At 65.8% G+C, this 56,747-nt stretch carries 54 protein-coding genes and 1 pseudogene (2 of these 55 running past the window's edge); 26 read left to right on the forward strand and 29 right to left on the reverse strand.

Going from position 1 to position 56,747, the window contains the following annotated elements; genetic code table 11:
• The 8 genes from OKW52_RS11535 to OKW52_RS11570 all read right to left on the reverse strand — a co-directional run.
• Positions 1-455, reverse strand: the 5' portion of a protein-coding gene (locus tag OKW52_RS11535) for a cytochrome P450 (RefSeq protein WP_264505831.1). The gene continues 727 nt to the left of window position 1, outside the view; only the first 455 of its 1,182 coding nucleotides appear in the window; the start codon lies at positions 453-455; its stop codon lies beyond the left edge, outside the window.
• Positions 452-1,651 carry a cytochrome P450 gene (locus OKW52_RS11540; protein WP_264505832.1) on the reverse strand — a complete coding sequence of 400 codons (1,200 nt, stop codon included), beginning with the start codon at positions 1,649-1,651 and terminating at the stop codon, positions 452-454. Before OKW52_RS11540 ends, OKW52_RS11535 begins: the two co-directional genes overlap by 4 nt.
• A complete protein-coding gene (locus tag OKW52_RS11545) occupies positions 1,621-2,901 on the reverse strand; it encodes a TRAP transporter large permease (protein WP_264505833.1) in 1,281 nt (426 codons plus the stop codon). The genes OKW52_RS11540 and OKW52_RS11545 overlap by 31 nt, the downstream gene beginning before the upstream one ends.
• On the reverse strand, positions 2,901-3,416 hold the full coding sequence (locus OKW52_RS11550; RefSeq protein WP_127104121.1) for a TRAP transporter small permease: 516 nt from the start codon (positions 3,414-3,416) through the stop codon (positions 2,901-2,903). The genes OKW52_RS11545 and OKW52_RS11550 overlap by 1 nt, the downstream gene beginning before the upstream one ends.
• Positions 3,417-3,470: 54 nt before the next feature.
• Positions 3,471-4,478: a TRAP transporter substrate-binding protein DctP gene (gene dctP / locus OKW52_RS11555; protein ID WP_264505834.1), complete on the reverse strand. Its 1,008-nt coding sequence runs from the start codon at positions 4,476-4,478 to the stop codon at positions 3,471-3,473.
• Between the two features lie 36 nt (positions 4,479-4,514).
• A complete protein-coding gene (locus OKW52_RS11560; RefSeq protein WP_264505835.1) occupies positions 4,515-5,639 on the reverse strand; it encodes a CaiB/BaiF CoA transferase family protein in 1,125 nt (374 codons plus the stop codon).
• Positions 5,640-5,686: 47 nt separating this feature from the next.
• Positions 5,687-6,946: a 2-hydroxyacyl-CoA dehydratase family protein gene (locus OKW52_RS11565; RefSeq protein ID WP_264505836.1), complete on the reverse strand. Its 1,260-nt coding sequence runs from the start codon at positions 6,944-6,946 to the stop codon at positions 5,687-5,689.
• Positions 6,947-7,169: 223 nt separating this feature from the next.
• On the reverse strand, positions 7,170-7,814 hold the full coding sequence (locus OKW52_RS11570) for a hypothetical protein (RefSeq protein WP_264505837.1): 645 nt from the start codon (positions 7,812-7,814) through the stop codon (positions 7,170-7,172).
• Between the two features lie 111 nt (positions 7,815-7,925).
• Here OKW52_RS11570 and OKW52_RS23235 point away from each other — a divergent pair, with 111 nt between their 5' ends.
• Entirely contained in the window at positions 7,926-8,462 is a 537-nt protein-coding gene (locus OKW52_RS23235) for a MarR family winged helix-turn-helix transcriptional regulator (protein WP_319800466.1), read from the forward strand.
• A gap of 264 nt (positions 8,463-8,726) precedes the next feature.
• On the opposite strand, the pseudogene OKW52_RS11580 reads toward OKW52_RS23235, so the two are convergent.
• The 3 genes and pseudogenes from OKW52_RS11580 to OKW52_RS11590 form a co-directional block, all read right to left on the reverse strand.
• Positions 8,727-9,692, reverse strand: a pseudogene (locus OKW52_RS11580) (ABC transporter permease); the annotation flags it as partial.
• Positions 9,689-10,612, reverse strand: coding sequence for an ABC transporter ATP-binding protein (locus tag OKW52_RS11585; protein ID WP_264505839.1), 924 nt, complete (start codon positions 10,610-10,612; stop codon positions 9,689-9,691). The pseudogene OKW52_RS11580 and the gene OKW52_RS11585, both read right to left, overlap by 4 nt.
• Positions 10,609-11,559: an HlyD family secretion protein gene (locus tag OKW52_RS11590; protein ID WP_264505840.1), complete on the reverse strand. Its 951-nt coding sequence runs from the start codon at positions 11,557-11,559 to the stop codon at positions 10,609-10,611. Before OKW52_RS11590 ends, OKW52_RS11585 begins: the two co-directional genes overlap by 4 nt.
• A gap of 216 nt (positions 11,560-11,775) precedes the next feature.
• Between OKW52_RS11590 and OKW52_RS11595 the strand changes: the two genes are divergently transcribed.
• Positions 11,776-12,678, forward strand: a complete 903-nt coding sequence (locus OKW52_RS11595) for a LysR family transcriptional regulator (protein ID WP_264505841.1) — start codon at positions 11,776-11,778, stop codon at positions 12,676-12,678.
• 162 nt (positions 12,679-12,840) lie between these two features.
• Here the strand turns inward: OKW52_RS11595 and OKW52_RS11600 are convergent, their stop codons facing one another.
• Positions 12,841-13,317, reverse strand: a complete 477-nt coding sequence (locus OKW52_RS11600) for a GFA family protein (protein WP_264505842.1) — start codon at positions 13,315-13,317, stop codon at positions 12,841-12,843.
• Between the two features lie 164 nt (positions 13,318-13,481).
• On the opposite strand from OKW52_RS11600, the gene OKW52_RS11605 reads away from it, so the two are divergent.
• From OKW52_RS11605 to OKW52_RS11625, 5 genes are read left to right on the forward strand one after another with little or no spacing between them, the layout of a single operon-like run.
• Positions 13,482-14,573: a type 2 periplasmic-binding domain-containing protein gene (locus OKW52_RS11605; RefSeq protein WP_264505843.1), complete on the forward strand. Its 1,092-nt coding sequence runs from the start codon at positions 13,482-13,484 to the stop codon at positions 14,571-14,573.
• Positions 14,574-14,631: 58 nt separating this feature from the next.
• Entirely contained in the window at positions 14,632-16,596 is a 1,965-nt protein-coding gene (locus tag OKW52_RS11610; RefSeq protein ID WP_264505844.1) for a tripartite tricarboxylate transporter permease, read from the forward strand.
• Between the two features lie 12 nt (positions 16,597-16,608).
• Complete coding sequence (locus tag OKW52_RS11615) at positions 16,609-17,685, forward strand: amidohydrolase family protein (RefSeq protein ID WP_264505845.1); 1,077 nt, start codon at positions 16,609-16,611, stop codon at positions 17,683-17,685.
• On the forward strand, positions 17,678-18,787 hold the full coding sequence (locus tag OKW52_RS11620) for an amidohydrolase family protein (protein WP_264505846.1): 1,110 nt from the start codon (positions 17,678-17,680) through the stop codon (positions 18,785-18,787). Before OKW52_RS11615 ends, OKW52_RS11620 begins: the two co-directional genes overlap by 8 nt.
• A gap of 22 nt (positions 18,788-18,809) precedes the next feature.
• Positions 18,810-19,223 carry a Rieske (2Fe-2S) protein gene (locus OKW52_RS11625; RefSeq protein WP_264505847.1) on the forward strand — a complete coding sequence of 138 codons (414 nt, stop codon included), beginning with the start codon at positions 18,810-18,812 and terminating at the stop codon, positions 19,221-19,223.
• Positions 19,224-19,229: 6 nt separating this feature from the next.
• Here OKW52_RS11625 and OKW52_RS11630 read toward each other — a convergent pair whose 3' ends face one another.
• From OKW52_RS11630 to uraD, 6 genes are read right to left on the reverse strand one after another with little or no spacing between them, the layout of a single operon-like run.
• Positions 19,230-20,132 carry a BMP family protein gene (locus OKW52_RS11630; RefSeq protein ID WP_264505848.1) on the reverse strand — a complete coding sequence of 301 codons (903 nt, stop codon included), beginning with the start codon at positions 20,130-20,132 and terminating at the stop codon, positions 19,230-19,232.
• Between the two features lie 9 nt (positions 20,133-20,141).
• A complete protein-coding gene (locus OKW52_RS11635) occupies positions 20,142-21,077 on the reverse strand; it encodes an ABC transporter substrate-binding protein (protein ID WP_264505849.1) in 936 nt (311 codons plus the stop codon).
• A gap of 49 nt (positions 21,078-21,126) precedes the next feature.
• Entirely contained in the window at positions 21,127-22,095 is a 969-nt protein-coding gene (locus OKW52_RS11640) for a Bug family tripartite tricarboxylate transporter substrate binding protein (protein ID WP_264505850.1), read from the reverse strand.
• 35 nt (positions 22,096-22,130) lie between these two features.
• Positions 22,131-23,642, reverse strand: a complete 1,512-nt coding sequence (locus OKW52_RS11645) for a tripartite tricarboxylate transporter permease (protein WP_264505851.1) — start codon at positions 23,640-23,642, stop codon at positions 22,131-22,133.
• A gap of 3 nt (positions 23,643-23,645) precedes the next feature.
• A complete protein-coding gene (locus tag OKW52_RS11650) occupies positions 23,646-24,134 on the reverse strand; it encodes a tripartite tricarboxylate transporter TctB family protein (protein WP_264505852.1) in 489 nt (162 codons plus the stop codon).
• Between the two features lie 35 nt (positions 24,135-24,169).
• Positions 24,170-24,727: a 2-oxo-4-hydroxy-4-carboxy-5-ureidoimidazoline decarboxylase gene (gene uraD / locus OKW52_RS11655; protein WP_264505853.1), complete on the reverse strand. Its 558-nt coding sequence runs from the start codon at positions 24,725-24,727 to the stop codon at positions 24,170-24,172.
• Positions 24,728-24,823: 96 nt separating this feature from the next.
• Between uraD and OKW52_RS11660 the strand changes: the two genes are divergently transcribed.
• Positions 24,824-25,756, forward strand: a complete 933-nt coding sequence (locus tag OKW52_RS11660; RefSeq protein ID WP_264505854.1) for a LysR family transcriptional regulator — start codon at positions 24,824-24,826, stop codon at positions 25,754-25,756.
• Here OKW52_RS11660 and OKW52_RS11665 read toward each other — a convergent pair whose 3' ends face one another.
• The 5 genes from OKW52_RS11665 to OKW52_RS11685 all read right to left on the reverse strand — a co-directional run bounded on the left by OKW52_RS11665 (position 25,757) and on the right by OKW52_RS11685 (position 31,718).
• Positions 25,757-27,847, reverse strand: coding sequence for a molybdopterin oxidoreductase family protein (locus OKW52_RS11665; RefSeq protein ID WP_264505855.1), 2,091 nt, complete (start codon positions 27,845-27,847; stop codon positions 25,757-25,759).
• A gap of 106 nt (positions 27,848-27,953) precedes the next feature.
• Entirely contained in the window at positions 27,954-29,213 is a 1,260-nt protein-coding gene (locus OKW52_RS11670) for a D-amino acid dehydrogenase (protein WP_264505856.1), read from the reverse strand.
• A gap of 129 nt (positions 29,214-29,342) precedes the next feature.
• Entirely contained in the window at positions 29,343-30,335 is a 993-nt protein-coding gene (locus tag OKW52_RS11675; RefSeq protein ID WP_264507698.1) for an NADP-dependent oxidoreductase, read from the reverse strand.
• Positions 30,220-30,975, reverse strand: coding sequence for a hypothetical protein (locus OKW52_RS11680; protein WP_264505857.1), 756 nt, complete (start codon positions 30,973-30,975; stop codon positions 30,220-30,222). The genes OKW52_RS11675 and OKW52_RS11680 overlap by 116 nt, the downstream gene beginning before the upstream one ends.
• A gap of 470 nt (positions 30,976-31,445) precedes the next feature.
• Positions 31,446-31,718 (reverse strand): putative quinol monooxygenase, encoded by a 273-nt coding sequence (locus tag OKW52_RS11685; RefSeq protein WP_264505858.1) that lies wholly within the window; start codon positions 31,716-31,718, stop codon positions 31,446-31,448.
• A 97-nt stretch (positions 31,719-31,815) separates the two neighbouring features.
• Here OKW52_RS11685 and OKW52_RS11690 point away from each other — a divergent pair, with 97 nt between their 5' ends.
• Positions 31,816-33,960: an esterase-like activity of phytase family protein gene (locus OKW52_RS11690; RefSeq protein WP_264505859.1), complete on the forward strand. Its 2,145-nt coding sequence runs from the start codon at positions 31,816-31,818 to the stop codon at positions 33,958-33,960.
• A 53-nt stretch (positions 33,961-34,013) separates the two neighbouring features.
• Here the strand turns inward: OKW52_RS11690 and guaA are convergent, their stop codons facing one another.
• Entirely contained in the window at positions 34,014-35,585 is a 1,572-nt protein-coding gene (guaA, locus tag OKW52_RS11695; protein ID WP_264505860.1) for a glutamine-hydrolyzing GMP synthase, read from the reverse strand.
• Positions 35,586-35,799: 214 nt separating this feature from the next.
• Here guaA and OKW52_RS11700 point away from each other — a divergent pair, with 214 nt between their 5' ends.
• Positions 35,800-36,036, forward strand: a complete 237-nt coding sequence (locus tag OKW52_RS11700) for a hypothetical protein (RefSeq protein WP_264505861.1) — start codon at positions 35,800-35,802, stop codon at positions 36,034-36,036.
• A gap of 114 nt (positions 36,037-36,150) precedes the next feature.
• Entirely contained in the window at positions 36,151-37,695 is a 1,545-nt protein-coding gene (locus OKW52_RS11705) for a trimethylamine methyltransferase family protein (protein WP_264505862.1), read from the forward strand.
• Positions 37,696-37,897: 202 nt separating this feature from the next.
• Here OKW52_RS11705 and OKW52_RS11710 read toward each other — a convergent pair whose 3' ends face one another.
• Entirely contained in the window at positions 37,898-38,362 is a 465-nt protein-coding gene (locus OKW52_RS11710) for an Lrp/AsnC family transcriptional regulator (protein WP_127104090.1), read from the reverse strand.
• A 123-nt stretch (positions 38,363-38,485) separates the two neighbouring features.
• Between OKW52_RS11710 and OKW52_RS11715 the strand changes: the two genes are divergently transcribed.
• The 4 genes from OKW52_RS11715 (at position 38,486) to OKW52_RS11730 (ending at position 42,099) form a co-directional block, all read left to right on the forward strand.
• Positions 38,486-40,096, forward strand: a complete 1,611-nt coding sequence (locus OKW52_RS11715) for a GMC family oxidoreductase (RefSeq protein WP_264505863.1) — start codon at positions 38,486-38,488, stop codon at positions 40,094-40,096.
• Between the two features lie 81 nt (positions 40,097-40,177).
• Positions 40,178-40,645: a DUF934 domain-containing protein gene (locus OKW52_RS11720; RefSeq protein WP_264505864.1), complete on the forward strand. Its 468-nt coding sequence runs from the start codon at positions 40,178-40,180 to the stop codon at positions 40,643-40,645.
• Positions 40,646-40,718: 73 nt separating this feature from the next.
• Positions 40,719-41,531 carry a ferredoxin--NADP reductase gene (locus OKW52_RS11725; RefSeq protein WP_264505865.1) on the forward strand — a complete coding sequence of 271 codons (813 nt, stop codon included), beginning with the start codon at positions 40,719-40,721 and terminating at the stop codon, positions 41,529-41,531.
• A gap of 13 nt (positions 41,532-41,544) precedes the next feature.
• Positions 41,545-42,099, forward strand: coding sequence for a sugar O-acetyltransferase (locus tag OKW52_RS11730; RefSeq protein WP_264505866.1), 555 nt, complete (start codon positions 41,545-41,547; stop codon positions 42,097-42,099).
• Positions 42,100-42,102: 3 nt separating this feature from the next.
• On the opposite strand, the gene OKW52_RS11735 is transcribed toward OKW52_RS11730, so the two are convergent.
• From OKW52_RS11735 to OKW52_RS11745, 3 genes are all read right to left on the reverse strand, one after another.
• Entirely contained in the window at positions 42,103-42,771 is a 669-nt protein-coding gene (locus tag OKW52_RS11735; protein ID WP_264505867.1) for a pentapeptide repeat-containing protein, read from the reverse strand.
• A gap of 14 nt (positions 42,772-42,785) precedes the next feature.
• Positions 42,786-45,314, reverse strand: coding sequence for a penicillin-binding protein 1A (locus OKW52_RS11740; protein ID WP_264505868.1), 2,529 nt, complete (start codon positions 45,312-45,314; stop codon positions 42,786-42,788).
• Positions 45,315-45,428: 114 nt separating this feature from the next.
• Positions 45,429-46,685: an N-acetylmuramoyl-L-alanine amidase family protein gene (locus tag OKW52_RS11745; RefSeq protein ID WP_264505869.1), complete on the reverse strand. Its 1,257-nt coding sequence runs from the start codon at positions 46,683-46,685 to the stop codon at positions 45,429-45,431.
• Positions 46,686-46,871: 186 nt separating this feature from the next.
• On the opposite strand from OKW52_RS11745, the gene OKW52_RS11750 reads away from it, so the two are divergent.
• Together OKW52_RS11750 and OKW52_RS11755 are read left to right on the forward strand one after the other, a co-directional pair.
• Entirely contained in the window at positions 46,872-47,636 is a 765-nt protein-coding gene (locus tag OKW52_RS11750) for a DsbA family protein (protein WP_264505870.1), read from the forward strand.
• A gap of 226 nt (positions 47,637-47,862) precedes the next feature.
• Complete coding sequence (locus OKW52_RS11755) at positions 47,863-48,903, forward strand: hypothetical protein (protein ID WP_264505871.1); 1,041 nt, start codon at positions 47,863-47,865, stop codon at positions 48,901-48,903.
• Positions 48,904-48,970: 67 nt separating this feature from the next.
• On the opposite strand, the gene infC is transcribed toward OKW52_RS11755, so the two are convergent.
• On the reverse strand, positions 48,971-49,534 hold the full coding sequence (infC, locus tag OKW52_RS11760; RefSeq protein ID WP_319800499.1) for a translation initiation factor IF-3: 564 nt from the start codon (positions 49,532-49,534) through the stop codon (positions 48,971-48,973).
• 150 nt (positions 49,535-49,684) lie between these two features.
• Between infC and OKW52_RS11765 the strand changes: the two genes are divergently transcribed.
• The 9 genes from OKW52_RS11765 to OKW52_RS11805 all read left to right on the forward strand — a co-directional run.
• The gene (locus OKW52_RS11765) at positions 49,685-50,557 is read left to right on the forward strand and encodes a hypothetical protein (protein ID WP_264505872.1); all 873 of its coding nucleotides are present in this window, start codon (positions 49,685-49,687) and stop codon (positions 50,555-50,557) included.
• 142 nt (positions 50,558-50,699) lie between these two features.
• A complete protein-coding gene (locus OKW52_RS11770; RefSeq protein WP_264505873.1) occupies positions 50,700-51,338 on the forward strand; it encodes a glutathione S-transferase family protein in 639 nt (212 codons plus the stop codon).
• The gene (locus tag OKW52_RS11775) at positions 51,331-52,188 is read left to right on the forward strand and encodes a hydroxymethylglutaryl-CoA lyase (protein ID WP_264505874.1); all 858 of its coding nucleotides are present in this window, start codon (positions 51,331-51,333) and stop codon (positions 52,186-52,188) included. Before OKW52_RS11770 ends, OKW52_RS11775 begins: the two co-directional genes overlap by 8 nt.
• Positions 52,185-52,970 carry a crotonase/enoyl-CoA hydratase family protein gene (locus OKW52_RS11780; protein WP_264505875.1) on the forward strand — a complete coding sequence of 262 codons (786 nt, stop codon included), beginning with the start codon at positions 52,185-52,187 and terminating at the stop codon, positions 52,968-52,970. Before OKW52_RS11775 ends, OKW52_RS11780 begins: the two co-directional genes overlap by 4 nt.
• Before the next feature lie 593 nt (positions 52,971-53,563).
• Positions 53,564-53,929, forward strand: coding sequence for an NADH-quinone oxidoreductase subunit A (locus OKW52_RS11785; RefSeq protein WP_127104074.1), 366 nt, complete (start codon positions 53,564-53,566; stop codon positions 53,927-53,929).
• Positions 53,929-54,453, forward strand: coding sequence for a NuoB/complex I 20 kDa subunit family protein (locus tag OKW52_RS11790; protein ID WP_127104073.1), 525 nt, complete (start codon positions 53,929-53,931; stop codon positions 54,451-54,453). Before OKW52_RS11785 ends, OKW52_RS11790 begins: the two co-directional genes overlap by 1 nt.
• Before the next feature lie 13 nt (positions 54,454-54,466).
• Positions 54,467-55,078 (forward strand): NADH-quinone oxidoreductase subunit C, encoded by a 612-nt coding sequence (locus OKW52_RS11795; RefSeq protein WP_264505876.1) that lies wholly within the window; start codon positions 54,467-54,469, stop codon positions 55,076-55,078.
• Positions 55,078-55,983: a sulfotransferase family protein gene (locus OKW52_RS11800; protein WP_264505877.1), complete on the forward strand. Its 906-nt coding sequence runs from the start codon at positions 55,078-55,080 to the stop codon at positions 55,981-55,983. The genes OKW52_RS11795 and OKW52_RS11800 overlap by 1 nt, the downstream gene beginning before the upstream one ends.
• Before the next feature lie 37 nt (positions 55,984-56,020).
• Positions 56,021-56,747 carry the 5' portion of an NADH-quinone oxidoreductase subunit D gene (locus OKW52_RS11805; RefSeq protein WP_264507699.1) on the forward strand. Its footprint extends 494 nt past the window's final position, so 727 of the gene's 1,221 nt are visible here — the first part of the coding sequence; the start codon lies at positions 56,021-56,023; the stop codon falls past the right edge of the window.

The raw sequence follows: 56,747 nt of genomic DNA on the forward strand, positions 1-56,747 counted from the left end.
GCTTCATCGGGCGCAAGGCGGAAGAATTCGGCCAGCAGCGCGATGGGCAGGGTGAAGGAAAAATCGGCGCAGATATCGCCACCCCCGGCTGCGACGAACGGGTCGAAATGCTCGGCCACCATCGCGGCGATCACCGGCTTCCAGTCCTCGATCCGCCGGGGACTGAGAAAGCGCAGAATGGCGTTGCGGTACGGGATGTTACCCGGCGGGTCCAGATGCAGCGGCGGGCGGCGCTGCGTGGTGGCGACGCGGGGCACGACGTTCTGCACAGTCGTTGTAAAGGTCTGCCATTCGGTCAGCACGCGGCAGATATCGGCGTGTTTGGTCACCGCCCAGAAGCCCCCCATTTCATCGGCCCAGGCGACCGGGCAATGCCCGCGCAGTTCGGCGAACAGGGCGTGCGGGCTGTCGAAATCCTCGACCTCGGGGACGGTGAAATCGGCGGGATGAGTCATGATGCGAACCTCAGATCCAGATGGGTGACGCCGTATTCCGTCCAGCGCGCCCAGCGGGTGTTGTCGCCCAAGGTAAAGGCGGGCAGGGCGGCCAACACGTCGAGCGTGATACGCGCCTGCAGCTTGGCGACGGCCTGACCCAGGCAGATGTGCGGGCCGATGCCGAAGGCGAGGTGACGATTGGGGCTGCGGTCGGCGATGAAGTCCATCGGTGCGTCGAAGACGTCGGGGTCGCGGTTGGCGCTGAGGTAGTTCAGCGCCACGGGGCAGCCCTGCGGGATGGTGACGCCGCGCAGCTCAGTGTCCTCGGTCGCCACGCGCACCAAGGCCTGATTGGGCGCGTAGCAGCGCAGCATTTCCTCGATCAACAGGCGGCGGTCGGCGGTGCCGTCGCGCAGGCGGGCTTGCAGATCAGCGTCCCGCGCCAGATGCCACGCCATCGAGCACAGGAAGTTGCGCGGTACGACATGCCCGCCGATCAGCATCAGCCGGACCATGCCGGCGAGTTCCTCGAAGCTGTAGGGCCCGCCCTCGGGCGCAAAGGCCATCAACCCGCTGACGATATCGGTTTCGGGGTCACGCGGTTTGGCAACCCGGTCTTTGACCAGCGCAATGGCGAACCCGTCGATGGCCTGACTGATCTTGCCCGCTTGAGGCATGTCGAGGCCCTGCACGGCGGCGACATAATCGTGGCCCAAGCGCCCCAGTTCCTCGGCCTCGTTCAGATCCATGCCCGCCAGAATGCACAGACTGCCCACGGTGAAGGGCGCAGCGAAGCCGGTGCCGAACTCGGGGGCCTCGGCGGCTCGCAGTGTCTCGGCCAGCTGCTCGGCCAGCGCCCGCGTCGGGGCCTCGATCGCGCGGATGCGGTTTTCCTTGAAGAACAGGTTCAGCCCCTTGCGATAGCGCATCGCCTCGGGCGGGTCTTTCTGCAACGGCAGGCGGGGCAGGCCCTTGCGCGGGCTAGCCGGGATCACCGTCTGCACGGTCGCGGTAAAGCGCGCATAGTCTTTGGATGCCATGACCACATCGTCATATTTGGTCAGCGTATAGAACCCGCCCCAGTTCTGCGATCCGGCCACCGGGCAACGCCCGCGCAGATCGAGCAGCGCGGCTTGCGGATCGGCCTGCACGTCGGCCGAGGTCGGGTCCCAGTCATGCGGGATCATCGGGCGAACACCGTCGTCGGCAGCCATAGCGATATCTCCGGTATGTAGGTCACAAGAAGCAGGAACACGGCCATCGCGGCGATGAAGGGCAGAACACCGCGGATCGCCTCGCTGAGCGGGGCTTTGGCGATGGACGAGAGCACGAACAGGTTCAGACCAATCGGCGGCGTGAGGAACGCGATCTCCATGTTCACGATCAGGATGATGCCGAAATGGATCGGGTCGATGCCAAGGGCGGGCAGCAGCGGCAGCACGATGGGGGTGACGATCAGCAACACCGCCACAGCATCGAGGAACATGCCCATGATCAGCATGATCAGGTTGAGTGCGATGAGGAATTGCCACGGCGACAGGCCGGTTGCGGCGGCCCAGCGCACCAGCGCCGTGGGGATGCCGCTGCCGGTGATCCAATGCGCGAAGAGCATGGCAAACATGACGATGAAGGTCACGGCAGAGGCGGCTTTCATCGCCTCGGCGGTCATGCCGAAAATGTCGCGCCACGTCACCTCGCGGTAGACCAGCACGGCGATCAGGACCGAGGCAATCGCGGCAACCCCGGCGGATTCGGTGACGGTGGTGATGCCCGTATAGATGCCGACAAAGACCGAGATCGGGATGAACAGCGCGGGCAGGGCGCGCAGGTTGCGGCGCAGGAACTCGGCCCCCGACACGCGGGTGCCCGAGGCATAGCCTTTCTTGCGCGAGATGATCATCACCACGACCGCAAGGATCACCGCCTGAATGAGGCCCGGGATCACCCCGGCCAGGAACAGGCGCGGCACCGAGACCTCGGCGATCAGGCCATAGAGGATCATCGACAGCGACGGCGGGATCAGGATGCCCAGCGTGCCCGAGGCGCCGACAGTGCCCAGCGCGAAGGGGCGGTCATAACCGCGCGCCATCATCGCCGGGATCAGGAAGGTGCCCATCGCCATTGCGGTCACCACGGACGAGCCGCTGATTGCCGCGAACAGCGTCGTCGCCAGCACGCAGACCAGCCCCAGCCCGCCACGGAAATGGCCGACCCAGGCTTCTGCGGCGTCGATGATGATGCGCGCGATGCCGCCGCGCTGCATGAAGGTGGCGGCCATGACGAAGAACGGCACGGCCAGGAAGGTTGTCGAGTTGATGCCCGAGATCGAGGTCATCGCCGCGTCCATCAGCGGACGCCCCTCGAACGACAGCATGACCAGCGCCGAGACACCCAATGCCACGAAGATCGGCGCGCCCAGTGCCATCAGCACCAGCAACCCGCCCAGACCAAGGATCGCTTCCATTATTCGACCTTTCCGGGCAGCGCTTCAGCCGCAGTGGTGATCCCGCGTCCGACAATCGCCAGCAGAACGATGCGCAGGGCCATCAGACCCATGCCGACAGGCAGCGCCAGAAACAGTGTCCATGCTTGTGGTGTCCGCAGACTGGATGCCGAGCGGTCATCGAGCATTTTCGAGAATTCAAAGGCTTCCCAGCCAAACCAGAACATCGCGGCGCAGAACGCCAGTGTCAGCGCGCCGGTGAACAGCACCGCCGCGCGGCGCAGATGCGGGGGCAGGCCGGTCACCAGAATTTCGGTGTTGATGTGACGGCCTTCGGCCGCCAGCACGCTGCCCCCCAGCGCGGTGGCCCAGACGATGAAATAGAGCGCAACTTCGTCGGCCCAATCGACCGCATGCTGCGGGGCCAGAACCCGCAGCGCGGCGCCGCCCATGAAGGTGAACAGCGCACACAGCACCAGCGTGCCGATCAGCACGGTTTCGATCCGTGACCAGATCGAGAGTAATCGCTCAAGCATCTCAGACTCCGCGGGGAAGGGTGGTCAGGCGGGATAGCCCGCCTGACCGTCGTGTCACTGGCTGTGCAACGCTGCCGCGACGCGACCAACGAAATCGGCGTCCATGCCCGAGGCTTCGACGATGCCGGGCTGAAGATCCATCATCTGCGCGCGCATCGCGCCGATCATCTCGTCGGACGGATCGGCGTAGGTGATGCCGTTTTCCTCATTCGTGGCGCGGGCATGCTCCAGCTCTTCGGCCGAGGCGTCACGCGCCCAGCCGACGACCTGCGCCCAGGCCTGATTGATCACGCCGCGCTGTTCTTCGGTCATGGCGTCCAGCGTGCGGGCCGATGCCAGCGGGATATAGACCCCCCAACCCGCGTTATCGTTGAAGGCGTGGCGAATGCCTGCCTCCCACAGACGCCCGCCCGAGATGGTCAGATCGGTGACCGAGCCCAGCCCCTGAATCTGGCCCTGCGTCAGTTGCAGCACGATCTCGGTGCGCGGGGTGGCCACGCCGTTGATGCCCATCGCGCTCATGATCTGCACCACGACCGGGCTGGGCGGGGTGGCGACGGTGCGGCCTGCAAGCTCTTCGTAGCTGGCCGCAGGTTCGGTGGTGTAGGCGGTGTTGTTGGGGGCGAATTCGAAATGCCCGCCCTCAGGCACCACGATGCCGCGCTGGGCGACCATGCCCCACAGCTCGGCCCCCAGCGGGCCGTCCAGCACCGCGCGGATGTCATCGCGGGTGGCGCCAAAGAACATCGGCAGGGTGATCACGCTCAGGTTCGGCTCAAGCCGGCTCAGCGTCGGGCTGGCCTGAATCGACAGATCCAGCGCGCCCGAAGCCAGCGCCCGGATCGCATCGGCCGAGTTATAGAGCTGACCGGCCGGGAACACCTCGACGGTGATGTCGCCGCCCGACAGCTCGGCAATCGCCGCCGCCCACTGCTCGGCGGCCTGATTGCGCACATGGCCCGGCGGGGTTTCCACCGACAGCCGCAACTCAAGCGCCTGCGCGCCCGAGGCGATCATCAGTGCGGCGGCCAGAGCGCCGCTCAGGTTGAAAAGCTTAGACATGGTGAATCCTCCTCCCAGTGGATTGCGATGATGGCGTCAGCCTGCCCCCAGAACGGGGGCAGGCCGGTCGGTGCCCGGTCCGCCCTCGCGGAACCGGAACCCGGCGTTCAGAACGCGCTGCGTACCGCCGGTCGGCGCAGGCAGCGACAGGAACAGATCGCGCTGGGCGAGATGCGGCATGGCCACGGCCTGGCCCACATCCTGCACCCGCGCGGCGGGAACACCGACAGCCCGCAACGCATCCTCCCAGTGCGCTGCGGGCTGGGTCGCCAGCGCCGCCGCCAGCGTCGCGGCAAGCGCGTCGGCATGGGCGGCACGGGCGGTCCGGGTGGCATAGGCGGGATCGTCCAGCAGATCGTCCAGCCCCAGCACGGCAAGCAGCTTGGCGACATGCCAGTCCTCGACCGCGCCGATGGTGATCTCGCCGTCGGCGCAGGTGAAGGTATCCGAAGTCGGCGCACGGCTGAAGCCGCGGTTGCCGGTGCGCAGAGGTTCCTCGCCGGTCATCAGCAGCGGGTTGACCACCGACAGCAGCATGACCAGCGCCGCATCCAGCATTGCCACGTCAATCTCTTGCCCGGTCACCAGCCCGCGTTCGCGCTGCAACAGCGCCGTCTGGATGGCGAAGGCGGCAAGCAGCCCGGTGAAGGTATCGACCAGCGGAAAGCCGATGCGCTGCGCGGGATCGCCGGGCAGGCCGCTGAGCTGCATGACGCCCGACAGGCTCTGGATGATCTGATCCATCGCCGCGACATCGGCCATCGGCCCAGACTGGCCAAAGCCGGACACCGCGCACCAGATCAGCTGCGGGTATTTCGCCCGCATCTGGGCAGGCCCCAACCCCAGACGGGCCATCACGCCGGGGCGGAAATTCTCGACCACCACATCGCTTTGCGCGATGATCGCTTCGGCCTGCGCGCGACCTTCTTCGGTCTTGAGATCCAGCACGACCGAGCTTTTGCCAATATTGATACCGGCAAAGGCCGGGGCCATGCCGCGCTGCGCCGGGTCCAGCGTGTAGTTGCGCAGGGCATCACCGCGCGGCGGCTCGATCTTGACCACCTCGGCACCGTTCAGGGCCAGAAAATGCGTCGCCAGCGGACCGGCCACGACATGGCTGAAGTCGGCGACCCTGATTCCGGTCAACGCACGCTGTGCCATGAGTGGCCCTCCCTTGTAGTTCATAGAATGAACTAATCATGAGTCTGTCAACGCTCTTTTCGCCCCCGCGCGATCCCGTCCCGCACCAGCGCCCGCGCTTTCTCGCCATCCCACGCCCGCGCATCGACCATATCGGCCTCGATTGTCACGGTTTCGACCCCGGCCTGCTCCAGCGCCCGGGCAATGAACCGCGTGCCATAGCCCGAGGGGCGGTCGCTTTCCGGCACGATGATCACCGCCAGATCAATCCGTGCGCGCAGCGCTTCCTTGACGTGCCAGGCACCGGCCCAGGGCGGCTGGTGCAGGTGTTCGTTCAGGTCGATGGCCCGAGCGGCCAGCGCGCGCATCGGATCACCATGATCGGTGCGCAGATAGCCGTCAGCCGCAAAGGGCAGGTACATCGACCACGCGAACACGGCACCGAGGTTTTCAAACGCCTGATAGAATCCAGTGTCGAACCACAGGCCTGCGCCAATCCACATCATGCGCACCTGCTCGTCCTCAACCACCGCCGCGCCGTCGGCGATGCGCGCAGCCACCGCGTCGCGGAACCGCTCGGCATGCGCCAGCGCCCAGTCGCTGCCGCGGTGCCATTGCGGGATCATCACGTTGGGGATCATTTCCGAAATGCGGATCGGGCAGCGCGGGGCGTCGGCGATCATCTGTGCGGCCTCGTCGAACAGGCGTTCCTGCCTGTCGATCCGCGCCATCAACCCCGCCAGTGCGCCGTCCGGCATGCGCCGCCCGGCGACCTTCTCGGCCAGAGCGGTGAGATCCTCGATCTCGGCCACCATCAGGTCCAGCCGGTCGCCGCCGGTACCCTTTTCCCACCCGTCACGCAAGCCGTTCCACCAGTCGGATGCCGGATCAGGATGCCCCGGCGCGCTGAGAATGCGCAGCGGCGCGCCGGTCAGGCGCGCCCATTCGGCAAAGATCAGCGGATGGTCATCGGCACTGGCGCGCGCGCACAACAAACCCGGAGCGGGCAGGCCACCCCACGGTTGCATCTCGGGCCGGCCATCGATCGCTGCAAAGAGCGGCAGCGCCGAGTATTTGGCCAGCCGCCCGTGAAACCCGGCGGCCTCGGACGCGGCCAGATGCGCTGCGCTCAGCTTCTTGGCCGCGATGACCGAGGACCACCATTGGTTGACCACCACCGGCATCCCCAGCGCATGAAACACCTCCATCGGCGTGTCGGCATTGGCGAAAGCATAGGGCTCGCCCGCCGCCAGACGGGCGCGCAACCCCTTGGCCCAGTCGCGCTGATAGGCAGCGGCGTCGGCCGTGCATTCCAGCGCGGGGGTCATCGCAGACCTTTCGGCAAATCAGCGCGTTGCGGCCAGGGTGACAGAAAACCGAGATCAACAAACCAGACGCCCAGGTCAGCACAGAGCCGCATCAGTGCGGGTTTGCGCCAGCCGTGCAGATCGTCATGGGGGTCGACCTGCCAGACCAACACCTCGATCTTGCGCTGTTTGAGCAGGGCGCCGACGTCGTCTTGCGGCGCATCCGGGCCCTGCAGGTCAAGAATCAGCGTCCCCTGCCGGTCCAGCCAGGCATGCAGCTCGCGTCCGCCGAGGGGGATCCGGCCAAAGCGATGCGCGTCCGCGCAGGACGGTCGCTCGCAGGTGCCTGAACCGGTGCGGTGCTCACCGGCTCGCCGCAGGCCCGCGCGCGCAATCGCCGCCGGAACGCCTCGCTGCCGGTGATCTGCGCCGCGGCCTGCATTGCCTCAAGCACGGCCAGCGGTCCGGCGCGGTCAATCGGAGCCTCGCGCGGCAAACAGGCCAGCGCTTGCGAGAGCTGCGCATCCTGCCGCGCGTCAAAGACCTGCGCCGCCGCGCCTGCGCTGACAGCGCGGTTCCAAAGATGCAGGGGCGGTCCCGCTGGCAGCAGGCCTTGCCGGCGCAGTTCGGCGGCATAGCGATAGGCATGCAGCGCCCCGGCGCCTTGTCGCCAGACGACAATCGCGGCGGCCCCATCAAAGGCCCGCGCTTCCATCCCCAGCAGAAAACCCCGAACATAGGGGTCCAGAAAGGGTTCAAGCAGCGGGTCTATCCGGCTGCTGGGCGCGGGTTCCTGAAAAAGCCGGGTGATATCGCGCACCGCCAGTCCGGCGAGCACCGGATCCGATAGGGGCACGCCGTGACCAAATAGCAAAACTGTAGCGCTCACGGTTCCTCCGAAGGCCGGTAAAGTTTATTTTATGAACCAAATCATGCGCCGGTCAAGCGCGTCGACCTGCGCCCCCTTGCCTTGGCCGCGCGCGCCGGGCAGTTTGGCGTGATGAGTGATCCCGTCCAGCCCACCCCGCGGGAAGACCGCGCGTTCCGGTTCAAATCCGGCGCCGTCATCCGTGCCGGATGGCTGGCCGAGGATCTGCCGTTTCTCACCCGCAGCCTGCGCTATCTGTTGCGCCCGCAAGGCGAAGGTCTGCGCCACGATTTCGCCCTCGAAGCGGGGGATATCGGTGTGCTGGCAGTGCTGGACGCCAATCCCGGTGTGACCCAGAATGATCTTGCGGCATCGCTGGTGCTCAAGAAATCCGCCGTGACGCGGGTGGTGCAACGGCTCGAAACCCGCGGCTTCCTGACGCGCGAACGCAGCGCCACGGACCGACGCGCCAACCTGTTAACCTTAACCGCAGAGGGGACGCGCTGCGCCCGCGCGGTCCAGGAAGCGACGCGTCTGCGCCATACCGACTGGTTCACCGGCATCACGGCGCAAGAGCGCGCGGTGTTTTTCGATGTGCTGTACCGTCTTGTCGACCGGCTTGCCGAAACCCATGACGGCGATCTGCCCGAAGGGCGCGACGACGAATAAGCGCCGCATCATCTGTCCCTCAATATCCACGGGGGTTTCCAAAGGGGGCCCGTGGGTCCCCTTTGGCGAGGGGGGCTCGGGGGGCGAGCAGCCCCCGACCTGCCCGGTCAATCCAGGGTCCGCCGGAACCGCAAAAGCGCCATCAGGGCAAAGACCAGCACAAACGCCGTCAGCGCCGCCAGCGAGATCCGCCACCGTCGCCGCATCCGCGCCCTTCAGCATCACCGACCGGATCAGCCGCAGGAAATGCGTCAGCGGAAAGATCTCGCCCAGCCACTGCGCCCAGACAGGCATGCCGCGATAGGGGAACATGAAACCCGACAGCATCAGCGACGGCAGAAAGAAGAAAAACGTCACCTGCATCGCCTGCATCTGGGTGCGCGACACGGTAGAAATCACATAGCCCAGAATCACCAGCGCCAGCACGAACAGCAGGACGCCGCCCAGGATCAGCGCCAGCGAGCCGACCAGCGGCACGCCAAAGATCACCCGCGCGGCCATGAGCACGACGACGACCTGCACCGCGCCGACGACCAGATAGGGCAGCACCTTGCCCAGCATGATCTCCAGCGGCGTCGCGGGCATCGACAGCAGGTTCTCCATCGTCCCGCGCTCGGTCTCGCGCGTCAGCGCCATCGAGGTCATCATCACCATGGTCAGCTGCAAGATCACCCCCAGCAGCGCCGGGACGATGTTGTATTGCGTGATGCCTTCGGGGTTATAGCGCCGATGCACGACGATCTCGACAGCCGGTCGCGGCGGGCTCACCCCCGCCTCGCGCGCCAGCGCCGAGGCGGCGACCGTGGACAGGGTCGAGATCGCGCCCGAGGCCACCGACGGGTCGGTCGCGTCCGCCTCGATCAGGATCTGTGCGGGATCGCCGCGTTCGATCCGGCGACCGAAATCTGACGGCACCGTCACCACGAAAGACACATCCCCGCGCGCGATCATCCGCTCGGCTGCGTCCGCGGTCGCGTCGGGGGCGATGAAGCGGTAGTACCCCGTCAGCTCCAGAGCCGAGACCATCGAGCGGGTGAACCGGTCCTGCGTCGGCGCCACCAAAGCCGCGGGCAATTCGCGCGGGTCGGTGTTGATCGCAAAGCCGAACAGCAGCAACTGCACCAGCGGCACCGCCAGCATCATCGCAAAGGTCAGCCGGTCACGGCGCATCTGGATGCTCTCCTTGACCAGCAGCGCGCGCAGGCGGGTGGGGGAGAAAAGCCGCCTCATGCCATGTTATCCGTGGCCTGACCCATCAACTGGATGAACACATCCTCCAGTGATGTTTCCGCGCGCTCTGCCCGGCACCCCGTCGCCTCGGCCACGCTGGCCACCGTCGCGCGCAGCGCGGCACCATCGCGACCCACCACGTGCAGGGTGTTCCCGAACGGCGCGACCTGATCCACCCCCAAGGCCCCGCGCAACTGTTGCGCCGCCTCGGCCACGCGCGGCCCGGTCAGCACCATCGTGGTCAACGCGGCATCACGCACGACCTCGCCCACCGTACCCTGCGCGATCAGTTTGCCATAGCTGATATAGGCGATGCGGTGGCAGCGTTCGGCCTCGTCCATGTAATGGGTCGACACCAGCACGGTCAGACCGCCCACCGCCAGCCGGTGGATCTCGTCCCAGAACTCGCGCCGCGCCTTGGGGTCCACGCCCGCCGTGGGTTCGTCCAGCATCAACAGATCGGGCTTGTGCATCACGCAAGCTGCCAGGGCCAGGCGTTGCTTCCAGCCGCCCGACAGTGACCCGGCCAGCTGCCCCTTGCGCGTGGTCAGCCCCAGATCGGCCAGCGTATCGCGCACCACCGCGCGCGCGGGTTTCATCCCGTAAAGACCGGCCACAAAGCGCAGGTTTTCTTCGATCGTCAGATCCTCGTAGAACGAGAATTTCTGCGTCATGTAGCCCACGCGCCGCTTGATCGCGTTGCGCTGGCGCAGGATGTCGAGGCCCAGCACCTGACCCTTGCCGCCGTCAGGCTCGAGCAACCCGCACATCATGCGGATCGTCGTGGTCTTGCCCGAGCCGTTGGGGCCCAGAAACCCCAGGATCTCGCCCTTGGCCACCGCAAGCGTCACATCGTCCACGACCGTGCGCGTGCCAAACCGCTTGGTCAGGCCGGTCACGCTGATCGCAGGGTCGCTCATTCCGACGCACCCGGCAGCGCAACATCGACGATCTGACCGGGGCTGAGGCTGCTGCCTTCGGTGGGGGCTGCCTCGACCAGATAGACCAGCGTCTGACGGTTCTGCAGCGAGTAGATCACCGGCGGGGTAAATTCGGGTCCGTCCGAAATATAGGTGATGCGCGCCTGCGTATCCGCTGCGCAGCCGTCGCAATGAACGTCCAACAAGTCCCCGACTGCAAGGCGCGCAAAGGATTCTTCTGGCACATACAGCCGCAGCTTGACCGCGCCGTCACCCAGCACCGACAAGACGGGGGCTGACGGCCCGGCGATCTCGCCGGGCTGGCGGATCACGTCGACCACGGTGACCGGCTGCGGCAGGGTGAGTTGCCGTTGCTCCAAGGCCCACCGCGCCTGATCGCGTGCGGCTTGTGCCGCGCGCACACTGGCATCCGCTTGCGCGATGGCCTGCGGCCTGGCGGGCAGGCGGGCGACAGCCAGTTGCGCCTCGATCTGCGCCACGGCCGCCTCGGCCACCTCAACGCTGGTCTGGGCATCCTCAAGCTGCGCATCCGTCGCGACGCCGCGTTCCGCCAGACTGGTGTAGCGCCCGCTGCGGCGCAGCGCCTCGTCGCGCTGGGCCTGAGCCGAGACGAGGTTGGCCTCGATCACGTTCAACTCCTCGGGCCGCGCGCCTTGGGCAAGGTTGCTTTGCGTCGCCTCTGCGCCTGCCAGATTGGCCTCGGCCAGCGCCAGCGCGATCTCGGCGTCGCGGGTCTCCATCTGCACCAGCAACGCGCCCGCCGCGACCCGGTCGCCGCGCACCACCAGCACCTGTGCAACCTGCGCCACCTGAACCGGGGCGACCAGCGTATAGATCCCTTCGACATAGCCGGTTGCAAAGGGTGAGGGCGGGGCACACAGGGTAAAGAGCGTGGCAGCGAGCGGGAGGGTGCAGAGAAAACTCATGAGCGCGCCTTTCGGGGTTGCATGATCCTTTCCCACGCATGGCGGGCTGGCAAGAGCGCAGTGAGAGCGCAGCACGCGGCCAATCAGCGCGTCGGGCAGTGCGTCGGGCAGCGCGCCAGACTGGCCAATGTCGACATTCCGACCGCCACAGGTTGTGCTGATGCTTGCACGGCAGGGGGCAAAGCGTTTACCCCTTTGAGTCAGGAGGAGACACCCATGCGCGTTGACGTTCTGGGGTTGCAGGCGTTCATCGCCATTGCCGATCACGGCTCGTTTCAGGCTGCTGCCAAAGCGTTGAACTTGTCGCAGACGGCGCTCAGCCACCGCATCGCCAAAATCGAGGCCGATCTGGGCCTGTCGCTGTTCGTGCGCACCACGCGCAAGCTGGCGCTGACCCATGAGGGACTGGCGCTGCTACCGCGCGCGCGCCGCGCCATCGTCGATCTGGAGAAGGCGATGAGCGAACTCAAGCAACTGGGAGAGCTGCGCCGGCAGGAGGTGACGCTGGGCTGTATCCCGTCGCTGGCGACGTCGGTTCTGGCCGAGGTGCTGACCGCCTATGCCGCGCAGATGCCGCAGGTCCGGGTGCGGGTTCACGACGGCTATGCCCGCGTCATCGCCGCGCAAGTCAATGGCGGCGAAGTGGAATTTGGCTTGGCCGTGCGCATGGGCACGCATTACGAACTGGAGTTCAAACCCATCGTCACCGAGCGTTTCGTCGCCGTCTGCCGGGTCGATCACCCGCTGGCCGGGTGCAAGTCGGTCAGTTGGGATGCGCTGAAAGAGCACCGCCTGATCGGGAATACGGTGATCAATCAGGCGCTGCGGATGTCGGCGCACCAGCCGTATTGGGACTATGAGGTCGAGACGATCTCGACCGCCGTGAGCTTCGTCAAACAGGGGCTGGGCGTGACCTTGTTACCGGCGTTCGAGCAGTACCAGCCGGGATATCGCGAGCTGCGCAAGCTGTCGGTGACCGGGCCGGAAGTGACCCGGCAGGTCTGTTTCATGACCCGGCCCGATATGCCGCTGTCCAAAGCCTCGCAGGTGCTGATGGAGAGCATCGAGACCCATCTCAAGGGCTTGGCCGAGCGCGAGAATTCCACGGTTCACCCGTGACCATCAACAGCCCTGATGGGCGATTGATGCATCTTGCTCATATATTATCCCATTCTTCGCGTTTGTCTTTTTGTATACACGGCGCGACCATCCTCTCCGGGAACACGGGAGGATGGCGTGACGATCCAGACGTCGATCAGCGCAGGCGGGCAGGGGGACGGGTCAGTCAAAGACCGGTGCGAAGCGCTCTTGCCACAGGCTGACGATCGGCTGCAGGTCGTCGGGTTGCCCGTCATGGATCAGCGTCTCGGCGCCGAAACTGACCCAGGGCTGCGCGCTGCTGGTCCAGATATGCGCCGAGGGGCGCAGCCAGCTGGTGTCGTCCAGCGTGCCGCCGCGCAGATGGCACAGCGCCGTGCCGGGCCGCGCGTTGAAGATGCGCCCGCCGCAGTCGGGGCAGCAGACCATCTCGGATTTCGTGCCACGGTCGGTGTCGCGCAGACGGGTTTGCGTTGGGCCCTCAAGATGCAGGTCGGCGCGGGTCACGCGCATCGACAGGCCAAAGGCGCTGCCCGACTGGCGCTGGCACAGGCTGCAATGGCAGGCGAACAGCGCCAGCGGTGCGCTGGTCAGCGTGTAGCGCACCGCGCCACAGGCGCAGCCGCCGTGCAGAGGCAGGGAAACGGAAGGGCGGGGCATGGAATCTCCTTGGTCAAACAGGGGTTTCCGCCATCAGAACAGCCGCGATGATCGAGGGCAATAGTTAAATTAAACAAAGACTTATCATCCTGTTCCGCACCGGGAGGGGCGCGGATTGGGGTGCGCGATACGACCACAAGAAAGACAATCAGGGAGGGACTATCATGTTTTTGAAGACCACACAGACTGCGCTTTTGGGCGCTGCCGCTGCGCTTGCGCTGAGTGCTGGCAACCCGGCACTGGCGCAGGTGATTGACCTTGAGGGGCGCACCGTAACCATCGTGCACAACGCCTCGCCCGGCGGCTCAACGGGGCTGACCGCGCAGCTGGTCGCGGATGCCTGGACGCAGACGATGGCCGGGGAACCCACGATCATCGTGCAATCGGTCGAGGGCGGCGCGCTGTCGCGCGGCATCCTGCAGGTGATGAACGCGCGGCCCGACGGGCGCACGCTGGGCTGGCTGGCGTGGCAGGGCTCAACCCGCATTCTGGACCCCGAGGATCGGCAGATCCCGTTTCAGGACTTCGGTCTGATCGGCGGGGCTGGCGGCGCGACCTTTATCCTGCACGCTTCGGTCAATCCCGAGACCGGCCTGACCACCGGCGACGATCTGCCGTCGCTGGAGCATTTCACCTTCGGCGGGTTCTCGGCGCGCTCGGCGGCGTCGATCCGCACGGCGGGGGTGATGGACATGCTGGGGGTGGATTACACGTTCGTTTCGGGTTTTGCGGGCGACACGCCGCTGGAAGCCGCCCGCCAGCGCGGCGAGATCGATGGGTTCCCGGTCACCGGCGTTTACTTTAACCGCACGCTGGTTCCCGGCCCGATCGCCGAGGGCACCGATGTGCCGGTCTTCTACTTCACCGGCCCCAATGAAGACGGCACCGGGCTGGCCGTCGATCCGCTGATCGACGGGGTCGAGCCCTTCGATGTCTGGTACACCCGTGTGCGTGGCGAGGCCCCCTCGGGCCCGATCTGGGACATGATCCAGTACCACGGCCGGGTGACCGATCCGATCAACTGGCTGGTCGTCGCCCCTCCGGGGACGCCGGACGAGCATCTGCAAATGCTGCGCGAAAGCTTTGCCGCAGCGACGCAGGATGCGACCTTCCTGGCCGAAGCCGAGCGCGTTCTGGGGCAGGTGCCGCAGATCTCCTATTATGAGGACGTGCAGGCCATCGTCGATGAGATCGCGGCCACGCCCGAAGACATGCGCCAGCTGATGCGCGACTACATCGCAGCGATGGAGCACTGACCCGGCGCGGACCGGGCGCTGGTGCGCGCCCGGTCCTGCCTTGGTGTCGAGGGACGTCATGGAACAATTCTTCGCGGGCCTCGGCCTTGTGCTGCAGGGCACGACCTTTTTGTATCTGATGGGCGGGGTGCTGCTGGGCCTGTGGTTCGGCGCGATCCCCGGTCTGGGCGGTGTCACCGCGATGATTCTGGTGCTGCCGTTCACCTTCGGCATGGAACCGGCGGCGGCCTTTGCGCTGCTTCTGGGGGCGCTGGCGGTGTCGACCACCTCGGACACGATCAGTTCGGTGATGCTGGGCATTCCGGGCACCATTGCCTCGCAGGCGACGGTGATCGACGGGCACCAGATGGCCAAGCAGGGCAGGGTGCTGACCGCCTTTGGCGCGGCCTTCACCGTGTCGGCGATTGGCGGGGTGATTGGCGGGCTGGCGCTGGCGCTGAGCTTGCCGATCATGACATGGCTGGTGCTGACCTTCGGCGCGCCCGAGTTCTTCGTGCTGTCGCTGATCGGTCTGGTGATGGTCGGCGGCGTCAGTGGCAACGCCATCGGCAAGGGCATCTGCGCCGGGGCGCTGGGCCTCCTGATCTCGCAGATCGGCTATCCGGTGGCCAGTTCCGAGCCGCGCTACTGGTTCAATTCGATGTTCCTGATCGACGGGTTGCCACTGGTGCCCGTGGTGATCGGCCTTTTCGGCATCCCCGAGATGATGCAGCTGGCGACATCCGGCAAATCCCTTGCCACGCGCAATTTTGCGCAATCCGAGGGCGACAGCCTGATGGCCGGGGTGCGCGCCGCCTTCGCCCATCGCTGGCTGGCGCTGCGCTGTTCGATCATGGGCACCTATATCGGCATGTTGCCGGGACTTGGCGCGTCGGTGGTGGACTGGCTGGCCTATGGCCACGCCGTCCAGAGCGCCAGGGACGACCGCAGCCAGTTCGGCAAGGGCGATGTGCGCGGCGTGATCGCGCCCGAGGCGGCGAATAACGCCACGCTGGGTGGTTCGCTGATCCCGACGCTATCCTTCGGCATTCCCGGCAGCGGCGCGATGGCGATCATGCTGGGGGCAATGACCATTCACGGGCTGGTCCCCGGCCCGGCCATGCTGCACGAGAACCTCACGCTGACCTTCAGCATGGTGTGGAGCGTGATTCTGGCCAATATCGTTGGCGCGGTGGCGCTGATGCTGTGGTCCAGGCAGGTCTCGCGCGCGGCGTTCATCAGCGGCAATCTGGTGGTGCCTGCGGTGTTCGTGTTTCTGGTCATGGGCTCGTTCATCGGCCAGCCTGACGTCCGCACATTGATCGCCTTGCTGTGCATCGGTTTCGCGGGCTTTGCGCTGCGCGCTGCCGGCTGGCCGCGCCCGCCGCTGATCCTGGGCTTTGTGCTGGGACCGGTGATGGAGAATTCGCTGGCGATCACCGCGCAGGCCTATACGTGGGGCGAGGTGCTGACGCGGCCGACGATCATCATCCTTGGCCTGCTTCTGGTCGGTGTGTTCTTCGCCGCCGCCCGCACCATCGCCAAGCGCCGCAACGATTTCCAGATCGAACTGAGCGAGCGCAGCAAGGGCAGCCTGACCCTGTCGCTGGGGCTGGCCATCGGCAGTGTTGCGCTGTTCGTCTGGGCCTATCTGCAAGCGACCGAGTGGAGCTTTCTGAGCCGCGTGTTCCCGATGGCGATTGCCTCGGTCGGGGCGCTGACCGCGCTGTGCATCGTTGTCGCCGATATCCGGGCGCTGAACCGCTATGTGCCGGTGGACGGGAGCGACACGTTGCGCGGCTTCTGGCACCGTCATGCCAGGGAACTGGCCGTCTTTGCCATGTTCGCGCTGGCCGTGGCGCTGGCCCCGGTCGTGGGCCTTGCCGCCGCGATGGTCGGCTTCACCGCGCTCTACCTGCTGGCCTGGGGGCGGTTCACGCTGCTCACCGCGCTGATCTACGCCGCCGCCGTGGGGACGTTCCTGTATGTGGTGTATCACCGCATGCTGCACGTCCCCTTCCTGCCGCCGTTCTTCCTGAGCTGAAGGGAAACCCTGATGACAACCGACACCCTGATGCCGCCCCCGGCAAAATCCCGGCTCTGGCGCATCGACTGCGACGTGCATCCGCGCCTGCCGCGCATGGCCGATCTGGCGCCGCATGCGCCGCGCTACTGGGCGCAGATGTTCGACTATCGCAACATCGACCGGCAAGAGCTGATGACGTATCCGGTCTCGACCCTGCCGTTCCGGCCCCAAGACCCCGCCGATGTGGCCGATGCCGCCGGGCTGGCGCGCGCGCATCTGGACCCGCTGGCGCTGGATGCCGCGATCCTGAACGTGCTGTCGGGCGCGCAGGCGGCGTATGATCCCTATCTGTCCACCGCGCTGTGCGAAGCGACGAACCGCTGGCTTGCCGCCGACTGGCTGGACCGCGATCCGCGTCTGCGCGCCTCGGCGCTGGTGCCGTTCCAGAACCCCGAGGCGGCGGTGGCCGAGATCGAGCGACTGGCACAAGACAAGCGCTTTGTGCAGATCCTTGCGGTGCTGGGCGGCGAGAAGCCACTGGGGCGGCGCGAATACTGGCCGATCTACAAGGCCGCCGCCGCGCATGGCTTTGCGCTGGGCCTGCATCCCGGCGGCACCAACCGCCACGCACCGACGCAATCGGGCTTTGTGGCCACCCGCGTCGAAGAGGTCTCGCTGCATCCGCAGACCTACGCCAGTCAGGTCGCCAGTCTGGTGGCCGAGGGGGTGTTCCAGACCATCCCTGACCTGCGTGTGGTGCTGATGGAAAGCGGGATTTCGTGGCTGCCGGGCCTCATGTGGCGCATGTCCAAGGACTGGAAGGGCGCGCGGATCGAGGTGCCGTGGCTGGAAGAGCCGCCCTATGACATCATCGCCCGCCATTTCCGCCTGACCACGCAGCCCTTCGACGGCCCGCTCGACAGCATGTCTGCCGCCAAGGTGCTCGACCAGCTGCCCGATCCGTCGATGCTGCTGTGGTCCAGTGACTTCCCGCACCGCCACAATGGCGACGGGATGCCCCACGGCCTGCCCGACGCGCTGCACGATGCGGTGCGCGGTGCCCATGCCCTTGCCACCTATCCCAGACTGGAGCTGCGCGATGTCTGACACACTGACCAAGGATCTGACCGGCGCGACCCCTGCGGCGCGCACCAAACAGCCGGTGGTGGATTGCGACATTCACCCGGCCTATCGCTCGCCTGATGAAATGGCGTCCTATCTGCCGCTGCGCTGGCAGCGCCATGTCGCCGATTTCGGCCTGCATTCGCCCTCGCCGCTGATCGGCGCTTTGCCCTATCCACGGCTGGCGCATGGCATGCGGCAAGACAGTTATCCGCCCGTGGGTGGCCCCCCGGCCTCGGATCTGGAGTTTCTGCAAGAGCAGCTGCTCGATCCGCTCAACATCACCCACGGCATCCTGCAACCGCTCAGCGGCGGGCACGGCGTCCTTAACCATGCGCTGGGCGAGGCGCTGTGCGCGGGCACCAACGACTGGCAGGTCGAGCGCTGGATGGACCGCGATCCGCGCCTCAAGGGCTCGATCGCGGTAATGCAGGAAGACGCGCCCGCCGCCCTGCGTGAGATCGAAGCGCGTGCCAAGGACAAGCGTTTCGTGCAGATCTCGGTCACGCCGCGCACCGCCGAGCCTGCGGGCCATCGCCGCTATTGGCCGATCTATGAGGCGGCGGAGGCGCTGGGCCTGCCGATCAGCCTGCATTCAGCGGCCTTCGGGGCGCGGGCGAATACCGGGGCAGGCTGGACCTCGTTCTATATCGAGGAACACTTCGCCTTTTCGCATGCCGCGCAGCACACACTGGTCAGCCTGATTTTCTCGGGTGTGTTCGATGCGTTCCCCAAGCTGAAGGTGGTTCTGGTCGAGGGTGGCTTTGCGTGGCTGCCGCCAACCGTCTGGCGGATGGAGCGCGAGTTCGACCGCTATCGCGGCGAGGTGCCCGATCTCAAACGCCGCCCGGCCGAGTATGTCCGCGACCACATCTGGCTGACCACCCAGCCGGTCGAGGAACCGACGCGCTCCAGCCAGCTCAGCGATCTGATCGACTGGGTGGGCGTGGACCGGCTGCTTTTCTCAACCGATTACCCGCATTGGGATTTCGATCACCCCGATTTCGCCTTCCGCGTCCCGCTGCCCCCTGAGGACCGCGCGAAGCTGATGCATGACAACGCGGTCAGCGTTTTCGGCCTGACCTGACTGACCCTTTAGGAGTGACTGCATGACGGACCACGTCGTCTGCCGGCTGGATGAGATCCCGGCCGGTGCCTCAAAACGCGTCTCGATCAATGGGCGCGCGATTGCCATCTTCAACGTCGATGGCACGCTGTCCGCCATCGGCGACCGCTGCCCGCATGAAGGCGCCTCGCTGTGTCTTGGCCGCGTCACCGGTGTTGTGCGCGCCGACGGGCCGGGGAACTACCGGCTGGAACGCGAGGGCGAGCTGGTGCGCTGCCCGTGGCACGGGTGGGAGTTCGATCTGAAGACCGGCAAGTCCTATTGCGACCCGACGCGGCTGAAGGTGCGCACCTTCGACGTGCAGGTGAAGCCCGGCGAAACGCTGGCCGAGGGCCCCTATACCATCGACGTTTTCGATGTGGCGGTGCGGGATGAGTATGTCGTGGTGTCGCTTTAGTGTTGGTTAAAGCGTGAACTCGGGGCCGGTGTAGCGGGTCGGCACCGGGAGGGTGCCCTCGGCGATCCGGGTGGCGATCTGCGCCATCTCCTCGGCCACCGCGGCGGGAACATCGGGGGCGAGGGTCAGCGAGACAGCCCCTTGCGCCAGACCCAGAGGGACCACTGCGCCTGGTGTGCGCCCGGCCAGCATGTCGGCAATCGCTCGCTCGACGCCCAGATCAATCTGCGCGACCGCCGAGCCGACAAACACCGCCGGGTCCACCGCGCACCAGTCGGTCGCGTTGCCGATCTGCCGGATGCCCGATGCGCGGCAGGCCGCAACCGCGCCGTCGCGCGCGGCGTTGAGCATCGTGAACAGCACATCCGTCCCCGCCGCTGCCTGCGCGAGCGCCCAATTTTCGGTCACTGTGCTGTCATCCTGCGTGCCGCAGAACCCGGTCAGCACGGGCATCTGCGGGGCCAGGTGCCTGACGCCTGCAACAAACGCCGCGCGTCCCTTCAGGCCCGGCGTGACCCGGTGGCCCGACAGGTGCGCGACGGTGCCAGTCTTGGTCATCCGCGCTGCCAGACACCCGGCCAGAAACGCCGACTGTTCCTGCAGCACGTCATAGCTGGCCAGATTGGCTGCCGTGACCTCGCCCTGCACAATCGCAAAGCGACGGTCGGGGTACAGGCTGGCGATCTGCGGCGTGATCTGGTTGCCCTGACCGCCGATGAACACCACGCCGTCCGAATGGGCGGCGGCAAAGTTCAAGGCCTCAAGCATATCCGCCAGATCGAAGGGAACGCCGCTGACGATCTCGATCTGGGCACCGGGTAGGGCACGCGTACGCTCGGCCCCTGCCAAAGCGCGGCTGTTGAAGCCGTTGTCATGCAGCGTTCCAACGAAAAAAGCGGTGATCTTCAAGGGTCTCTCCTAGCCCGACATCCGGGCGCGGTTTGCCATCGGGGGCAAAAAGAAACGGTCGAATACCGCAGTTGGTTCCGGCTGTCTTGGATAATCCTTTGCCGCAGCAATCAATCTTGCGATCTCGCGCAGGCGCGCGTCGTCCACATCGCCCAAGCCCGCTTGCGCCGCCGCATCGCCCATTTCCAGCGCCAGCGTGCCGGTCAGCCGCGCGCGGTTCGCGGCCCGGTCAAGCGCCGGATTGCGCCGGGCCACCGCATCGATGGCACCGTCGATGTCGGCGACGGTATTGGCAAGCCCTCGGCTGACCGCGCGGCACAGGCCCGCGACCGCCTGCGGATGGTCGGTGCGAAACGCCCGGCTGACCATCAACGCACCGCCGTAAAACGCAGGCGCGTGGTCGATCCATGTCAGGTGATGCAGGGCTGTGGCCACGTCGACCCCGGCTTCGATCCCCTGCGCGTTCAGGGTGTTCACAAAGCCAAAGATGCCGTCCCACTGCCCGGCCAGCATCTGCGGCACCATCTGGGTGTGCGGAGCCTCGGATATTGTGATCGTCACGCTGTCGGGGTCCAGCCCGGTGGCGCGGCAAAACTCAGGAAACAGCAACCACGCGGCGTCCTGAGGGTGCGCGATCAGCCGTGCGCCCGCCAGATCGGCAGGCGTCTTGATCGGACCCGCTGCATCCACGGCGATGGAATAGGGCGGGCGGTTGTGGATCGCCATCACGGCGACGGGGGTTTCCTGCTCCGCCGCCTGCAGGCGCACCAGCTCATTGAGATCGCCGTATCCCGCGTCGAACCCGCCGGTAACGATGCCCCCCACCGCGCGGGCGAGCGAGGAGCCCTCGGTAAAGCTGACCTCGAGCCCCTCATCCGCGAAATAGCCGTTGTCCGCCGCCAGAAAGAACCACGCCTGCGGACCGGAATAGAACGTGTTGAGCAAGAACCGCACAGGGAGCAGCCCCCCTGTGCGCGCCGATCCGTCGGCATGTTCAGTTGCCGTTAACGTTGGCGGCCTCGATGAGCGGGCGCCAGACGTCGATGGTGGTGCCGACGAACCCGGTGAACTCGTCCGAGGTCATCACGGTGTGGCTGATCCCCCATTGCGCCAGCTGGTCGATGACCGGCTGCATCCCCATGATGTCCTCGATGGTGTCGTGGATCGTCGCCACCATCGCCGGGTCCATGCCCGCCGGGCCGCTCAGACCGGTCCAGTTTTCGACGACAACGTCATAGCCCAGCTCTCGGAACGTCGGGATCTGGGGAAACAGCGGCGAGCGCGTCGGCGAGGCCAGCGCGATGGGCAGCGTCTCGCCCTCGGTGATCAGGTCGCGGTTCTGGGCGAGCATGTCATAGTAGCTTTCCAGCACCCCGGCGCGGAAATCCTGAATGGCCGGCGCACTGCCCTGATAGGGGACGTGGATCGTCTCGATCCCCAACGCCTGATCGACTGCCTGACCCAGAATATGCGTGATCGAGCCGACACCGGACGAGCCATAGGTGATGCCCTCGGCATTGGCGCGTTCGATGAACTGGTCCAGCGTGGTGATGCCCATGGACGGCTGCACGAACAGCGCCGGGGTTGAAGCACCCAGATAGGCGATATGCGTGAAGCTGGTCAGCGGGTCATAAGGCAGGCTTTCGAACTGCGTCGGCGCGATGGTGAAGGGCGCGTTGTTGCCCAGGATCAGCGTCGTGCCATCGGGGGCCTGCTGCGCGACATAATCCGCGGCCACCGTGCCGCCCGCGCCGGGGCGGTTGTCGACCACGGCGCGCTGGCCGTATTCGCTTTCCAGATACTGCGCCAGAATGCGCGCGATCAGGTCGCTGGTGCCGCCCGGCGGGAAGGTGACGACGATACGCACGGGCGCGTCGCTCCAGGCGCCGGCATCGGCCAGCGCGGCGGTCGAGGCCAGCAACGAAGCGCTGAGCGTGAGGGCAGTGAGGAGGCGGGATGTCATCGGTGGCAGCCTTTATGAGAGGGGAAGGGGGATCATCACGACACGCGCAACGCCGCACGGCTGCGCGCTTTGGCGCGCAGGGCTGAGACGATGCTGTAAACCAGCAAAAGGAGGGTAACGACGATCAGGGTTCCGCTGATCGGGCGGGTCAGGAACACCGTCGCATCGCCGCGCGACAGCAGCATGGCGCGGCGCAGCTGTTCCTCCATCATCGGGCCCAGCACGAAGCCGATCAGCAGCGGCGCGGGCTCAAACCGGAACAGCCGCATCAGGTAACCCGCATAGCCGAAAACCAGCGTCAGCCAGATGTCAAAGACATTGTTGTTGAGCGAATAGATCCCCATGCAGATCAACACGATGATCGTGGGATACATATAGCGGTAGGGGATCTGTAGCAGCCGCACCCACAGCCCGATCAGCGGGATGTTGAGCACCAGCAGCAGCAGGTTGCCGATCAGGAAGCTGGCGACCAGTCCCCAGAACAGATCGGCGTGGTCCACCAGCAGGCGCGGCCCCGGCACGATGCCGTGGATCATCAGCGCGCCGATCACCAGCGCCATGCTGGCACTGCCCGGCACGCCCAGTGTCAGGGTGGGGATGAAGGCGGTCTGCGTGGCCGAGTTGTTGGCGGATTCAGGCACCGCGACGCCCTCGATAGCACCTTTGCCGAACAGGGCGCGGTTGCGCGAGACCTTCTTTTCCACGGCATAAGCCACCGCCGAGGCGACGGTCTGTCCTGTGCCCGGCAGCGCGCCGAAAAAGCTGCCAATCGCCCCGCCGCGCAGGATCGGGCCGAAGATCGCCTTCCATTCGGCCCGGCTGGGATAAAATTTCTTGTAGTCGATGTCGGTCTGATGCCCTCCGCTGGCATTGGCGCGGATCGACACGATCAGCTCACCCACGCCAAACAGCCCCATCGCCACGATGACCAGACTGACCCCGTCGCGCAGTTCAGGCACGCCCATGGTGAAACGCTCGGCCCCGGTGGTGATATCGACGCCGATGGTGCCCAGCATCAGCCCTGCGACGACCATGGCGATGCCCTTGACCGGGCTGCCGTTGGCCACCGCCGAAGCGGCCACCAGCCCCAGCAGGATCACCGCGAAATACTCGGTCGGGCCAAAGTTGAGCGCCAGCGCGGCCAGCCCCGGCGACAGCACCGCCATCACCACCATGCCGATCATCCCGCCGCCGAAGGACGCAATCGCGCTGGTGAACAGCGCAATCCCGGCGCGGCCTTCGCGCGCCATCGGGTAACCGTCGATGCAGGTGATGGACGAGGACGGCGTACCCGGAATGTTCATCAGGATTGAGGCAATCGAGCCGCCGTATTCGGCACCATAGTAAACCCCGGCGATCATCACCAGGGCCGACGTCGGCTCAAGATAAAAGGTCAGCGGCAGAATCATCGAGATCGCCGCCATCGAGCCGATACCCGGCAGCACCCCGATGAAGGTGCCCAGAAACACGCCGATAAAGCAGTAGAGCAGGTTTTCGGGCTGCATTGCCACCATCAACCCGTGGCCAAAGCCGGTGAGAATATCCATGGCTCAGAACCCCTTGAACGCGCGGAAGGGCAGGTCGAGGATGCCGATGAACAACCCCCAGCACCCCAATGCGACGACCAGCCCCAGCACGAGCTTGCCGGTCAGGCGGAGGCTGGGATCGGGGAGCGAGGCGGTAAACACGGTCAGCAACACGCTGGGCACAAGGCCGATATGCTCGACCGTCACGGCAAACACCGCCAGCGCCGCGCCGATGGCCGCGAACGAGATCCAGTCGGGCCGCTCGGCATCCGAGGTGTCGCGCAGATCCATGGCGATCACCGCCACCGCCAGCGCCCCCAGTGCAAAACCCGTCAGCACCGGGAACGCCCCGGTGCCCAGACGGCGCGGCGAGCCGACACCCAGCCGGATGCCGCCGATCACGAAGATCAGGCTCAGCGCCAGCAGCGCGATGCCGCCCAAGGCACCCAGCCACGCATGTGGCGGGCGCGCGGTGTCGTCAGACCGGCGCAAACGCAGCAGGAAGTCTTTCATCGCCAAGCCTCTCTCGTCGGGGGTCGCGAGCCGGGTCATGGTGTCACCGCAACATGGGCGGCAGGCCCGGCCTCTGAGAGTCGAGCCAAGCGCGCGAGCACCACCGACACAACTTCACCCAGCGCGCGGGCGCGTTCTTCCTGGGGGGTGTTTTTCAGTCTGCCCTCGAACTGGGCAATTACGGCGTCCATGTCCGAAAGCGCGTGCAGCGCAATGATGAACGGAAAGCCGAAGCGCGCATTGTAGCGGCGGTTCAGGTCTGCCAGCCGGATCGCAAGGTCGGCCGAGGGGCGTGCGAGGCTCAAACGCCCCTGTTCGCGCTGTGAGGCGTCGGTCATCTCGTCAGGCGCGCTCGGCGCCAGCTCAGGATGCGCACGCAGCAAGCGCAGAGCGTCGGGTTCGCTCAACCCGAGGATGGCTGCTCTGAGCGCCGCACCCAGTGCCGCCCGGTCGGCAAAGGGCCGCTGGGCCACGATCCGCGCGGCCAGCCAGGGCGACCTCTCGATCACCGGGGCAAGCATTTCAAGCGCTTGCGCGGTGTCCGCCCGGTTCAGGGCGTCGATAGACAGGCGGGGGCCGGAGGTGTCGCTCATCGGGTCTGGTCCTTGGTTGAGCAAACCCTAGCCAAGAAAACCATTGCCCTCTATTTCAATAGAGGTCACGCTGCATACGCAAAAAGAGAACGCACAATGCCCCTGCACCTGTTGCCCCGCGCGCTGCACTACCTCGAAACCGTGGCGCGCATGGGCTCGGTTCAGGCAGCGTCACGCGCACTGGGCATCGCCGCCTCGGCCATCGACCGGCAGATCATCGCCCTTGAGGAAGCCTGTGGCGCCCCGCTGTTCGAGCGTCACCCGCGCGGCATGCGTCTGACCACGGCGGGCGAAAGCGTCATCCTGATGGCGCGACGCTGGCGGGCGGATGAGGACCGTCTGGAAGCCGAACTGCGCGAGATGCGCGGTTTGCAGCATGGCACGGTACGGCTGGCGGCCATGGACAGTCTGGCCAACTCGATCCTGCCAGTGTTGATCGACAAGATGGCGCAGGATCACCCGCGCATCCATCTGGCCATCGACATCATGACCCCCAAGCAAGCCGCGCAAGAGCTGGACAACGGCACGATTGATCTGGCCATTGCGTTCAATCTGCCCAACGACCGCACCCGGCATGTGCTGTGGTCAGCGCCCTTACCCTTTGGCTGCGTGGTCGGGGCAGGGCATCCGCTGTGGGGGCAGACCAGCATCGCGCTCAAGGACGCCGCCCAGTATCCCATCGCGGCGCAAAGCCGGGTGCTGCCGTCGCGCGAGTATCTGGACCGACGCTATGGCTGGCTGTTTGACCCGGTTGAACCGGCGCTGGTGACCAACTCGCTGCAACTGCTCAAGCAGGTGGTCCGGCAGGGGCGGCTGATGGCGATCTCGTCGCAGCTGGACACCCTGGCCGAGATCGAGGCGGGCACGCTGAGCTTTATCCGCCTGTCCGATGCCGCGCTGAAACCGCAGTCGATCAGCGTTGTCGTCGATGCCCGCCGCATGCTGCCCCGCGCCGCGCGGCTGGTGGGTGAGACGCTGGCCGAGGTGGTGGGCGCGCGGCTGGCCCGCGTCACCGCGCCTGCTGCGTGATCACCCCGCCGCGCGCAGGGCGACGGGGACGCCGTTAAAGGCCGCGTTGCCGCTGATCGGATCAACACGGGCATCGTCGGTCAGGTCGTTGATCGACACCGTGCCCAAGCCCCCCGCCACGCTCAGCCCCGTGCCCGATTGCCCCCATCCCTGCGGGATCGAGACCACGCCGGGGGCCATCGCATCGGTAATCTCGGCGTTCAGGGTCAGCTGGCCGGTGCGCGACGACACCACCACCGCCGCCTCATCGGCGATACCCAGCTTCAAGGCATCGTCCGGGTGGATCTGCACCGTACAGCGGTTGCGGCCCTTGACCAGCCGCGGGCTGTTCTGCGTCCAGCTGTTGTGGCTGCGGGTCTGGCGGCGGCCGATCATCACAAAGGGATGGGCGGCATCCGTTCCGGGGGCGAAGGCCAGCAGGCGCGGCAGGTCATCAAGGAACGCCTGCGGGGCCAGATGCAGGCGCTCGTCCGGCGTCTCCAGCCGCTCGGCGACGTTCGGGGTCAGCGGCCCAAGGTCCACACAGCCGGGCGTTTCCAGCAGGGTTTCCACACTGACCGTCCCACCATGCGGGCCTGTGGCAAGGAAATGCCGCAACAGCGCCTCGGGGTCCGGGCCCAGCTCATTGGCCCCGTTCAGGGCGGCGGTCATGCGGCGGAGGATCTCGGATTCCGTCGGGTTGCCGTGCGGCGGCGGGAAAATCCCGTGCGCGTAGCCCGCTGTGTTGCGCACGGCAAAGCTGTGGAACACCATGTCATAGACCGGCTCTTCCAGCGCCACAGTGCCGGGCAGGATCAGGTCGGCATGTTCGGTTGTGGCGTTCAGATGGATGTCGATGGCGACCATGAAGTCGAGCGTTTCCAGCGCCTTGCCGATCCGTCGACCATTGGGCGCGGTCAGCACCGGGTTGCCGGCGATCGCCACCAGCGCGCGGATCTGGCCCGTGCCGGGGGTTTCCATCTCTTCGGCCATGACCGACACCGGGTACTCGCCGTTATAAAGCGGCAGGCCGGATACCCGCGAGCGTTTCTCAGGGTAGCTGCGCGTGCGGCCCTTGCGGCTGGTCATCGCGACGTAATCGACAGCGGGCGTGGTGAACATTGCGCCGCCGATGGTGTCGAAATTCCCGGTGATCAGGTTGAGCACATTGGATGCCCACTGACACAGGCTGCCGAAACTCTGCGTCGAGGCCCCCATCCGCGCATAGCAGACCGCGCGCTTGGCGGCAGCAAAGTCGCGCGCCAGATCGCGGATGACCGGTGCGGGGATGCCGGTGCGCTCGGCGGCCATCTCGGCCGTAAACGGTTCGACCGCGACGCGCAGCGCCTCCAGCCCCTCGATGATCGGCGCCAGATGACCCAGATCCTCGGCCCCGGTCGCCAGAATCTCACGGATCAGGGCGATCATCAGGAAGGCGTCGGTCTCGGGCCGGATGAAATGATGCTCGCCCGCGCGCTCGGCCGTCTCGGTCCGGCGCGGGTCGATGACCACGGCGCGCCCGCCGCGCATCCGCAACCCGTCCAGCCGCTTGCCATAGCCCGGTGCGGTCATCAGCGAGCCGTTCGAGATCACAGGATTGGCCCCGATGATCACGATCATATCGGTGCGGTCGATGTCAGGGATCGGGATCAGCATCGGATGACCCATCATGTGGATCGAGGCGACGTGATGCGGGATCTGATCCGCCGTGGCCGAGGAATAGCGGTTCTGCGTCCCCAAGGCGCGCACCAGCGGCGGGATGGTCATCAGGTTGCCGAATTTATGCGCGTTGGGATTGCCCAGATACACCCCCACCGCATCCGCCCCATGCGCCGCCTGAACGGCGCGCAGGCGGGTGGCGGCGATGTCGAACGCCTCATCCCAGCCAATATCGCGCCATTGACCGTTCTCTTTCAGCCGGGGCCGGGTGATGCGGTCGGGATCGGTGCGGAAATCCTGCAGGGCGACGGCCTTGGGGCACAAAAACCCTTCGGACAGCGGATCGTCGGGGTCGCCCTTGATCGACAGCACCGTGTCCGCGTCATGGGTGATGATCAGGCCGCACATGGCCTCGCAGATGTTGCAGGTGCGTTTGTGGATGTGCGTCGTCATGGCCTGACCCTCCCAGAACAAGCAGTCGGTAAAGGCTAGGGGCTGGCCCGGGTCAAGGCAATTGCTTTGCGCCGGGGTGCCGTTGGGGCAACCCGGCCCGCGCCTGTCAGCGTGCGTAACGCTCGGCGGTCAGGCCGTCGAACGAGATGTCCGGCGTCTTGCCCAGCACCACATCCGCTACCGCCCGGCCCGAGCCGCAGGCCATCGTCCAACCCAGCGTGCCATGGCCGGTGTTCAGGAACAGGTTGTCATAGCGCGATGGCCCCAGCACCGGCGTGCCATCGGGGGTCATCGGGCGCAGGCCCGTCCAGCCCTCGGCCTTGCTCAGATCGCCGCCCTTGGGGAACAGATCGCTGATCACATGGCGCACCGTATCGGTGGCATGGGGCCCCAAGCGGCTGGAATATCCCGCGATTTCCGCCGTACCCGCGACGCGGATCCGGTCGCCCAGCCGGGTGATCGCCACCTTGTGCGTCTCATCCATGATCGTCGATTGCGGGGCAAAAGCGTCATCGGTGACGGGCAGGGTGACCGAGTAGCCCTTGACCGGGTAGACCGGCAGCTTGACCCCGATGGGGGTGAGCAATTTTGGCCCGAAACTGCCCAAGGCGCAGACATAGGCGTCGCCGGTGATGCGCCCGGCAACCTCGGTATCCACCCCCGCGACCCGGCCGTTTTCGATGGCGATGCCCTTGATGGACTGGCCGTACTGGAACTCGACCCCCAGTTCGGCGCATTTCTCGGCCAGCGCCATGGTGAACAGGCGGCAATCGCCGGTGCGGTCGGCGGTCAGCCGCAGCCCGCCGACAAATTTGTTGCGCACCTCGGCCAGCGCCGGTTCCACGCCGATGCAGGCGTCACGGCCCAGCACCTCATAGGGGCTGTCGTATTCCGCCAGAATCTCCTGATCTGCGCGCGAGTCCTTCATCTGCTTGGCCGTGCGGAACAGTTGCAGCGTGCCTTGTTCGCGCCCGTCATACTGGATGCCGGTCTCGGCGATCAGGTCAGGCATCACGTCGCGCGAATAGTTCGAGATGCGCACCATCCGGCCCTTGTTGACGCGGTACGCCTCGTCGTTGCAGTTGCGGATCATCTGCAGACCCCACAGCCACATCGTCGGGCTGATCAGCGGCCAGATGAACAGCGGGCGGCGTTTCATGAACAGCCATTTCACCGCTTTCATCGGGATGCCCGGTGCTGCCCAGGGCGAGGTCATGCCATAGCTCAGCTCGCCCGCGTTGGCATAGCTGGTCTCCAGCCCCGGTCCCAGCTGGCGGTCGAGCACGGTCACTTCGGCCCCGCCCTTGGCCAGATACCAAGCGGTGGTGACGCCGATGACTCCGGCCCCCATGACGACGACTTTCATGCCCTGCTGTCCTTTTGCGCGACGTGCCCGGCCAAGCCTTGCGCAGGTATGAACGCATTGCAAGGAAAGATCAGGGAGGCGGGCAGGGCGATGCTGCGCTGCCGCATTTCACGGCAGCGCAGGGGGCGGTCAGCTGACGCGGATCACGCGCTTGCCAAAGTTCTCACCGCGCAACAGGCCGATGAAGGCCTCAGGCGCGTTTTCCAGCCCGTCGATGATCTCTTCGCGGTACTTGATCTTGCCCTCCTTGATCCAGGCCATCATCGCCTTGGCGAATTCGGGGTACAGATGGCCGAAATTGTCAAAGATTATAAAGCCTTGGACCCGCAACTTCTTGCGCAGAACGTTGCCCATCAGCCAGTTCATCCGGTCGGGGCCGTCGGGCAGGCTGGTGGCGTTGTACTGCGAGACCAGCCCGCAGACGGGCACCCGCGCGAAGGGGTTGAGCAGGGGGATCACCGCATCCAGCACCTTGCCGCCGACATTCTCGAAATAGATGTCGATCCCGGCAGGGCAGGCTTGCTTCAGCTGCGCGGCCAGATCGTCGGTTTTATGGTCAAGGCAGGCGTCAAAGCCCAGTTCCTCGACCGCATAGGCGCATTTCTCGGGGCCGCCCGCGATGCCGATCACCCGCAACCCCATGAGCTTGCCGATCTGGCCCACCGTCGCCCCGACCGGCCCGGTCGCCGCCGCAACCACCAGCGTTTCGCCTGCTTTCGGCGTGCCGATCTGCGTCAGGCCAGCCCAGGCGGTGAAGCCCGGCATCCCCATGATGCCCAAGGCCCATGACGGATGCTCGGGCGTTTTGCCCAGGTTGGTCACGCCCGTGCCATCCGACAGCGCGTAATCCTGCCAGCCGTTGCCGGACAGGACCAGATCGCCGACGGCAAATCCGTCAATGTCCGAGCTGACAACCTCGGCCACGGTGCCGCCGACCATCACGCCGCCGACCTCAACGGGCGCGGCGTAGGACGGAGCGTCGCTCATCCGGCCGCGCATGTAGGGGTCAAGTGACAAATAGCGCGTGCGCAGCAGCATCTGGCCCTTGCCGGGCTGCGGGATCGGGGTCTCGGCCAGACGCAGGGTCTGGGCGGTGGGCTCGCCCCTGGGACGCTCGGCCAGAAGGAGCTGGCGGTTGGTGGTGTCGGTTTGGGTCATGGTGGTCTCTTCCCTCAATCGGTGCCGTGTTGAGATCAAGGTAAGGACTCCGCCGCCAGATAACAGGGCCGCGCGCGCCGAACGCGCCGCCAAGGCCGATCAGCAGGGCGGTTCCGGCAATGATCGAACCGAAGCCTAGTGCGCGCGGACACGTCATCAGCCCCAGCACCAAGGCCAGAGGGATCAGCACGGTGATATTGCGCACCGCCCCGCTGCTCAGCGCAAAGAGCACGCCTGCGAACAGCGAAGCGGCGGTCGCCGAGGCGCGGGTGATCATCACCGGCGTGCCGGTATCGGCAAAGGTCCAGCCAACCCCCAGAAACACCAGCGTTGTCCAGATATTCCAGCGCGCCCCGCCTGACAGCGCGATGAACGCCCCCAGTGCGCCGCAGACTGCAACCAGCGAGCCGAGGATGTAGATCGGTTTGCGGCCACAGCGTTTAATCGGCATCGCAGCTGGCAGGGTGGCGGTGCAGGTGCTGTCCATGAACATCAAGCCCGGCAGCGTCACCAGATCGGGCGAGGGTGCCAGCATCGCGCCGATCGACCCGCACAGCGATACGGCAATCGGTGGCAGGGCTTTGGCCAACGTTTGCGCGATCATCAACACGGACAGGTTCGTCGAAAGGCGGGGCCGTGACGACGCCGGTCGTGCGGAACCGCGCCTGCATCAATTCAGCGGTGACAGGCGCGTCGTCCGCTCAAACCGCGGACCGCAAAAGCCCGATGGCTGTATCAAATTGATGCACACGTGCCGCAATGCCGCGCGCTGCGCAGGATGAGGGCGGACCCAACACCCGCCCTCTCTGGCCGCCGTCGGCTCAGTGAACGTGCGGCCTCATCCGGCGGGCGAACCATGCGGCCAGCCCGGGGGTGGCGGAGGGGCGCTTTCGCAGGCCGGGCTCGCCGCGTTTGGCTTCCAGATCGAACGGGGGAAAGGGGGTGCTGCTCATCGGTGCTCTCCAAATGTTTGGCCAGTTGTTTGGCCCGCTATTTGGAGAGAAAACGCAGATCGGGCCGGTCAGGTTTCAGCGCGCGTCGCCAAGCCCGGTCTTTGGGCGGAAACCCGCCGCGTTACGTCTCGCTGATTTCGTACTCGCGCGCGATGTCGGCGGTCATCTGCCCCCAGGCGCTTGCCTTCGTGCGCGTTTGATGCGCCTCGAAGGACGGGCGATCGGCAAAGCGCTCATCCACGCTCCAGATCATCGACCCCTGGTGATCCACCTCGAACTCAAGGCAGCCGGGCTCGGCGCGGCTCAAGCGGATATGCTCGGGCAAGTACTCGCGCACAAGGGCGGCTTGCTCGTCGGTGGCGCAGATCAGTTTGCCAGTCAGTCGGATTGCCATGTCGTCACGTCCTGTCATCGAAGCGTCACCGAAACGTTGCGCTTCCGTGACGCGCGAGGGCTAGCGCACGCTCAGTCACTTCTCAAGGGAGAATTCCATGCCCGCCCGCCTCTTGGCCTCGACCGCGCTGCTCGCCGTTATGGCTGTGCCTGCCGTCGCTCAGCAGATGAACTTCAACCGGATCGCGTCTTTCGCGGTCGCCCTGAACCTGCCCGAGGCCGAGGAAACCTCGTCCGAAATCATCGCCGCCACGGCGGATGGCATGACGCTGGTCTACACCGACAGCCCCGCCGGTTCGCTGGGTTTTGTCGACATCACCGACCCCGCGATGCCCCAGCCGCTGGGCGCGCTGACGCTTGAAGGTGAGCCGACCTCGGTCGGGATCGCCGGTGCGGTGGCCTATGTCGCGGTGAACACCTCGGCGAGCTATGTCGAGACCGGCGGCGCGCTGCTGACCGTCGATGTCGCCACGCGCGCGATCACCGACAGTTGTGATCTGGGTGGCCAGCCGGATTCGGTCGCCATCGCGCCGGACGCCAGCTTTCTGGCCGTCGCGATCGAGAACGAGCGTGACGAAGAGCTTGGCGAGGGTGGCCTGCCGCAGATGCCCGGCGGCTGGGTCGCGATCCTGCCGATGACCGACGGTGCGGTCGACTGCGCCGCGATGATCCGCGCGGATGTGACCGGGCTGGCCGAGATCGGCGCGGAAGATCCCGAACCGGAGTTCGTGGCGATCAATGACGCGGGCGAGATTGCGCTGACGCTGCAGGAAAACAACCACATCGTCATCATGGACCGTACCGGCGCCGTGCTGTCGCATTTCAGCGCGGGCGAGGCGACGGCCGAGAACGTCGATAGCGCCAAGGATGGTCAGCTGGTCTTTGACCAGACCGTCACCAGCCTGCGCGAACCCGACGGGATCGCTTGGGTCGATGCCGACCACGTCGCCATCGCGAATGAGGGCGACTGGAACGGCGGCAGCCGCAGCTGGACGATCTTTGATCGCGACGGCGGCGTGACGTATGAGAGCGGCTCCAGCCTTGAGCATGCGATCATCGAGATCGGCCATTACCCCGAGGGGCGTTCGGGCAAGAAGGGCACCGAGCTGGAAGCCATTGCCGCCGGTACGTTCGACGGCACGCCAATGATCTTCGTCGGTTCCGAGCGGGGCAGCGTGATCGGGGTCTATGACGCGACCGACCCCGCCGCGCCGGTGCTGCGCCAGCTGCTGCCCTCGGGCATCGCGCCCGAAGGCGTGTTGCCGATCCCGTCGCGCAATCTGCTGGTCACCGCGAACGAGGCCGATCTGGGTCAGGACGGCGCGGCCCGTTCGCATGTGATGATCTACGCGCTGCAAGACGCGCCTGCTGCCTATCCGCAACTGACCTCGGCCGGAACGGAAGAGCTGATCGGCTGGGGCGCGATCTCGGGCATGGTCGCGTCGGACGACGGGATGCTCTATGCCATCAACGACAGCGCCTATGGCGCGCAACCGACGATCTTTGTGATCGACCCGGCGCAGCAGCCCGCCCGCATCACCCGCGCGATCCGCGTCACCCGTGACGGCGCAGCGGCGCAGCATCTGGATCTGGAAGGCATCACGCTGGACGGGCAGGGCGGTTTCTGGCTGGCCAGCGAGGGGCGCACCGACCGCGAGGTGCCGCATGCGCTGGTCCATGTCGACGCCGCGGGCGCGATCCTCGAAGAGGTCATGCTGCCCGAAACGCTGCTGGCCCATGAGACCCGCTTCGGGTTCGAGGGTGTCACGCTGATCGACGGCACGCTCTGGATGGCCGTTCAGCGCGAATGGGGTGACGATCCGGCGGGCATGGTCAAGCTGGTCGCCTATACCCCGGCCACCGGCGAATGGGGTGCCGTGCACTACCCGCTCACCACGCCCGCGCGCGGCTGGGTGGGGTTGAGCGAAATTACTGTCCATGGTGATTATGTCTATGTTGTCGAGCGCGACAACCAGTTGGGCGCCAATGCCGCGATCAAGCAGGTGATGCGCATCCCGCTGTCGCAGATGGTCGCCGCGCCTTTGGGCAGCGAACTGCCGGTGGTGACGCCGGAACTGGTGGTGGACCTGCTGCCGCATCTGACCGCGACCGGCGGCTATGTGCTCGACAAGGTCGAAAGTCTAGCCATCGCCGCCGATGGCACGATGTGGATCGCCACCGACAATGACGGCGTTGACGATCACTCGGGCGAGACGATGTTCTTCGCGCTCCCGCCGATGTAAGCACCTGACCCTGAACGAAAAGCCCCCGCGATTGCGGGGGCTTTTTGCGTTGGTCATTCCAGCTCGATCGTGCCCGGCGGCTTCGAGGTGCAATCGTAGAACACCCGGTTGATGCCCTGCACCTCATTGATGATCCGGGTCGAGGTCTCGCCCAGAAACTCATGCGTGAACGGGTAGTAATCGGCGGTCATCCCGTCGACCGAGGTTACCGCCCGCAGCGCCAGCGCAAAGTCATAGGTGCGCCCGTCGCCCATCACGCCGACCGTGCGCATCGGCAGGATCGCGGCGAAGGCTTGCCAGATGTCGTCATAGAGCCCGTGCTTGCGGATCTGGTCGATATAGATCGCATCCGCCTTGCGCAGGATGTCCAGCTTTTCGCGGGTGATCTCGCCGGGGCAGCGGATCGCCAGACCCGGTCCGGGGAAGGGGTGACGCCCGATGAACGAAGCGGGCAGGCCCAGCTCGGTTCCCAGCGCGCGGACCTCATCCTTGAACAGCTCGCGCAGCGGTTCAACCAGCTTCAAACCCATCTTCTCGGGCAACCCGCCGACGTTGTGGTGGCTCTTGATGGTGACCGAAGGACCGCCGGAAAACGACACCGATTCAATGACATCGGGGTAGAGCGTGCCCTGCGCCAGAAACTCGGCACCCTCGATCTCGTTGGCGTATTTCTGGAACACGTCGATGAACAGCTTGCCGATGGTCTTGCGCTTGACCTCGGGGTCGGAAACCCCCTCAAGCGCGTTCAGGAACAGATCGGATTCGTCGGCGTGGATCAGGTTCAGGTTGTAATTCTCGCGGAACATCGCGACGACCTGCTCGGCTTCATTGAGCCGCAACATGCCGTGGTCCACGAACACGCAGGTCAGCTGATCGCCGATGGCTTCGTGCAGCAGAATGCCGGTGACCGAGCTGTCCACGCCGCCCGACAGCGCGCAGATCACCTTCTTGTCGCCGACTTCATCGCGGATCTTCTGGATCATCTCTTCGCGGTAGGCACCCATCGTCCAGTCACCGGTGAACCCGGCCAGCCTGACGAAATTCGCATAAAGCGTCGCGCCGTTGGGCGTGTGATGGACCTCAGGGTGGAACTGCACGGCGTAGAAGCGGCGCTCCAGATCGGCGGTCATGGCGAAGGGCGCGCCCGACGAGGTGCCGTAGACGTCAAAGCCGGGGGCCAGCTTGGCGACGTGGTCGCCGTGGCTCATCCAGACCTGCTCGCGCCCGTTGGGATCCAGAAACCAGCCGTTGAAGAGGTCGGTCTTCAACTCGGTCGGCTTGACATAGGCGCGGCCGAATTCGGCGGTGTGGCTTTGGCCCGCCTCAACGACGCCGCCCAGATCCTGCATCATGACCTGCTGGCCGTAGCAGATGCCGAGGATCGGCACGCCCAGCGTATAGGCGCTCTGCGGCGGACGCGGCGAACCCTCGCGCGTCACCGAATCGGGCCCGCCCGAGAAGATGATCGCCTTCGGGGCGAACTCGGTCAGGAAGGCGTCGGTCACCTTCTGGTACGGATGGATTTCGCAATAGACATTCAGCTCGCGCAGGCGGCGCGCAATCAGCTGCGTCACCTGGCTGCCGAAATCGATGATGAGGAGGCGGTCATGGCTGTGCTGGGTCATAGAAAGCCTTTAGGCAAGCCGCCCGACCGGCGCAAGGGGGCGCGCGCGCGTTCGGCGTGCCGGGCGGGCTTGGGGGCCTTGCGCAGGCACAAACCGCGCGTCCCTCAGGCTGATGAGCCAGACCCGCGCGCGGCTCAGGGGGCCGGTTCTGGGCTTGCCGCCACCGGCGCGCTATGCGTCACTGCGCGAAACCCCAAACCAAAGAGTACGCCTGATGAGCACCGCCCCTGCAACCTGGAGAATCATTCTTGCCGCGATTCTCGATTTCTTCACCATCTTCGCCGTCGGTGGCTATGTCATTGCCAAGCTGACCGGGAACGTGACCGAGAGCGGCTTCAGCCTGTCTGGCATGCCCGCGGTCCTGCTCTTTGCCGTGATGATCGGCTATTTCGTCGCGGGTCGCTACCTCGGCGGCACGCTCTGGCAGCGGATCCTGCGCGCCCGTCGCTGAGAGCGGCGCGCCGCCAATGTCGCCTTTCGCCCCCAAAGGGCGCTTCCGGCTGATCCCTCGCCGGGGCTTGGCCCTATTTCTCAGCCCCAGATCCATTTTTTCGGAGCCAGAGCGATGAATGAAGTCAGGGGCGAGCGTCGAACCCGAGGCGGCGGCGGAGCCGCACGACGGGCCGAGCGGACGGCAGTGTCCATCGAGACCGCCAAATTCATCGAGCGCAAGATCCCCAACTTCGAGATCCTCAACGAAGAGGCGCTCGAGATCATCGAGTACAACGCCGACACCGTGCTTGAGGAAATCGGCGTCAATTTCGTCGATAACCCCGGTGCCTTGGCGCTGTGGCGCGAAGCCGGGGCCGATGTGCAGGGCGAGCGCGTGCGCATCCCCCGGGGTCTGGCCCGCGCGCTGTGCAAGACCGCGCCCTCACGCTTCACCCAGCACGCCCGCAACCCTGAGCGCAACGTCGAGATCGGCGGCAAGTCGCTGGTGCTGGCACCGGTCTATGGCCCGCCCTTCGTGCGCGACCTCGAAGGCGGGCGGCGCTATGCCACGATCGCGGATTTCCGCAATTTCGTAAAGCTGGGCTATATGTCCAAATGGCTGCACCATTCGGGCGGGACGGTCTGCGAGCCGACCGACATCGCGGTGAACAAGCGCCATCTGGACATGCTGCAGGCGCATATGACGCTGTCGGACAAACCCTATATGGGCTCGGTCACCGAACCCGTGCGCGCCGAGGATTCGGTGGCGATGTCCAAGATCCTGTTCGGCAGCGACTTCGTCGACCAGAACGCGGTGATGACCTCACTGATCAACATCAACTCGCCGCTGACCTTTGACGGCGTGATGATGGGCGCGCTTGAGGTGTATGCGCGGGCCAATCAGGCAGCGATCATCTCGCCCTTCATCGTTGGCGGCGCGATGGCGCCGGTGACGGTGGCGGGCACGCTGACGCAAGTGCTGGCCGAGGTGCTGGCGGGCGTGGCCTACAGCCAGCTGATCCGCAAGGGCGCGCCGGTGATCTTCGGGGCCTTCGTGACCTCGATCGACATGAACTCGGGCGCACCGACCTTCGGCACGCCGGAAGCGGCGCATATCACCTATGGCGCGGGGCAACTGGCCCGCCGGATGAACCTGCCTTACCGCTCGGGCGGGTCGTTCTGCGGCTCGAAACTTCCCGACGCGCAGTCGGCCTATGAAACCGCGAACACGTTGAACATGGCGCTGTTGTCGGGCGTCAACTTCATGCTCCACGCTTGTGGCTGGCTTGAGGGCGGGCTGGTGTCGTCGTACGAGAAATTCGTGCTCGACGCCGACCAGTTGGGGGCGCTGCACCATATCGCCAAGGGCGTGTCGATGGATGAGAACGGCCAGGCGATGGACGCGATCCGCGAAGTGGGGCCGGGCGGTCACTATCTGGGCTGCCAGCACACGCAGAACAACTTCAAGACCGCCTTCTGGCGCTCTGACGTGCTGGACTACAAACCCTACGAGACCTGGGAAGACGAAGGCGCACGCGATTCCGCGACGCTGGCGAGTGTCCGGGTGAAGAAGCAACTGCGCGACTATCAGGAGCCGTCGCTGGACCCCGCGATCGCCGAAGCGCTGCAGGCCTATGTGGACCAGCGCAAGGCAAGCGAGCCGGACGCGTTCGGCTAAGCGCGCGGTTCGGGGGGCTGCTCGCCCCCCGAACCCCATCGCCAAAGGGGACCCACGGGCCCCCTTTGGAAACCCCCGTGGATATTTGGAGACAGATGATAATCAAGGTTAACAAAGCCTTATCATCTGTCCCTAAATATCCTGGGGGGTGAATGCGGCGCATGCCGCAGAGGGGGGCAATGCCCCCTTTCTGTGCCCGGTCTCACACGGGCAGGATCGTTGTCGACTTGATTTCTTCCATCGACAAAAGCGCGGTGACGTTGTGGATTTTCACATCTCTGATCAGCGCCTGATAGAAGGCATCATAGGCGCGGGCGTTGGTCACGCGGACCTTGAGGATATAGTCGATATCCCCCGCCAGCCGGTGTGCCTCCATCACTTCGGGACGGGCGCGGACCGAACCCAGAAAGCGGTCTTGCCACTCGGGATCATGGTCGGCGGTACGCACCAGCACAAAGAAGCACGCCTCCAGCCCCAGCGCTTCGGGATCCAGCAGAACCGTCTGCCGACCGATCACGCCCTGCTCGCGCATCTTGCGGATGCGGTTCCAGACCGGCGTCTTGGACGAGCCGACCTTGCGGGCGATGTCGTCGAGCGATTGGCTCGCGTCTTCTTGCAATTCCATCAGGATCTTGCGGTCGAGCGGGTCGAGATCGGGTCGGGTCATGGGCGCATCTCCGGTTCGCCCGACAGGTGTAGCCTTGTGGCAACCCTGCGTCCAGCGCGAGGCCCCCTTGCGGGTCGCGCCGACATGACGTTTCAGTAACACCAAACCCAAGCGGAGGCCGCAATGGACGGTGCATTCGACTATGTGATCGTGGGCTCGGGCTCTTCGGGCTCGGTGCTGGCGGCGCGGCTGGCCGAGGCCGGGCGGCGGGTGCTGGTGCTCGAGGCCGGGGTCAGTGACCGGCGGTTCTATGTCCATATGCCGCTGGGCTACGGCAAACTCTTCTATGATCCTGTCGTCAACTGGGCCTACCGGACCGAGCCCGACCCCGGCCTGAACGGACAGCGCGACTACTGGCCGCGCGGCAAGGTGGTGGGCGGGTCGTCGTCGATCAACGCGATGGTCTGGATACGTGGCCATGCCAGCGATTACGACGACTGGCAGGCAGCGGCGGGATCGTCCGCCTGGGGCTGGGACGCGGCGCGCGCTGCGTATTGCGCGATCGAGGACAATGCCGACGGCGCCGATGCGTGGCGCGGGCAAGGCGGGCCCTTGGCGATCCGTTCCAGCCGGGATGCCGCCCACCCGCTGGTCGCACCCTACATCGCCGCCTGCGAAGCCGCCGGGCTGCCGCGCAACGCCGACTTCAACGGGGAGCGCCAGGAGGGGGCAGGCACCTATCAGCTGACCATCAAGGACGGGCGGCGCAATTCGGTCGCGCGGGCCTTTCTGCGGCCAGCGCTGAAAACCGGGCGCGTGGCGCTGCGCACCCGCGCGCAGGTGACGCGGGTGGTGTTCGAGGGCAAGCGTGCCGTGGGCGTGGAATACCGCTGGCGTGGCGCGCTGCATCAGGCGCGGGCCGGCGAGGTGATCCTGTCGGGCGGCGCGATCAACACGCCACAACTCCTGATGCTGTCGGGCATCGGCCCTGCAGCCGATCTGCGCGCCCAAGGCATCGAGGTGTTGCACGACCAGCCCAATGTCGGCGCGCATCTGAATGACCATCAGGGCATCAATTATACCTACCGCATGACCGTGCCGACGATGAATGACATCTTGCGCCCATGGTGGGGCAAGGCGTTGGTGGGCATGCAGTATCTGCTGACGCGGGGCGGCCCGCTGTCGGTGTCGATCAACCATGGCGGCGGCTTCTTTCGCACCGATCCATCGCTCGACCGCCCGAACATGCAGCTCTATTTTCAGGCGTTCTCGACCCTCATGCCGCGCGACGGTGAGCGCCCGATCCTCAGCCCCGATCCGTTCCCGGGCCTGAGCATCGGTCTGTCGAACTGTCGCCCCACCAGCCGGGGGCGGATCGAGCTGGCGTCAAACGATCCCTTCGCCGCGCCGCGCATCATCGCCAACGCGTTCTCGACCGATCATGACGTGGCCGAGATGCTCGCAGCGGTGAAGTTCATCCGCCATATCGCCGCGCAAAAGCCGCTCGCCGATCTGATCGCCGAAGAGCTGCGGCCCGGCCCCGCCATCACCAGCGACGCGGCGCTGATTGACGACTTCCGACAGCGTTCGGGCACCGTCTATCATCCCAGCTGCACGGCACGGATGGGGGCGGACCCGGCGACCAGCGTTCTGGATGTCGATCTGAAGGTGCGTGGCGTCGAGGGGCTGCGTGTCTGCGATGCCTCGGCGTTTCCGACGCTGATCGGCGGTAACACCAACGCCCCCGCGATCCTGATGGGCTGGCTGGGGGCTGAGCGTATTCTGGCTGGCTGATATCGCCTTCTTGATCCGTGTCATAGCGGCAAGGATGCCGTTTCGCCATGCTGGCGACTTCAGCAGAGTCGGAGCAGGCGCATGACGGTATTGGTAAAGGATAAGACGTTCGTGCCGGATGACTGGCACGCGGGCTATGTGCCCTTGGCGGCATTGGCCGACAGGCCGGACGGCGTGGGCGTCGATCTGTCATCGCCGGAGCTGAGCGCCCGCGAATGGGCACGGCTGGGAACGCTGCTTCCGCGGCTTGCGCTGGTGCGGATACGGCTGCGCCATTTCGGGGATCTGGCGGCGCTGGATCTGGCGCATGCGATCCGGGCGACGGGCTTTGACGGGCGGCTCAGGGCGCATGGCGCGGTGCTGGCGCGGGCTTACACGCTGATCCGCTGTTCAGGGTTCAGCGAGGTCGAACTGGACCATGCCCAGGCGAGCCGCCAGCCTGCCGAACATTGGCGGCTGGACAGCGCGTGGCAACCGATACCAAGGCGCGGCGTCTGGGAGCCGTCTCAGCCCGCAGCGGTGCGTCGCGGCGACGCAGAGCACCGCTGAACGCCGCGTCCGGGCTTTCGTTTTTGCGCAATCCGGCCTATCAGCGCCACAGACCCATACAAGAGGCCGCAGCATGTCCGACGCCGCTCCCGCTCCGCAAATCAAGACGTTGCCCGATGCGCAGACCGTGACGGCGGTCACGCATTGGACCGATGCGCTGTTCTCCTTCCGCTGCACGCGGCCGCGCAGCCTGCGGTTCCGCTCGGGTGAGTTCGTGATGATCGGCCTGATGGGCGAGAACGGCAAACCCTTGCTGCGCGCCTATTCCATTGCCTCGCCGTCGTGGGATGAGGAGCTGGAGTTCTATTCGATCAAGGTGCCGGATGGCCCGCTGACCTCGAAACTGCAGCACATCGAAGTCGGGCAAGAGATCATCCTGCGGCCCAAGCCCGTCGGCACGCTGGTGCATGACGCGCTTTTGCCGGGCAAGCGGGTGTGGTTTCTGGCCACCGGCACGGGACTTGCTCCTTTCGCCTCTCTGATGCGCGATCCGGAAACCTATGAGAAATTCGAGCAGGTTGTGATGATGCACACCTGCCGCACGGTGGAAGAGCTGGAGTATGGCCGTCAGCTGGTCGAAAGCCTGAAGGACGATCCGCTGATCGGCGAGATGGTCGAGGGCAAGCTGCTTTATTACCCCACCACGACGCGAGAGGCGTTTCACCATCAGGGCCGGATCACCGACAACCTGACCTCGGGCAAGGTCTTTGCCGATCTGGGCATCCCGCCGATGGACGCGGCGCACGACCGCGCGATGGTCTGCGGGTCTCTGGCGTTCAACGTCGATGTGAAGGCGGTGCTTGAGGGCTTTGGCCTGCGTGAGGGCGCGAACAGCGATCCCAAGGAATACGTGGTCGAGAAGGCCTTTGTGGGCGAGGGCGTCTGACAGCGGGGCAGGGATGAAAACCGAGCGGCAGAAGATGGCGGCGGGGGAATGGTACACCTGCCTCGATGACGAGCTTGAGGCGCTGCGGGTCACCGCACGCTCGGCGGTGCATCAGCACAACACGCTTCCGCCGGAAGAGCGCGGTCCCATAGGGCCGAAGCTGGCAGCGCTGATCAAATCCGGGAACGCGATCATCGAGGCACCGTTTCACTGTGCCTACGGGATCAACATCCACCTTGGCGATCAGGTGTTTCTGAACGCGGGCTGCACCATTCTGGACACGGCGACGGTGACGATTGGCGATCAGTGCCAGTTGGGGCCGAATGTGCAGATCTACTGCGCCGAGCACCATCAGGACCCGGTCAAGCGCAACGTCGAGGGGCTGGAAGTGGCGTATCCGGTGACGCTGGGCAACCGCGTGTGGATCGGCGGCGGGGCGATCCTTCTGGCCGGTGTGACCATCGGCGACGGCGCTGTGGTGGGCGCGGGCAGTGTGGTGACAAAGGACGTGGCCCCCGGCGCGGTCGTGGTCGGCAACCCGGCGCGGGTGATCCAGCGCCGGGGCTGACCCTCACATCACCCGCAGACCCAGCTGACCCAGCAGATCGGCGGCCTGCGCCTTCGAGATCAGCGCGCCCTTGAACCGCCGGGCATCGGTCAGCTTGACGCCGCCCAGATCGGCGCCGCGCAAATCGGCATCCTCGAACCGGCAATCGACCAGATGCGCCTCGCGCAAGGAGCATTCGTCCAGCACCGCCTCGCGGAAGTCGCAGGCGCGCAGGTCGGCATCGCTGAAATCCACCCGCGTCAGGGTCTTCTTGCGAAACGACAGCTTCGGCAGCACGGCCAGCACCAGCAGCACGTCTTCCAGCGCCAGCCCGATCGCCTGCACATCGGTCAGATCGGCACCGGTCATCTTGCAGCGGCTGATCTTGACGTCGGTGAGGGTCGTGCCCCGGAAATTGGCGTTGCTGAAATCGCCGCCTTCGATGCTTCCATCCAGCAGATCAGCGCCGACAAAGCTGGAGCCCGCCGCCCGGCACCCGGCAAACCGCGCGCTTTCCAGCCGTGCACTGTTGAACACGGTGCCTTTGAGGGTGCAGCGCTCGAAAATCCAGCCGGTCAGGTCAAGGCCGGACAGATCCAGCCCGTCCAGATCGCAACTGGTCAGCGTGACCGGTTCGCCCGTGCGGCTCAAGTGAGCAAGCTCAGCGCGGGTTGGCGTCGCATCGATGGTCATGGTCTGCTCTCGCCTCAGTACAACCCGCCGGCGCTGAGCGTGCCGAAATCCGAGGTCGCGGGCACCGGGATCTCGCCCTGATCTGCCGGGATCTCGGTGCCGTCCTCGGTCACCAACAGGTCGTTGACCGCGTCGGGTTCAAACACCGGCAGCGACATGCCCATGGCAAAACCGCCGTCGATCAGCGCGTCGATGCCGAAGACCGGCTCTTCGCCATCGCGGAAATACTCGGCCACCACATCGCCGCCCGATCCGTCAGGCACCCGCTCGCCGGTGTGGCGGTCGATGGTGATGAAATGGCCGCCCGGCGGCACGGCAAAGCGGCCGCCGCCGTATTCCTGAATAGCCTGTGTCATGAATTCCTGAAACACCGGCGCGCACAGCCCGCCGCCCGAGGCCCGACGGCCCAGCGACCGGGGCCGGTCAAAACCGATGTAGCAGCCTGCCACCATGGTCGAGGTATAGCCGACAAACCACACATCGCGCGCGTCGTTGGTGGTGCCGGTTTTGCCCGCTACCGGCACCGGCAGGCGGATCGCGCCCGAGGCCGTGCCGCGCTGTACGACACCCTGCAGCATCGAGGTCAGCTGATAGGCGGTGATCGGGTCCATGACCCGCTGACGCTGCGAAGCGATCCACGGGGCCTGACCGGCGGGCAGATCCGGCTCGGCGCATTCGACGCAACGGCGCTGGTCGTGGCGATAGACGGTGCGGCCCCAGCGGTCCTGCACCCGGTCCACCAGCGTCGGTTCCACGCGCTCGCCGCCATTGGCGAACATGGCGTAGGCGGCGACAACCCGGAACAGCGTGGTTTCCTGCGCGCCCAGCGAGTTGGCGAGGAAGGGTTGCAGGTTGTCATAGACGCCGAACCGTTCGGCATAGCCCGCGACCACATCCATGCCGACCTCTTGCGCCAGCCGCACGGTCATCAGGTTGCGCGATTGCTCGATGCCTGAGCGCATCGGCGTCGGGCCCAGGAAGTCGTGGTTGGCGTTATTGGGCCGCCAGATCCCCTCGCCGGTGTCGATCTCGATGGGGGCGTCGATGATGATGGTCGCGGGGGTAAAGCCTGAATCGAGCGCTGCGGCATAGACAAAGGGTTTGAACGACGAGCCGGGCTGCCGCAGCGCCTGTGTCGCGCGGTTGAAGCCCGAGACCTGATAGCTGAACCCGCCCTGCATCGCGATCACGCGGCCGGTGTTCACGTCCATCGCCATGAAGCCGCCCTGCACCTCGGGGATCTGGCGCAAGGACCAGCGCTGGAAGCTGCCGTCGGCGTCCGAAGTGATGGCGCGCACATAGACCACGTCGCCAACATTCACCGTGTCGGCCATCGACCCCGGCAACCAGTCAATGTCCGGCCGGTCGATCTGGCCGATCTCGGGAATGCCTTCGATGCCGACGCGGGCGCGGTCGGGGGTGACGTCCAGCACCACGGCGGGGTGCCACGGGTTGTCCAGCGTGATGTCGCGGGCCAGACGGGTTTCCGCCAGCGCGCTGCGCCAGCTGTCCTCATCCGCCAGCGCATCGCTGTCCAGCGCGATGCCGGTGCCGCGCCATTCGCCCTGGCCCCGGTCGTAGTCTTCAAGCGCGCGCTGCAGGGCATGCGCGGCGGTGACCTGCAGGCCGGGGTTCACCGTGGCGCGGATGGTCAGGCCGCCGGTAAAGAATTCCTCTTCGCCAAAGGTGGTCGACAGCTGGCGACGGATCTCGTCCGAGAAATAATCGCGCTCGGGCAGGCTTTCGCGGAAGGACGGGATGTCGCCACCCTGCACCGACAACAGCGGGCGGGCTTGCGCGGCTTCGGCCTCGTCGGCGGTGATAAAGCCGTTCTCGGCCATCTGCCCCAGGATCCAGTTGCGCCGCGCCGTTACGCGCTCCCGGGCGCGGACCGGGTGGTATTCGGACGGCGCCTGCGGCAGCGAGGCGAGGAAGGCCATTTCCTCAAGCGACAGCTCTTCAAGGGTCTTGTTGAAATAGGTCTGCGCGGCAGCGGCCACACCGAATGAATTCTGGCCAAGGAAAATCTCGTTGAGATACAGCTCAAGGATCTCATCCTTGCTCAACGATTGCTCGACCCGCCACGCCAGAATGATCTCGCGGATCTTGCGTTCGCCCGTGCGGTCCGAAGACAGCAGGAAGTTCTTCATCACCTGCTGGGTAATCGTCGATGCCCCGCGCAAATTGCGCCCGCGCGAGATCACGGCATCGCGGAACGCCGCGACGATGGCCAGCGGGTCAAAGCCGGAATGCTCATAGAAATTGCGATCCTCGGCCGAGATGAACGCATCGCGCAGCAGCGGCGGGATGTCTTCGATGGGGGTGAACAGACGCCGTTCGCGCGCGAATTCGTCCATCATCTGGCCTTCGCCCGCGTAAATGCGCGAGATCATCGGCGGTGAATAATTGGCCAGCTGCTCGGTCGAGGGCAGATCATGCGTATAAACCCAGATCACCCCGCCCACCGTCAGGGCACCAAACACCATGCTCAGCAGCAAAAAGCTGAACAGGCCGCCGAAGAAGGACAGAATGGCTCGGGTCACGGGCAGCTCCGGCAGGGGTAGGATCAGGTCTTTGGCCCCGTCTATACACTCAAGTGTCAGGGGTCAAAACCTGCCGACGCCACAGGGGCAGGAAATCGCGTAGAGGTGATGCCGTCAGCGCAACCGCAAGGCCTGTTGGGCAACCTCGGCCTCGACCCAGGCGTCAAGCCCGCCGACCAGAGCCTGTTCCATGCTGGTGCGCCACGCAGGATCCCGCAGCCGCTCGCGGTCGCGGTCCGACGACAGAAACCCGATCTCCAGCAATGCCGAGGGCACGGAAGGGGATTTGAGCACCGAAAACGCCGCTTGCTGCCACGGGTGGCGGTGCATGCGCAGCTCGGCCCCGCGGATCGCGCCGACCAGCGCGCGGGCCAGACGGTCGGTGGCCGGGCCGGTTTCTGCGCGGGCAAGGTCCATGAGAACCGACGCAACGGCATCGTCGGTGCCGGTCAGATCAACCCCGCCGCCCAGCATGTCGTCGCGGTCATGACGCTCGGCCAGCGCGGCCCCGGCGGCATCGGTGGCCGATTGGGCCAGCGTGTAGAGCGTGGCACCCACGGCCTGACCATCTTCGAGCGCATCGGCATGCAGGGACAAGAACACATCGGCCTGTGTGGAATGCGCCACCGTGATGCGGCCTTCAAGCGAGATGAAGGTGTCGTTGTCACGGGTCAGCACGACCTCGTAGCGCCCGGTGCGGCGCAGGGCCTCGGCCAGTTCGCGTGCGAAGGTCAGGGTGATCGAGGCTTCGGTCACGCCCTCATGGATCGCGCCGGGGTCGACGCCGCCATGACCCGGATCGAGCACCACGCGCGTGGGGCGCTGGCCCAGCGCCAGCCGGTCAGTCGCCGTGCGCAAAACATTCGGACCCGGTTCGCCATCGGTCGCGGCCAAAGCCGAGGCCTGCGCGGCAAAGCTGGTGTCGGACAGCGGCGACAGGGCAATCGACAAGACGGCCGCACCGGTTTCCTGATCGGTGGCCAGACCGGCCTGCGCAAACCCCATCGGGCGGCTCAGTTCGATCACCAGCCGCGACCAGCCGCCGCCCGCATTGCCGACGCGCAGCGCCGTGGCATCGCCGAGCAGTGGCACAGACGCAGGCTCGAATCCGGTCCAGTCCAGCGTGCGGAAATCGACGATCGCGCGCGGCGGATCGCTCATCAGGCGGGTGCGCCACGGCACGGCCTGCGTCATCGGGATCGACAGCGACAGGCTGCGCCAGCCCGCCTCAAGCGTCACGGCCCCGTCCAGACGGGCCAAACCGCCCAGGTCTTGCGCCGGGGCGGGCAGGGCAAGCGCCATGCACAGCGCCCAGACGAAAGCCACGGGCACCAGAAAACCCGCCCGCAATCGTCGCCAACCCTGCGCCATGCCCGCTCTCCTGTCGTTTTCCCGTTCCTACCGCGAAAGCCCCGCCGGGGAATCCCTTGCCGAGAGAGAGCGGCAGCGGGCGCTTCACGATTGGGTCAGGCTTAACGCGGCCCTGCGATTGGGGGCTTGATCCTGACTGCCCCGACGCTCAAAGTGCCGCAACCTCGCACAATGGAGCCTTTCCGCATGGTCCGTCAGCCGCTTATTGCCGCAACTCTTGCCGCCCTGACCTTTGCCTCGCCGGTTCTGGCGCAATCGACTGCGATGCAGATGAGCGACAGCGAGCGCTCGGCTTTCCGTGCGGAAGTGCGCGCCTATCTGATGGAAAACCCCGAAGTGATCTTCGAGGCCGTGTCCGAATTCGAACGCCGCAATCAGGCGCAGCAGGGCGAAATGGATCTGGCGCTGGTCGAGATCAACGCCGAGGCGATCTTTGACGATGGTCATTCCTGGGCCACCGGCAACCTTGAGGGCGACATCACGCTGGTCGAGTTCATGGACTACCGCTGCGGCTTTTGCCGCCGCGCGCAGCCTGAGGTTCTGTCCATGCTGGAAGCGGATGGCAACATCCGCCTGATCATCAAGGAATTGCCGATTCTGGGGCCGGATTCGGAAATCATGAGCCGTTTTGCCGTCGCCGTGCAACAGCTTGCCGGGGATGAGGCCTACGGTGCCGTGCATGACGCGCTGATGGCGTGGGAGGGCAGCGTGACGCCCGACGATCTGCGTTCGATCGCGGCGGATATCGGGTTTGATGCCGAGCCTGCGCTGGCAGCGATGAACAGCCCCGAGGTCAATCAGGTGCTCAACGAGAACCGCGCGCTGGCGCAACGTCTGCAGATCAGCGGCACGCCGACCTTCGTTATGGGGGATGGCACGGGCGGCGAGCTGCTGCGCGGCTATATGCCTGCCGCCGAGATGTCCAACGTCGTGACCCGCCTGCGCGGCTGACCCCGCGCCCTTGGATCAACCAGGCGCAGTCCCGGGCACCCTGTGGGTGCCCGTTTTGCGCAAATGACACCACAGAGCGGGCTTCGGGGCATAATTCGATTGCACAATCCGCGTGCAGTTCGCACAGTGCCGATGTCGGCACTGCATTGTTCGTGATCCGGGCAGGGGCCGGCCATTGGGTCCGGTGATTCCTGTGTCTTTCCGCCGTCTTTCACCAGGTTTGCATTTGACCGATTGCCGCTTCCTCACTCGCTTTTTGCGCCGTACCGCACCGCGTTTTGCCGCAGTGCTGGGGCTGGTTCTGGCGGCGCAGGCCGTCCCTGCGACGACCCCGCCGCCGCTCGACGGGGCAACCGATGCCGTCTTTACCCAAGCGCTTGACGCGTGGCTCGCCGATGACGAGGCCAGCGCCCTGCCGGCTTTTTCGCGTCTGGCGGTCGAGGGCAACACGGCTGCGCGCCTTCTGCTGGGGGTGATCGACAAATCCCCGGCGCTGCAAGGGCCGTTTCTGGCCCAGATGCCGCGCCACCAGCGTATCAGCCTGCTGCGCCTGCCCGGCGGCATGTCGGGGCAAAGCTGGCTGCGTGCAACGTCGGGGATCCCTCTGGCCGACGCCTGGGTTGCCATGCTGAACGTGCGCAGCGGTCCCGACGTGGTCCTGCGATTCGAAGACCTGGGCGAAAGCCGCGCCGCGCGCGAGGCACTGATGGTGCTGTCGGCGCGCGGTCATCCCGATCTGGCGCAGCTTGATCCGCAAAGCGTGCCGCAGGACATGCTCTATCTGCTCTGGCGTCGAGCCAGCGCTGCGCGGAAGGCCGAGGTGGCGTCTTTCGTGCCCGCCGACCATCCGCAATGGCTGATGATGGGCGAGACGCTGGGCGAAGGGGTGTTGCAACACTGGCTGGAAACCAGCGACGCGGCGGCCCCCTTGTCGTCGCTGTGCCGCAGCATCTGCGCCCCGTCGGTCGGCAGCTGCGTCAGCGCGGCCTACGCAGCCTTGGGCAGCCATGATGCGCTGATGACGCTGGGCACACCGGCGGCTGCGCTCGTCGACCAGACGCGCTTTGTCGACAGCGCACGCGGGCACGCGTCGGTGTTGCGCCGGATCATGCTGGGAACGCCGATGCGCGGACGGCGCATGTTGCTGGCGCGGGTGAGCGAGCGCTCCGAATGTCTGGGCAATGCGCTGTCGAGCGATGATCTGCGCTATCGCCCGCAGATCCCCGGGGTTTCGCCTGTGCCGCTGAATGCACCCGAAGGCGGCTGAGCGTTGAACTGAAAACGCCGCCCACAAGAAAGGGGCGGCGTTTTCAAATGCTTGGCAAAAGAGCTGATCAGCGCGGGGCGATCATCATCACCATCTGACGGCCTTCCAGCCGCGGGAAGTTCTCGATCTTGCCGATCTCGTTCACATCCGCCGCAACCCGGTTGAGCAATTCCATGCCCAGCTGCTGGTGCGCCATTTCGCGACCGCGGAAGCGCAGCGTCACCTTGACCTTGTCGCCTTCGCCCAGGAACTTCTCAACCGAGCGCATCTTGACGTCGTAGTCATGCGTATCGGTGCCCGGACGGAATTTGATTTCCTTGATCTCGATGATCTTCTGTTTCTTGCGTGCTTCGGCCTCACGCTTTTGCTGTTCATACTTGAACTTGCCGAAATCCATGATCTTGCAAACCGGCGGCGCCGCGTTCGGCGATATCTCAACCAGATCCAGACCCAGTTCCTGGGCCATCTGCATCGCCCGTGCGGGCGTCACCACCCCGACGTTTTCGCCTTCCGCACCAATCAGGCGGATCTCAGGCGCGCGGATCCGGTCATTGACGCGGGGTCCGGTGTCGCGGCTGGGCGGGGCATTGTGGGGTCTGCGGGCTATGGTTGAATTCCTTCTATGATCTATCGGGCCGCAAAATAGCCCTGCAGAGGCTCAGTTGCAAGAGGCGGCGCGCGTGATTGGTCCTGCAAACGTGGCAGAAATCTGCCCGTCGGGATTGCGTTTGTGGCACGGCAATGCCACATCATCAGTGAAGTGCGTTTTTGAGGATTAGTCATGAAAAAGCTCCTGATCGTTGCCGCGATCGTTCTGGCGGCCGGACTGGGTATCTGGGTTTCGCGTGAGCGGCCGATGCCGCAACCCGCGCCCGAGCCCGCCGCTGCGCCCGTCGCACCGGTTGAGCCTGTCGCACCGCCGCCGGCCGAGGCCGAAGCGCCAACCGCGCTCGAGACGGCAACGCAGGCTGTTCAGGACGCAATGGAAGAAGCAGCCGAGACCGGCGCCGATGCGACCGAAACCGCGACCGAAGCCGTGGATGCGGCAACCGATGCGGTCAGCGATGCCGTGTCGGACGCCGTGCAGAACGCCACCGGCATCGGCCAGGAAGCCAGCGACGCCGTCGGCGATGCTGTCAGTCAGGCTGCCGAGCGCCTGCGCGATTCGGTGACCGAGACCGCACCGGCTGCCGATGCACCCGCCGTCGAAGCAGCGCCAGTCGCCGAGACCGCGCCAGTCGCCGAGACTGCGCCAGTGACCGAGGCTGCTCCTGCTGCTGAACCCGAAGCCGCCGCTCCCCAAGCCGCTGCCCCGGCGCAGGACGTCGCACCCGCCGCTGAAACCGCCCCGGCACCCGCTGCAGAGTCGCAAGCCGCAGGCCCCGTTGCCCCGGCTGCCGCGCCTGAAGCCGCTGCCGCGCCCGCTGCGTCGGTCGAAGCCGAGGCCGCTGTCGAGGCAGATGCAGCGCCGTCGCTCGAGACGCTCTTTACCGCGGAAGGTTTCGACTTTGATCAGGCCGTCGCCGCGATCGACGCCTCCGACATGAGCGCGCTGCGCAAGGCGACCGCCCGTCGGGCGCTGGAAGGCGCGCGCGATAACCCCGAACTGCTCGGCGCTGCGCTGACCCAGGTGCGCGGACTGCTGGGTCTCTGATCCGTTCGCGATGACGATTGAGAGCGGGCGGTGACGGCAGTCACCGCCCGTTTTCCGTTTGCGACGCAGGCGCGCTCTTCGTAACGTCACCCTTGCGCCAGCCGCCCGCGCTGGGTCAACTGGCGGCGGGAGGAGAGCCCGCATGATCACCCTGCACCACGTGCCTCAATCGCGCAGTTTCCGCATTCTGTGGTTTTTGCATGAGGCCGGTCTGGACCACGAGGTCCGCTATCACAGCTTCGCCGGCAAGGCGCTGCGCGACCCGGCCTTTCTGGCGTTGTCGCCCGCGGGCCGTGTTCCGGTGGTTGAGGTGGATCAGGCTGTGCTTTTCGAGTCCGGCGCGATTCTGGAGTCCCTGTGCGAGACCCGCGCACCCGCTCTGGGCCGCGCACCCGGCACGGTTGAGCGCGGCACGTATCTGGAATGGCTGCATTACGGCGAGACCATTGCGCAGCATCTGGCCCAACTGACCTTCCACCACATCGCCCTGCGTCCCGCCGACCGCAGCCCCGTTGTGCAAAAGCTTGAAGCTCTGCGCCTGCGCCGGGTGCTGGAGGGCGTCGAGACCGCCCTTGATGGCGATTACCTGCTCGATGGCTTCTCGGCGGCGGATATCATGGTGGGTTCCTCGGCGATGATCGGCGCGCGTTTCGTCCGGCTTGACGGCTTGGCGCGCCTGCAGGACTGGCTTGCCCGGCTCAAGGCGCGCCCGGCGTTTCGCGCGGCCGAGGCAGCGGATGGCACGGCAGAGCTCTATCTCAAGGAGTATTACGGTGACTGAGACGGTCGAGATCTTCGAGGTCGGCCCGCGCGACGGGTTGCAGAACGAAAAGCGCCTGATCCCGACGGCGGAAAAGATCGCGCTGGTCGATCTGCTCAGCCGCGCCGGGTTCCGCCGGATCGAGGTCGCCAGTTTCGTCTCGCCCAAATGGGTGCCGCAGATGGCCGACAGCGCCGAAGTGCTGGCGGGCATCACCCGCGCGGCCGGCATCTCCTACGCCGCGCTCACGCCAAACTTGCGCGGCTATGAGGGCGCGAAGGCGGCGCGCGCCGATGAGATCGCGGTGTTTGCGTCGGCCTCCGAGGGTTTCTCGAAAGCCAACCTCAACTGCACCATTGCCGAATCCATCGCGCGGTTCCTGCCCATCCTTGAAGCCGCGAAGGCCGATGGCATCCCGGTGCGCGGCTATATCTCTTGCGTCACCGATTGCCCCTTCGACGGCCCGACCCCGCCGGGTGCCGTGGCCACTCTGGCCGAGCGGCTTATCGGGCTTGGCTGCTATGAGGTCAGTCTGGGCGATACCATCGGCAAGGCAACGCCCGAGACATTGAGCACAATGTTGACTGCGGTCACTGGCGTTGTCCCCGGCGCACAACTGGCGGGCCATTACCACGACACCGGCGGGAGGGCCTGCGACAACATCGAAGCCAGCCTCGGGTACGGGCTGCGCGTCTTCGACGCTGCCGTGGGCGGGTTGGGCGGCTGCCCTTATGCGCCCGGCGCGCAGGGGAATGTCGCGACCGAAGCCGCGCTCGACCGGTTGCATTCCTTGGGATTTTCCACCGGCCTCGACCGCGCGCTGATCCTCAGTGCCGCCGAACTGGCCCGCAGCATGAGGGCCGCGCAATGAGTTTCGACACCATCTCTCTCGGCACGGATCCCCGCGGCGTCGCCACGCTGACCCTGAACCGCCCCGACAAGCACAACGCGATGTCCGCACCGATGATCGACGAGCTGGCGCAGGCGGCGGCGCAGCTGACCGCCGATGACGCCGTGAGGGTCGTGGTGCTGACCGGGGCAGGGGCCAGCTTTTGCGCCGGGGGCGATCTGGGCTGGATGAAAGATCAGATGGCGGCCTCCAGCGCCGAGCGCGCGGCGGGTGCGGCACGGCTCGCAGGGATGCTCGGCGCGCTGAACACGCTGCCCAAGCCGCTGATCGGGCGCATTCAGGGCCCGGCATATGGCGGTGGCATCGGCATGATGGCGGTCTGCGATGTGGCGATCGGCGTGAACACCGGGCGCTTTGGCCTGACCGAGACGCGGCTCGGGCTGATCCCGGCGACGATTGGCCCCTATGTGCTGGCGCGCATGGGTGAAGCCATGGCGCGGCGGGTGTTCATGTCCGCCCGCCTCTTTGGTGCCGACGAGGCGGTGACGCTGGGTCTGCTGGCCCGCGCGGTTGCGCCCGACGATCTGGACGCGGCGGTCGAGGCCGAGGTCGCGCCCTATCTCACCTGCGCCCCCGGCGCCGTGGCCGAAGCCAAAGCCCTGGCACTGCGGCTGGGCGGGGCGATCACGCAAGCCGACATTGACCACTCGATCGGTGCGCTGGTCGCGCGGTGGGAAAGCGATGAGGCCGGGCAGGGCATCGATGCGTTCTTTGCCAAACGCAAGGCGCCTTGGGCGGGGTGAGCGGCGCTTGGGGGGCGTAGAACCCCGGAAATCTAGGTCAAATTGCTCACAACCTTCGCTGCGCCGCCGCATCTGTGTGCCCGCGGCGTGGCGGCGTGCCCGCGCGGGCAGGAGGGGGCGTGGCAGCCTCTCCATGTCCCGCCGCCGTGCATGGCGTCGGCCATCGGAAAACGCCGTTCCCCCGTATGGCCAACCTCCTGCAATTCCTCACCTCCTTTCGATCCAGCGCCCGACCTGCCTCTCACCTTGCCGCAAATACGCCGGGGGTGAGGCCGTCAGGCCGAGGGGCTGGCCCCCTGCGCGTGGAACACGCGCCGTGGTGCCGGGGGCTCGATGCCCCCGGCACCGCGGCCCTGCTCCTGGGGACACCCCCGGTATGAGTCGTCCTGCCAGCCCTGCGATGCCTGAGATTGCCGCACAGCAGCGAAGCCGGACAAAAAAATTCTTAACCGTTTGCAGACAGGCGTAGAAAACCTTGAAAACAGACGCCCGTTCACCGGTGCCCTCGGTTGACCCGCGCGGCGGGCGGGAGTAAACGGGCCATGAGCCAACTTGAGCAGCGCCCGGGGCACCGTGCGCCAAAGGAGCCACCCTTGGACGACCTTCTCCGAGATTATCTCCCCATCGTCATCTTTCTCGTGATTTCCATCGGACTGGGCCTCATTCTGATGCTCTCGGCCATGGTGATCGCCGTACGCAATCCCGACCCTGAAAAAGTGTCGGCTTATGAGTGCGGCTTTAACGCGTTTGACGATGCGCGGATGAAATTCGACGTGCGGTTCTACCTCGTGTCGATCTTGTTCATCATTTTTGACCTCGAAATCGCGTTCCTGTTCCCCTGGGCCGTCGCCTTTGCGGATATGAGCATGGTCGCCTTCTGGTCGATGATGGTGTTCCTGGGCGTGCTGACCATCGGCTTTGCCTATGAGTGGAAGAAGGGAGCTCTCGAATGGGAGTGATGACCGGAGCCAACACCGCCGGTGCCGACCGTGAGGTTGCCACCCAGGCGCTGAACGCCGAGCTGCAGGACAAGGGTTTCCTGCTGACCACCACCGCCGATATCATCAACTGGGCGCGCAACGGCTCGCTGCACTGGATGACCTTCGGTCTGGCCTGCTGCGCCGTCGAGATGATGCACACCTCGATGCCGCGCTACGATCTTGAGCGTTTCGGCACCGCCCCGCGTGCCAGCCCGCGTCAGTCCGACCTGATGATCGTGGCGGGCACGCTGACCAACAAGATGGCCCCGGCGCTGCGCAAGGTCTATGACCAGATGCCCGAGCCGCGCTACGTCATCTCGATGGGGTCGTGCGCCAATGGCGGCGGCTATTATCACTATTCGTACTCGGTGGTGCGCGGCTGTGACCGTATCGTGCCCGTGGATATCTACGTCCCCGGCTGCCCGCCGACCGCCGAAGCCCTGCTCTACGGCATCCTGCAGTTGCAGCGGAAAATCCGCCGCACCGGCACCTTGATCCGCTGAGGGAGACCCCAAGATGTCCGACGCTCAAGACCAGGCGCTGCTAGAGCTGGGCGAGTATATCGCCAGCAAGCAGGCTGACGCGGTTATCGGTTCCGAGGTGGCTTTTGGCGAGCTGACCCTGACCGTCACCGCGGCGGCGCTGCCCGCGCTGGTGCGGTTCCTGAAAACCGACGTCACCTGCAAGTTCTCGTCGCTGGTCGACATCACCGCCGTTGATTACCCCGCCCGCCGGGCGCGGTTCGACGTGGTCTACCATTTCCTGTCGATGTACCGGAACCAGCGCATCCGCCTGCGCGCGCAGGTGCGCGACGATGAGATGGTGCCGTCGATCGTGCTTGAGCACCCCTCGGCCAACTGGTTCGAACGCGAAGTGTTCGACATGTTCGGCATCCTGTTCTCGGGCCATCCCGACCTGCGGCGCATCCTGACCGACTACGGTTTCCGCGGTCACCCGCTGCGCAAGGATTTCCCGACCACCGGCTACGTTGAGGTTCGTTACGACGAAGCCGCCAAGCGCGTCGTCTATGAGCCTGTCAAACTGGTTCAGGACTACCGTCAGTTCGACTTCATGTCGCCCTGGGAAGGCGCGAAGTACATTCTGCCGGGCGACGAAAGGGCCAAGTGATGGACGCGTCCGCCCCGAACATGCTGCGCTGGCCAACAGGAGTTTCGCTCCTGCTGGGTATTGGCGCGCAGAAATCGGGAACGACCTGGCTGCATGAGACGCTCAGCAGCCATCCGAACTGCCGTGCCTTTCCGATCAAGGAAGTGCATTATTTCGACACGGTTACCAACCTGACGCGGGCTGGCTATGTGCTGATGTTCAAGCGCCTGAAGGCGTTGAGTGCGCGCGGCGATGCCGCAGGCGCGTTGGCCAAGGTGTCGCGGCTGGTCGATCTGGTTGAAAAGCCGGGCGGCAATGATCAAGGCTACATCGATCTGATGACCGAAGGGCTTGCGCCCGGGTCGGTCGCTCTGGATATAACGCCCGCCTATGGGATGCTCGATGACGCGGGTTTCGCCCGTGCTGCCAGTCTGGGGGCCACGCGCTTTTTGTTTATTCTGCGTGAGCCGGTCGCGCGGTTCTGGTCCGGTGTCCGCATGATGGCCAAACTTACCGGCGACGCGGCTGACCCGGTCGAGATCGCTGCGCGCGAGATTGCCGATGAGGCCCTCTCGGCCAGCGGCGAGCGGCGGCTTGAGGCGATGGTGGCACGCGGCGATTATGCGACCACGCTGGATCGCCTCCAGCGGCATGTCCCGGCGCACCGGCGGCTGGTTGTGTTCTTTGAAGATCTCTTTACCCAGGCCACGCTGGATCGGATCTGCGCGTTTCTGGGTCTTTCGCCGATGCCTCTGACGGATACGTCTCCCCGTCTGGAAGGCGTCAGTGCCACCCTGCGCCCCGATCAGATCGAGCGCGCAACAGAATTTTTCCGCCCCCAGTACGAGGCCGTATGCGCGGCTCTCGGTGATGCGGTTCCAGCGGCCTGGCACGAGCGTTTCGCGCGTGGGCCGGTGGCAGCGTGACGGGGATGTTGATTATGCGACGGAGGTTGCAGCGATGATGGACGGATCCAAAGGCTTTACGGACGCCCAGACGGGCGAACAGAAGATCCGCAACTTCAACATCAACTTCGGGCCTCAGCACCCGGCAGCACATGGCGTGCTGCGTCTGGTGCTGGAGCTGGACGGTGAGATCGTCGAGCGGTGCGACCCGCATATCGGCCTGCTGCATCGCGGCACCGAAAAGCTGATGGAAAGCCGCACCTATCTGCAGAACCTGCCCTATTTCGACCGGCTCGACTATGTCGCGCCGATGAACCAGGAACACGCCTGGTGTCTGGCGATCGAACGGCTCACCGGTACCGTGGTGCCGCGCCGCGCCTCGCTGATCCGCGTGTTGTATTCCGAAATCGGTCGGGTTCTGAACCACCTGCTCAACGTCACCACGCAAGCGATGGACGTCGGCGCGCTGACCCCGCCGCTGTGGGGTTTTGTCGAGCGTGAGAAGCTCTGCATCTTCTACGAGCGTGCCTCGGGTGCGCGGTTCCACGCGGCCTATTTCCGTCCCGGCGGCGTCCATCAGGATCTGCCGCCCGCGCTGATCGACGATATCGAAGCCTGGGCCGAGGCCTTCCCGGCCGTTCTGGCCGACATTGACGGCCTGCTGACAGAGAACCGCATCTTCAAACAGCGCAACGCCGATATCGGCGTGATCACCGAAGAAGAGATCCAAGCCTGGGGCTATTCCGGTGTGATGGTGCGCGGTTCGGGTCTGGCCTGGGATCTGC

The organism is Pararhodobacter zhoushanensis (assembly GCF_025949695.1).
In the GTDB taxonomy this organism is placed as follows: domain Bacteria; phylum Pseudomonadota; class Alphaproteobacteria; order Rhodobacterales; family Rhodobacteraceae; genus Pararhodobacter; species Pararhodobacter zhoushanensis_A.

Bases quoted from the DNA above. Each gene is read 5' to 3' on its own strand.
- OKW52_RS11790 (WP_127104073.1), top strand. From the start codon at position 53,929: ATGACCGGAGCCAACACCGCCGGTGCCGACCGTGAGGTTGCCACCCAG.
- OKW52_RS11690 (WP_264505859.1), top strand. From the start codon at position 31,816: ATGCCCGCCCGCCTCTTGGCCTCGACCGCGCTGCTCGCCGTTATGGCT.
- OKW52_RS11645 (WP_264505851.1), bottom strand. From the start codon at position 23,642: ATGGATATTCTCACCGGCTTTGGCCACGGGTTGATGGTGGCAATGCAG.
- OKW52_RS11610 (WP_264505844.1), top strand. From the start codon at position 14,632: ATGGAACAATTCTTCGCGGGCCTCGGCCTTGTGCTGCAGGGCACGACC.
- OKW52_RS11735 (WP_264505867.1), bottom strand. From the start codon at position 42,771: ATGACCATCGATGCGACGCCAACCCGCGCTGAGCTTGCTCACTTGAGC.
- dctP (WP_264505834.1), bottom strand. From the start codon at position 4,478: ATGTCTAAGCTTTTCAACCTGAGCGGCGCTCTGGCCGCCGCACTGATG.
- OKW52_RS11540 (WP_264505832.1), bottom strand. From the start codon at position 1,651: ATGGCTGCCGACGACGGTGTTCGCCCGATGATCCCGCATGACTGGGAC.
- OKW52_RS11625 (WP_264505847.1), top strand. From the start codon at position 18,810: ATGACGGACCACGTCGTCTGCCGGCTGGATGAGATCCCGGCCGGTGCC.
- OKW52_RS11560 (WP_264505835.1), bottom strand. From the start codon at position 5,639: ATGGCACAGCGTGCGTTGACCGGAATCAGGGTCGCCGACTTCAGCCAT.
- OKW52_RS11715 (WP_264505863.1), top strand. From the start codon at position 38,486: ATGGACGGTGCATTCGACTATGTGATCGTGGGCTCGGGCTCTTCGGGC.
- OKW52_RS11615 (WP_264505845.1), top strand. From the start codon at position 16,609: ATGACAACCGACACCCTGATGCCGCCCCCGGCAAAATCCCGGCTCTGG.
- OKW52_RS11665 (WP_264505855.1), bottom strand. From the start codon at position 27,847: ATGACGACGCACATCCACAAACGCACCTGCAACATCTGCGAGGCCATG.
- OKW52_RS11545 (WP_264505833.1), bottom strand. From the start codon at position 2,901: ATGGAAGCGATCCTTGGTCTGGGCGGGTTGCTGGTGCTGATGGCACTG.
- OKW52_RS11685 (WP_264505858.1), bottom strand. From the start codon at position 31,718: ATGGCAATCCGACTGACTGGCAAACTGATCTGCGCCACCGACGAGCAA.
- OKW52_RS11780 (WP_264505875.1), top strand. From the start codon at position 52,185: ATGAGTTTCGACACCATCTCTCTCGGCACGGATCCCCGCGGCGTCGCC.
- OKW52_RS11705 (WP_264505862.1), top strand. From the start codon at position 36,151: ATGAATGAAGTCAGGGGCGAGCGTCGAACCCGAGGCGGCGGCGGAGCC.
- OKW52_RS11590 (WP_264505840.1), bottom strand. From the start codon at position 11,559: ATGAGTTTTCTCTGCACCCTCCCGCTCGCTGCCACGCTCTTTACCCTG.
- OKW52_RS11710 (WP_127104090.1), bottom strand. From the start codon at position 38,362: ATGACCCGACCCGATCTCGACCCGCTCGACCGCAAGATCCTGATGGAA.
- OKW52_RS11650 (WP_264505852.1), bottom strand. From the start codon at position 24,134: ATGAAAGACTTCCTGCTGCGTTTGCGCCGGTCTGACGACACCGCGCGC.
- OKW52_RS11745 (WP_264505869.1), bottom strand. From the start codon at position 46,685: ATGGCGCAGGGTTGGCGACGATTGCGGGCGGGTTTTCTGGTGCCCGTG.
- OKW52_RS11585 (WP_264505839.1), bottom strand. From the start codon at position 10,612: ATGAGCGACCCTGCGATCAGCGTGACCGGCCTGACCAAGCGGTTTGGC.
- OKW52_RS11595 (WP_264505841.1), top strand. From the start codon at position 11,776: ATGCGCGTTGACGTTCTGGGGTTGCAGGCGTTCATCGCCATTGCCGAT.
- OKW52_RS11730 (WP_264505866.1), top strand. From the start codon at position 41,545: ATGAAAACCGAGCGGCAGAAGATGGCGGCGGGGGAATGGTACACCTGC.
- OKW52_RS11600 (WP_264505842.1), bottom strand. From the start codon at position 13,317: ATGCCCCGCCCTTCCGTTTCCCTGCCTCTGCACGGCGGCTGCGCCTGT.
- OKW52_RS11800 (WP_264505877.1), top strand. From the start codon at position 55,078: ATGGACGCGTCCGCCCCGAACATGCTGCGCTGGCCAACAGGAGTTTCG.
- OKW52_RS11605 (WP_264505843.1), top strand. From the start codon at position 13,482: ATGTTTTTGAAGACCACACAGACTGCGCTTTTGGGCGCTGCCGCTGCG.
- OKW52_RS11765 (WP_264505872.1), top strand. From the start codon at position 49,685: ATGAAAAAGCTCCTGATCGTTGCCGCGATCGTTCTGGCGGCCGGACTG.
- OKW52_RS11550 (WP_127104121.1), bottom strand. From the start codon at position 3,416: ATGCTTGAGCGATTACTCTCGATCTGGTCACGGATCGAAACCGTGCTG.
- OKW52_RS11640 (WP_264505850.1), bottom strand. From the start codon at position 22,095: ATGACATCCCGCCTCCTCACTGCCCTCACGCTCAGCGCTTCGTTGCTG.
- OKW52_RS23235 (WP_319800466.1), top strand. From the start codon at position 7,926: ATGAGTGATCCCGTCCAGCCCACCCCGCGGGAAGACCGCGCGTTCCGG.
- OKW52_RS11620 (WP_264505846.1), top strand. From the start codon at position 17,678: ATGTCTGACACACTGACCAAGGATCTGACCGGCGCGACCCCTGCGGCG.
- OKW52_RS11670 (WP_264505856.1), bottom strand. From the start codon at position 29,213: ATGAAAGTCGTCGTCATGGGGGCCGGAGTCATCGGCGTCACCACCGCT.
- OKW52_RS11565 (WP_264505836.1), bottom strand. From the start codon at position 6,946: ATGACCCCCGCGCTGGAATGCACGGCCGACGCCGCTGCCTATCAGCGC.
- OKW52_RS11795 (WP_264505876.1), top strand. From the start codon at position 54,467: ATGTCCGACGCTCAAGACCAGGCGCTGCTAGAGCTGGGCGAGTATATC.
- OKW52_RS11680 (WP_264505857.1), bottom strand. From the start codon at position 30,975: ATGATCGCGCAAACGTTGGCCAAAGCCCTGCCACCGATTGCCGTATCG.
- OKW52_RS11750 (WP_264505870.1), top strand. From the start codon at position 46,872: ATGGTCCGTCAGCCGCTTATTGCCGCAACTCTTGCCGCCCTGACCTTT.
- OKW52_RS11770 (WP_264505873.1), top strand. From the start codon at position 50,700: ATGATCACCCTGCACCACGTGCCTCAATCGCGCAGTTTCCGCATTCTG.
- OKW52_RS11720 (WP_264505864.1), top strand. From the start codon at position 40,178: ATGACGGTATTGGTAAAGGATAAGACGTTCGTGCCGGATGACTGGCAC.
- OKW52_RS11725 (WP_264505865.1), top strand. From the start codon at position 40,719: ATGTCCGACGCCGCTCCCGCTCCGCAAATCAAGACGTTGCCCGATGCG.
- uraD (WP_264505853.1), bottom strand. From the start codon at position 24,727: ATGAGCGACACCTCCGGCCCCCGCCTGTCTATCGACGCCCTGAACCGG.
- OKW52_RS11700 (WP_264505861.1), top strand. From the start codon at position 35,800: ATGAGCACCGCCCCTGCAACCTGGAGAATCATTCTTGCCGCGATTCTC.
- guaA (WP_264505860.1), bottom strand. From the start codon at position 35,585: ATGACCCAGCACAGCCATGACCGCCTCCTCATCATCGATTTCGGCAGC.
- OKW52_RS11660 (WP_264505854.1), top strand. From the start codon at position 24,824: ATGCCCCTGCACCTGTTGCCCCGCGCGCTGCACTACCTCGAAACCGTG.